Annotated in this window: 50 protein-coding genes and 2 tRNA genes (1 of these 52 only partly in view); 22 read left to right on the top strand and 30 right to left on the bottom strand. The window is 33.3% G+C overall.

What is annotated here, in order from left to right:
- Positions 1–164: 164 nt before the first annotated feature.
- Both QGM60_RS17730 and QGM60_RS17725 read left to right on the top strand, forming a co-directional pair.
- A tRNA-Val gene (locus tag QGM60_RS17730) sits at positions 165–239 on the top strand.
- A gap of 40 nt (positions 240–279) precedes the next feature.
- Positions 280–354 (top strand) — tRNA-Val (locus QGM60_RS17725).
- Between the two features lie 44 nt (positions 355–398).
- Here QGM60_RS17725 and murF read toward each other — a convergent pair.
- The gene (gene murF / locus QGM60_RS17720; protein ID WP_281141589.1) at positions 399–1,682 is read right to left on the bottom strand and encodes a UDP-N-acetylmuramoyl-tripeptide--D-alanyl-D-alanine ligase; all 1,284 of its coding nucleotides are present in this window, start codon (positions 1,680–1,682) and stop codon (positions 399–401) included.
- Positions 1,683–1,746: 64 nt separating this feature from the next.
- Entirely contained in the window at positions 1,747–3,417 is a 1,671-nt protein-coding gene (gene gldJ, locus QGM60_RS17715; RefSeq protein ID WP_281141588.1) for a gliding motility lipoprotein GldJ, read from the bottom strand.
- 307 nt (positions 3,418–3,724) lie between these two features.
- Here gldJ and porU point away from each other — a divergent pair, with 307 nt between their 5' ends.
- The 7 genes from porU (at position 3,725) to QGM60_RS17680 (ending at position 13,955) form a co-directional block, all read left to right on the top strand.
- Positions 3,725–7,588: a type IX secretion system sortase PorU gene (gene porU, locus QGM60_RS17710; protein ID WP_281141587.1), complete on the top strand. Its 3,864-nt coding sequence runs from the start codon at positions 3,725–3,727 to the stop codon at positions 7,586–7,588.
- 63 nt (positions 7,589–7,651) lie between these two features.
- Positions 7,652–8,932 (top strand): type IX secretion system outer membrane channel protein PorV, encoded by a 1,281-nt coding sequence (gene porV, locus QGM60_RS17705; protein WP_281141586.1) that lies wholly within the window; start codon positions 7,652–7,654, stop codon positions 8,930–8,932.
- Positions 8,933–9,014: 82 nt separating this feature from the next.
- Entirely contained in the window at positions 9,015–9,497 is a 483-nt protein-coding gene (cdd, locus tag QGM60_RS17700) for a cytidine deaminase (RefSeq protein WP_281141585.1), read from the top strand.
- A 92-nt stretch (positions 9,498–9,589) separates the two neighbouring features.
- Positions 9,590–10,588 (top strand): pyruvate dehydrogenase (acetyl-transferring) E1 component subunit alpha, encoded by a 999-nt coding sequence (gene pdhA / locus QGM60_RS17695; RefSeq protein WP_281141584.1) that lies wholly within the window; start codon positions 9,590–9,592, stop codon positions 10,586–10,588.
- Between the two features lie 3 nt (positions 10,589–10,591).
- Complete coding sequence (locus QGM60_RS17690) at positions 10,592–12,241, top strand: pyruvate dehydrogenase complex dihydrolipoamide acetyltransferase (protein WP_281141583.1); 1,650 nt, start codon at positions 10,592–10,594, stop codon at positions 12,239–12,241.
- Positions 12,242–12,346: 105 nt separating this feature from the next.
- Positions 12,347–13,279 carry a M20/M25/M40 family metallo-hydrolase gene (locus tag QGM60_RS17685; RefSeq protein WP_281141582.1) on the top strand — a complete coding sequence of 311 codons (933 nt, stop codon included), beginning with the start codon at positions 12,347–12,349 and terminating at the stop codon, positions 13,277–13,279.
- Positions 13,272–13,955 (top strand): SDR family oxidoreductase, encoded by a 684-nt coding sequence (locus QGM60_RS17680; protein ID WP_281141581.1) that lies wholly within the window; start codon positions 13,272–13,274, stop codon positions 13,953–13,955. The genes QGM60_RS17685 and QGM60_RS17680 overlap by 8 nt, the downstream gene beginning before the upstream one ends.
- Here QGM60_RS17680 and QGM60_RS17675 read toward each other — a convergent pair.
- Both QGM60_RS17675 and QGM60_RS17670 read right to left on the bottom strand, forming a co-directional pair.
- A complete protein-coding gene (locus QGM60_RS17675; RefSeq protein ID WP_281141580.1) occupies positions 13,952–14,251 on the bottom strand; it encodes a chaperone modulator CbpM in 300 nt (99 codons plus the stop codon). The two genes, QGM60_RS17680 and QGM60_RS17675, sit on opposite strands and share 4 nt — an antisense overlap.
- 2 nt (positions 14,252–14,253) lie before the next feature.
- Entirely contained in the window at positions 14,254–15,156 is a 903-nt protein-coding gene (locus QGM60_RS17670) for a DnaJ C-terminal domain-containing protein (protein WP_281141579.1), read from the bottom strand.
- Positions 15,157–15,436: 280 nt separating this feature from the next.
- On the opposite strand from QGM60_RS17670, the gene QGM60_RS17665 reads away from it, so the two are divergent.
- A complete protein-coding gene (locus QGM60_RS17665) occupies positions 15,437–19,471 on the top strand; it encodes an FG-GAP-like repeat-containing protein (protein ID WP_281141578.1) in 4,035 nt (1,344 codons plus the stop codon).
- A 12-nt stretch (positions 19,472–19,483) separates the two neighbouring features.
- Here QGM60_RS17665 and QGM60_RS17660 read toward each other — a convergent pair whose 3' ends face one another.
- Together QGM60_RS17660 and QGM60_RS17655 are read right to left on the bottom strand one after the other, a co-directional pair.
- Positions 19,484–20,008 carry a hypothetical protein gene (locus tag QGM60_RS17660; protein ID WP_281141577.1) on the bottom strand — a complete coding sequence of 175 codons (525 nt, stop codon included), beginning with the start codon at positions 20,006–20,008 and terminating at the stop codon, positions 19,484–19,486.
- Positions 20,009–20,010: 2 nt separating this feature from the next.
- Positions 20,011–20,910 (bottom strand): hypothetical protein, encoded by a 900-nt coding sequence (locus QGM60_RS17655; protein ID WP_281141576.1) that lies wholly within the window; start codon positions 20,908–20,910, stop codon positions 20,011–20,013.
- Positions 20,911–21,043: 133 nt separating this feature from the next.
- On the opposite strand from QGM60_RS17655, the gene QGM60_RS17650 reads away from it, so the two are divergent.
- From QGM60_RS17650 to QGM60_RS17635, 4 genes are all read left to right on the top strand, one after another.
- Positions 21,044–22,630, top strand: coding sequence for a VWA domain-containing protein (locus QGM60_RS17650; protein WP_281141575.1), 1,587 nt, complete (start codon positions 21,044–21,046; stop codon positions 22,628–22,630).
- Between the two features lie 114 nt (positions 22,631–22,744).
- Entirely contained in the window at positions 22,745–23,341 is a 597-nt protein-coding gene (locus QGM60_RS17645) for a SprT-like domain-containing protein (RefSeq protein WP_281141574.1), read from the top strand.
- Positions 23,342–23,349: 8 nt separating this feature from the next.
- Complete coding sequence (locus QGM60_RS17640) at positions 23,350–24,432, top strand: mannose-1-phosphate guanylyltransferase (protein WP_281141573.1); 1,083 nt, start codon at positions 23,350–23,352, stop codon at positions 24,430–24,432.
- A gap of 7 nt (positions 24,433–24,439) precedes the next feature.
- Positions 24,440–25,924: a DUF389 domain-containing protein gene (locus QGM60_RS17635; protein WP_281141572.1), complete on the top strand. Its 1,485-nt coding sequence runs from the start codon at positions 24,440–24,442 to the stop codon at positions 25,922–25,924.
- On the opposite strand, the gene QGM60_RS17630 is transcribed toward QGM60_RS17635, so the two are convergent.
- Both QGM60_RS17630 and QGM60_RS17625 read right to left on the bottom strand, forming a co-directional pair.
- Positions 25,925–26,692 carry an ATP-binding cassette domain-containing protein gene (locus QGM60_RS17630; RefSeq protein ID WP_281141571.1) on the bottom strand — a complete coding sequence of 256 codons (768 nt, stop codon included), beginning with the start codon at positions 26,690–26,692 and terminating at the stop codon, positions 25,925–25,927.
- Positions 26,692–27,429 (bottom strand): ABC transporter permease, encoded by a 738-nt coding sequence (locus QGM60_RS17625; RefSeq protein WP_281141570.1) that lies wholly within the window; start codon positions 27,427–27,429, stop codon positions 26,692–26,694. The genes QGM60_RS17630 and QGM60_RS17625 overlap by 1 nt, the downstream gene beginning before the upstream one ends.
- A 113-nt stretch (positions 27,430–27,542) precedes the next feature.
- On the opposite strand from QGM60_RS17625, the gene pafA reads away from it, so the two are divergent.
- The gene (pafA, locus tag QGM60_RS17620; RefSeq protein ID WP_281141569.1) at positions 27,543–29,219 is read left to right on the top strand and encodes an alkaline phosphatase PafA; all 1,677 of its coding nucleotides are present in this window, start codon (positions 27,543–27,545) and stop codon (positions 29,217–29,219) included.
- A 49-nt stretch (positions 29,220–29,268) separates the two neighbouring features.
- On the opposite strand, the gene QGM60_RS17615 is transcribed toward pafA, so the two are convergent.
- The 12 genes from QGM60_RS17615 to gcvP all read right to left on the bottom strand — a co-directional run bounded on the left by QGM60_RS17615 (position 29,269) and on the right by gcvP (position 41,653).
- Positions 29,269–29,478 (bottom strand): hypothetical protein, encoded by a 210-nt coding sequence (locus tag QGM60_RS17615; RefSeq protein ID WP_281141568.1) that lies wholly within the window; start codon positions 29,476–29,478, stop codon positions 29,269–29,271.
- 121 nt (positions 29,479–29,599) lie between these two features.
- Complete coding sequence (locus QGM60_RS17610; RefSeq protein WP_281141567.1) at positions 29,600–29,845, bottom strand: hypothetical protein; 246 nt, start codon at positions 29,843–29,845, stop codon at positions 29,600–29,602.
- An 88-nt stretch (positions 29,846–29,933) separates the two neighbouring features.
- A complete protein-coding gene (locus QGM60_RS17605) occupies positions 29,934–30,101 on the bottom strand; it encodes a hypothetical protein (protein ID WP_281141566.1) in 168 nt (55 codons plus the stop codon).
- A gap of 28 nt (positions 30,102–30,129) precedes the next feature.
- On the bottom strand, positions 30,130–30,360 hold the full coding sequence (locus QGM60_RS17600; RefSeq protein ID WP_281141565.1) for a hypothetical protein: 231 nt from the start codon (positions 30,358–30,360) through the stop codon (positions 30,130–30,132).
- Positions 30,361–30,443: 83 nt separating this feature from the next.
- Positions 30,444–31,739, bottom strand: a complete 1,296-nt coding sequence (locus QGM60_RS17595; RefSeq protein WP_281141564.1) for an HlyD family efflux transporter periplasmic adaptor subunit — start codon at positions 31,737–31,739, stop codon at positions 30,444–30,446.
- A gap of 40 nt (positions 31,740–31,779) precedes the next feature.
- The gene (locus QGM60_RS17590) at positions 31,780–31,971 is read right to left on the bottom strand and encodes a hypothetical protein (RefSeq protein WP_281141563.1); all 192 of its coding nucleotides are present in this window, start codon (positions 31,969–31,971) and stop codon (positions 31,780–31,782) included.
- 82 nt (positions 31,972–32,053) lie between these two features.
- On the bottom strand, positions 32,054–34,240 hold the full coding sequence (locus QGM60_RS17585; protein WP_281141600.1) for a peptidase domain-containing ABC transporter: 2,187 nt from the start codon (positions 34,238–34,240) through the stop codon (positions 32,054–32,056).
- A gap of 110 nt (positions 34,241–34,350) precedes the next feature.
- Entirely contained in the window at positions 34,351–35,955 is a 1,605-nt protein-coding gene (locus QGM60_RS17580) for a vitamin K epoxide reductase family protein (protein WP_281141562.1), read from the bottom strand.
- Positions 35,956–36,206: 251 nt separating this feature from the next.
- Positions 36,207–37,055 carry a glycosyltransferase family 2 protein gene (locus QGM60_RS17575; RefSeq protein ID WP_281141561.1) on the bottom strand — a complete coding sequence of 283 codons (849 nt, stop codon included), beginning with the start codon at positions 37,053–37,055 and terminating at the stop codon, positions 36,207–36,209.
- 33 nt (positions 37,056–37,088) lie between these two features.
- Positions 37,089–37,616 (bottom strand): methyltransferase, encoded by a 528-nt coding sequence (locus tag QGM60_RS17570; protein WP_281141560.1) that lies wholly within the window; start codon positions 37,614–37,616, stop codon positions 37,089–37,091.
- A 24-nt stretch (positions 37,617–37,640) separates the two neighbouring features.
- Positions 37,641–38,699, bottom strand: a complete 1,059-nt coding sequence (locus QGM60_RS17565) for a ketoacyl-ACP synthase III (protein ID WP_281141559.1) — start codon at positions 38,697–38,699, stop codon at positions 37,641–37,643.
- Positions 38,700–38,803: 104 nt separating this feature from the next.
- The gene (gene gcvP, locus QGM60_RS17560) at positions 38,804–41,653 is read right to left on the bottom strand and encodes an aminomethyl-transferring glycine dehydrogenase (RefSeq protein WP_281141599.1); all 2,850 of its coding nucleotides are present in this window, start codon (positions 41,651–41,653) and stop codon (positions 38,804–38,806) included.
- Between the two features lie 124 nt (positions 41,654–41,777).
- On the opposite strand from gcvP, the gene QGM60_RS17555 reads away from it, so the two are divergent.
- A complete protein-coding gene (locus QGM60_RS17555) occupies positions 41,778–42,611 on the top strand; it encodes a hypothetical protein (protein WP_281141558.1) in 834 nt (277 codons plus the stop codon).
- Here QGM60_RS17555 and QGM60_RS17550 read toward each other — a convergent pair.
- The 9 genes from QGM60_RS17550 to QGM60_RS17510 all read right to left on the bottom strand — a co-directional run bounded on the left by QGM60_RS17550 (position 42,594) and on the right by QGM60_RS17510 (position 50,619).
- On the bottom strand, positions 42,594–42,851 hold the full coding sequence (locus tag QGM60_RS17550) for a hypothetical protein (protein ID WP_281141557.1): 258 nt from the start codon (positions 42,849–42,851) through the stop codon (positions 42,594–42,596). The genes QGM60_RS17555 and QGM60_RS17550 overlap by 18 nt on opposite strands.
- Before the next feature lie 9 nt (positions 42,852–42,860).
- Positions 42,861–43,412, bottom strand: coding sequence for a sigma-70 family RNA polymerase sigma factor (locus tag QGM60_RS17545; protein ID WP_281141556.1), 552 nt, complete (start codon positions 43,410–43,412; stop codon positions 42,861–42,863).
- A gap of 93 nt (positions 43,413–43,505) precedes the next feature.
- Positions 43,506–44,381, bottom strand: coding sequence for a methyltransferase domain-containing protein (locus QGM60_RS17540; protein ID WP_281141555.1), 876 nt, complete (start codon positions 44,379–44,381; stop codon positions 43,506–43,508).
- A gap of 4 nt (positions 44,382–44,385) precedes the next feature.
- A complete protein-coding gene (locus tag QGM60_RS17535) occupies positions 44,386–45,279 on the bottom strand; it encodes a fatty acid desaturase (RefSeq protein WP_281141554.1) in 894 nt (297 codons plus the stop codon).
- A 58-nt stretch (positions 45,280–45,337) separates the two neighbouring features.
- Positions 45,338–45,841, bottom strand: a complete 504-nt coding sequence (locus QGM60_RS17530; RefSeq protein WP_281141553.1) for an ArsR family transcriptional regulator — start codon at positions 45,839–45,841, stop codon at positions 45,338–45,340.
- Positions 45,842–45,888: 47 nt separating this feature from the next.
- Positions 45,889–46,656 carry a hypothetical protein gene (locus QGM60_RS17525; RefSeq protein ID WP_281141552.1) on the bottom strand — a complete coding sequence of 256 codons (768 nt, stop codon included), beginning with the start codon at positions 46,654–46,656 and terminating at the stop codon, positions 45,889–45,891.
- 27 nt (positions 46,657–46,683) lie between these two features.
- A complete protein-coding gene (locus QGM60_RS17520) occupies positions 46,684–48,714 on the bottom strand; it encodes a M3 family metallopeptidase (RefSeq protein WP_281141551.1) in 2,031 nt (676 codons plus the stop codon).
- Between the two features lie 169 nt (positions 48,715–48,883).
- Entirely contained in the window at positions 48,884–49,363 is a 480-nt protein-coding gene (purE, locus tag QGM60_RS17515) for a 5-(carboxyamino)imidazole ribonucleotide mutase (RefSeq protein WP_281141550.1), read from the bottom strand.
- A gap of 101 nt (positions 49,364–49,464) precedes the next feature.
- A complete protein-coding gene (locus tag QGM60_RS17510; RefSeq protein WP_281141549.1) occupies positions 49,465–50,619 on the bottom strand; it encodes a 5-(carboxyamino)imidazole ribonucleotide synthase in 1,155 nt (384 codons plus the stop codon).
- 169 nt (positions 50,620–50,788) lie between these two features.
- Between QGM60_RS17510 and QGM60_RS17505 the strand changes: the two genes are divergently transcribed.
- The 6 genes from QGM60_RS17505 (at position 50,789) to QGM60_RS17480 (ending at position 55,503) form a co-directional block, all read left to right on the top strand.
- Complete coding sequence (locus QGM60_RS17505) at positions 50,789–51,898, top strand: adenylate kinase (RefSeq protein WP_281141548.1); 1,110 nt, start codon at positions 50,789–50,791, stop codon at positions 51,896–51,898.
- Positions 51,899–51,945: 47 nt separating this feature from the next.
- Positions 51,946–52,308 carry a four helix bundle protein gene (locus QGM60_RS17500; RefSeq protein WP_281141547.1) on the top strand — a complete coding sequence of 121 codons (363 nt, stop codon included), beginning with the start codon at positions 51,946–51,948 and terminating at the stop codon, positions 52,306–52,308.
- A 23-nt stretch (positions 52,309–52,331) separates the two neighbouring features.
- Positions 52,332–53,330 (top strand): GTPase ObgE, encoded by a 999-nt coding sequence (obgE, locus tag QGM60_RS17495; RefSeq protein ID WP_281141546.1) that lies wholly within the window; start codon positions 52,332–52,334, stop codon positions 53,328–53,330.
- An 11-nt stretch (positions 53,331–53,341) separates the two neighbouring features.
- Positions 53,342–54,055 carry an ion transporter gene (locus QGM60_RS17490; protein ID WP_281141545.1) on the top strand — a complete coding sequence of 238 codons (714 nt, stop codon included), beginning with the start codon at positions 53,342–53,344 and terminating at the stop codon, positions 54,053–54,055.
- Between the two features lie 70 nt (positions 54,056–54,125).
- Positions 54,126–54,647 (top strand): DUF4136 domain-containing protein, encoded by a 522-nt coding sequence (locus QGM60_RS17485; RefSeq protein WP_281141544.1) that lies wholly within the window; start codon positions 54,126–54,128, stop codon positions 54,645–54,647.
- A 127-nt stretch (positions 54,648–54,774) separates the two neighbouring features.
- On the top strand, positions 54,775–55,503 hold the full coding sequence (locus QGM60_RS17480) for an SDR family oxidoreductase (RefSeq protein ID WP_281141543.1): 729 nt from the start codon (positions 54,775–54,777) through the stop codon (positions 55,501–55,503).
- Between the two features lie 187 nt (positions 55,504–55,690).
- Here QGM60_RS17480 and QGM60_RS17475 read toward each other — a convergent pair whose 3' ends face one another.
- Positions 55,691–57,671, bottom strand: partial view of an MG2 domain-containing protein gene (locus tag QGM60_RS17475; protein ID WP_281141542.1) — the 3' portion only. 4,154 nt of this gene lie beyond the right edge of the window; 1,981 of the gene's 6,135 nt are visible here — the last part of the coding sequence; its start codon lies off the right edge, out of view; its stop codon occupies positions 55,691–55,693.

The raw sequence follows: 57,671 nt of genomic DNA, 5'->3' as shown, positions 1-57,671 counted from the left end.
TTTCTATTACTAATATATTAAAATTGTGTAAATCAGGTTGTTTTGTGGTACATAATATTATGGTAGGTTGGTGGTAAATAAAGCGTGAAAAATATTTTTAATTTTTTTCAAAAAAATATTTTGAGATATTAAAAACTAGTCTATCTTTGCAGTCCTAATATTTAGGGCGCGTAGCTCAGTTGGTTCAGAGCACTTGGTTTACACCCAAGGGGTCAGGGGTTCGAATCCCTTCGCGCCCACAAAAGTTCACAGAAATGTGAACTTTTTTTGTTTCATAAAGGGTCATTAACTCAGTTGGTTTAGAGTGTTACCTTGACAGGGTAGAAGTCACTGGTTCGAATCCAGTATGACCCACTTAAAAAAGAAAAGCCAAACATTTTTGTTTGGATTTTTTATTTCTATATGTATTCTAAAATACGTTCTAAAGCCATGCCTCTGGAGCCTTTAATCAGCAGATAGGAGTTTGATAAATCTAGAGCAGGTAATATGGGTTTTAGTTCTTCAAAAGTTGAAAACTTATTTATGGAATCTTTAGTGTTGGTTTCAAAGAAGTTTTTACCAACCAAATGCACATTGTTTGAGAAATTTTCTTCAATAAAGTTTACAATAGCTTGATGTTCTTTCTTTGCCGAATCGCCAAGTTCAAACATGTCTCCTAGAAATAAGTATTTATTGCCATTAGGCAGTTGTTTGAAGTTTTTTAATGCAGCGAGCATACTTGTTGGGTTGGCATTATAAGCATCTAATATTATTTTAGTGTTATCACCCTTTTCGATAATTTCAGAACGGTTATTGTTAGGTCTGTAGCTTTCAATAGCTTGTTTTATATTTTGAGAACTGACCTTAAAATATTGTCCTATGGCTACAGCTACTGCAATATTACCATAATTGTAATCGCCTATGAGTTGACTATTAATTTGTGTATCATTAAAGCTTAATACAACATAAGGATTAGCTTCCTTAAACTTAATGGTATGATTGTTAGTAGATCTAGTACCAAAGGTTATAATCTTTGGATAATCGTTTATTTGTTGTGTTTGTTTGTCGTCATCAGTATTGATAAAAGCTATTTTATTGTTAGCCTTCAAAAATTTGTAAAGTTCAGATTTACCTTCTATAATACCTTCTTCACTCCCAAAACCTTCTAAATGAGCTTTACCGAAGTTTGTAATTAGTCCATAGTCTGGTTGTGCTATGTTGCAAAGAAATTCAATTTCTTTTTTGTGATTAGCACCCATTTCTACAATACCAAAATCTAAACTTTCATTGAAGCTTAGTAAAGTTAAAGGAACTCCAATGTGGTTGTTTAAATTCCCAACGGTAGCTTTGACCTTGTATTCTGAAGCTAGTACAGCATTTATCAGTTCCTTTGTAGTGGTTTTGCCATTACTACCTGTCAATGAAATAATCTTTATACCAATTTCATTTCTGTGGAATTTTGCCAATTCTTGTAACGAGATTAATGAATTGTTAACTAGAATGCAATTTTCATTTATCACAGCATTTTCGTTGTCAACAACACAATATTTTGCACCGCCTTCAAAAGCTTTATCTACAAACTTATTGCCATCAAAATTATCGCCTTTGAGAGCAAAATACATACAGTCTTTAACAAGCTTTCTCGTATCTGTAGATACTGAGGAACAGGCTTTGAATTGTTTATATAGTTCTTCTATTTTCATATATCTAAAATAAAAAAGTCCTGATAATTTTATCAGGACTTTCTTAAAATTTATTTAACGAATATTAGTTACGCTTCTTTCCTCCAGCTTGAGATTTAGAACCAACTCTAGATACTGCACATCTAAAGCCAATATAATCTGTTGCCATATCTTGAGGGAAGTAACGACGTTGCGCTGGATCCATCCAGTAAGCTCTATCTCTCCAAGAACCTCCTTTATAAACTCTTACATCATCATTAATTAAAGAAGTTCTATTGTTAGATTTATCGTACTCTCTTACAAGTTTACCTTCTGTAGAATCTACCTCAACACTATGTTTAGGTGAGTTATACATTTTTCCTGTATTATTTGATTCATCATCAAAGTTTGATCTATAGTAACGAGAAGAACGCTTGTCACCATCTCTAAAGTTTCTGTTGTCACTTGTGCTAAAGTTATCTCTTAAGTAAGTTTCTTCTTCATCAATTGGAACTTTTGCGATTTCACCTGGTAAATCTCTAGCGATGATTTTACCATTACTTAATGTATCGTATACGATTTCATCAACAGTTACAATCTTTACAGAACCATCTTCGTTGATAGCATTTTTAGTATAAACGTTACCTCTATAGTAGTTAAAGTCATTAAACTCATCATCTACAATAGGTCTGTAAACATCAGCTACCCATTCTGCAACGTTACCAGCCATATCATATAAACCAAAATCATTTGGCTCATAAGATTTAACTTCAGCTGTAATATCAGCACCATCGTCAGACCATCCTGCGATTCCACCGTAATCACCTTTACCTTGTTTAAAGTTTGCTAACTGATCTCCACGGTTAACACGTTTTCCAGATCTTGTGTATTGACCATCCCAAGGATATTTCTTACGACCTCTGTAAACGTTGTATTCTCTAAGTTCACTAAGACCAAGTGCAGCATATTCCCATTCAGCTTCAGTAGGAAGTCTATATTTTACAGGAATTAAGCCTGTTTCTCTACTTGCGTATACGTTAATCGGGTTACCGTCTGCATCAGTTTGTTGTCTACGTTTACCACCTTCTAATACTTCAGTGTTTCCACCATAAGTTTCAGATGGCGCATTGATGTAGGTGTCAGTACTAAAAGTACTTTCTGCACTCACATCAGTAAGGTGAGCATCTCTTTTGATGTACCCAGCTTCTTGTAATGATAATTCAGCTACACGGTCTGTTCTCCAGTTCGCATATTCTACAGCTTGTATCCAACTTACACCAACTACAGGGTAATTAGCATAACCAGGATGACGAAGGTAGTTTTCTGTCATCATTTCATTATAGCCTAAACGATTTCTCCAAACTAGAGTATCAGGCAGGGCACCTTGATAAATTAAAGAGTAGTTTGGGTCGTCTGGTGGATATACATTCTTTAAATAATATAAATAAAGAGTATAGTTTAAATTCGTTACCTCATTCTCATCCATGTAAAAAGACTGTACATGTTGTTGGTTAGGTGTGTTATTCCAATCGTGCATTGGATCATCTTGTACTTTACCCATTGTAAAAGTTCCACCTTCAATGAACGCTGTTCCTGGAGGAGTTTCTTGTTCTTTAAACTGGGTGTTGTACTGAAAACCACCTTTTTTGTCGTTAATTTTCCAGCCAGTAGCACTATCTACATTGCCAGAATTAGAAGAACGCTTACAACTCACAATCGAGGCGCAAAGCGTTATTGCTAGTAAAAATTTTAGGTTTGAGACATTTTTCATATCCATACGTTTAAGTAAGCTCGTTAAATTTTAGATGCGCAATATAACAATTAAAGGTAAACTAACAACTTTTTTTTGGGTCAAAATTCAAAAAAATGTGCATTTCATCCTTTTTTTTGAACACGATAACGGATTTTTGGTCGATTTATCGTTGTTTTTTGCTCTTTAAGAACGACTGTCTAAATAAATTATTGTTGTACTTTTGAAATTAAAATTGCAATCTTATAATAAGGTGTTTGTATAGACGTTATTTTACAGAGCATATTAAATGTCTCAAAATGTGCTAATTTCTATGCTCACTAATCTAAATTGAATGAAGAAAAATTTTCTTGTATTTATTTTATTGTTCACTCTAAATTGCTTTGCACAGCAAAAACAGTTTAGTATTAATTGGACAAACGATAAAGTGTTACAAACAGATTTTGGTAAACTTATAGTTCCTGCTTTTGATACCGAACATTTTAATTACAATGACGAAAGAGGATTAACTTATTATGCGCAATGGGAAAATAATGGAGGTTTTATAGATGAGAACTCAGTAACAGTATCTAATGTAGCGTTTCAAACTATGGCCCAAAGCGAATTAAAAGATTTAGATCCAAAACTTATTCCTAGTTCAATTACCTATAATATATATAATGTAAACGCTCGTGGTAATCGATCTTATTACTTTCAAATAAGCCCTATTATAAAAGAGAATGGTGTTTATAAGAAAATAACGTCATTTTCTATACAATATAATACAAGGGCAAGTAGAAACGCTGTTACTTCAAATAGTGTAAATGCAATTACTAATTCTGTACTTAGTTCTGGTCAGTGGTATCGTTTTTATATAGAAAGATCAGGAGTGTTTAGACTATCAAAAAGTTTTTTAAATAGCCTAGGCATAAATACAAATGCAGTAGATCCAAGAACCATTAAGATTTACGGAAATGGAGGTAGAATGTTACCTTTATCTAATGCTGAAAATTACCCGTTTGATGTTGTTGAAAATGCCGTAAGATTTGTAGGTGAAGAAGATGGAAGTTTTGATAATGGAGATTATATCTTGTTTTATGGTGAAGGGCCAACGACCTACAGCCAAGAAAGTGATACAAATTTAAATTTGTATACAGACCGCACTTATTATTATGTCAATGTGGGGTCAGGTTATGGAAAAAGAATTGAAGCTATGCCAACAATTACAGCAGAAGCCGATATTCAAATAAATACATTTCAAGATTATCAGTTTTATGAAGTAGATGAATATAACCTAGCAAAACTTGGACGTAGGTGGTATGGTGATAATTTTAGTATTGAAAATGAAAGAGAATACAATTTTCAGTTCCCTAATTTAGTATCCACAGAGCCCGTTCATCTTTCAGTAGGTGTTGGTGCGGTTTCTGAGCAAGCTTCAAGTTTTAGTATTACCGTTAATGGTAGTGCGGTTTCAACTCAAGGTTTAAACCCTATAGTGGATGGATCAGTTATGGCATCTGGTTCTACTTACTCAGGTGACATAAATATAACATCAGATGATATTTCGGTAGTCCTTAATTATAATAATAATGGTAACCCCTCTGCGGATGGTTATTTGGATTACATAAATATTGAAGCTATAAGAAATCTTATATATGAAGGAAGCCAGCTTGTATTTAAGAATGATGAAGTGGTTACAACACCCGGAATCGCAGAGTATACTTTGTCTAATACTTCAAATGTGAGAGAAATTTGGGATATAACAGATCGTTTTAATGTCACAGGTTTATCTAATTCTAATAACGAAAGTACTATAGTTTTCAAAGCGCAATCTGGTGAAGAACGTACTTATATAGCATTTTCAAATTCAAATACTTTTGAACCTCAAAGAGATGCTCGCTCTTCTGTAGCAAATCAAAATTTAAAAGGAACAATATTTAATAATAATCAAGGTCAGTTTGAGGACATAGACTATATAATATTTGCGCCAAATCAATTTTTGTCACAAGCAGAGAGGTTAGCTCAAATAAATAGAAATCAATACAACTTAAATGTAAAGGTTGTGGACTTACAAACGGTTTACAACGAATTTAGTACCGGAAGTCAAGATATCGCAGCCCTTAGAAACTTTATTAAGTATGTGTATGACAATGCAAGTAATCCTAGTGAACGACTAAAATATGTTTGTCTATTTGGTGAAGGCTCTTACGATTATAAAGATAGAATTAGAAACAACACTAATTTAGTCCCATCATGGTATTCCTTACCCAGTTTTAGTTTGACCAATTCCTTTGTCTCTGATGACTTTTATGCCATGTTAGACGATAATGAAGGAGCTATGACAACTGCAGATAGGATGGATGTTGCTGTTGGAAGAATTTTAGCAGAAGACATTCAACGAGCAACGGAAATGGTAGATAAAATAGATGCTTATTATAAGGAGCAATCTTATGGTAGTTGGAGGAATAATATAGTAATGATTTCCGATGATATAGACGAAGCTTGGGAACGTGTATTGCAAGAAACAACAGAAGAAATAGCGACTAATATAGAAGAGGAAAGACCTTTTTTTAATGTTGTAAGAATTCATACGGATGCTTTTCAGCAAGAATCATCTTTAGCTGGTGATAGATACCCAAAGGTTAATGAAGCTATTAAAGACGCTATAGAAGTAGGTGCGTTAATGGTTAATTATTTTGGACATGGTGGAGAGGACGGATTAGCCAAAGAACGTATTTTTGATAAGTTTGATGCACAAGAAGTCAACAATATTTGTAAATACAACTTATTCGTTACGGTAACTTGTGAGTATACAAAATTTGATGATCCTGGTAGAGATACTGCTGGTGAATTTACTTTTTGGAATACAAACGGTGGTGCTATAAGCTTAATAACAACTACAAGACAAATCTTTGTTAATGTTGGGGTTTCTTTTAATGAAGTGTTAGATGATTATCTTTTTGCTTTTGACTCTAATGAATATACTTCTATAGCAGAAGCTTTACGATTAACAAAAGCCAGCAACAGCATAGCAGGAAATACTCAAAAACGTTTAGTGTTTTTCATTGGAGATCCAGCAATGAAACTGGCAGTGCCACAACCAAATGTTAGGTTAACTAAAGTTAACGATGTTGATATTAGTCAGGCAACAGATATCTTAAAGGCACTTAGTTACACTAAACTGTCAGGAGAGGTAACCGATGTTAATGGAAATTTACTATCTAATTATAATGGTACGCTAACAGCTACAGTGTTTGACAAAGAAATAGAGCGTCAAACCTTAGGTAATGATGGAGTAACAGATAATAATGGATTGATTTTAATGGATTTTGAAACTTTAGGCGAAATCATTTTTAAAGGCCAAGCTACAATTACAAATGGTCAATTTGATTTTGATTTTATAGTGCCGAGAGACATTGGTATTCCTGTTGGAAACGGAAAAGTCAGTTTTTATGCGCAAACTACAAGTCCTCTGGTAGATCAAACAGGGGCAAATTTTGATATTCAAATAGGTGGTATTAATGAAAATGCACCTGAAGATAATATTGGGCCTTTGATCAATCTATATATGAATGACGAAAATTTTGTGTCAGGTGGTATTACAAATGAATCTCCAAGCTTATTGGTAAAGCTACAAGATGATAACGGAATCAATACAGCCAGTGGTATTGGGCATGATATTACAGCTATAATAGATGGAGATGAAACTAACCCTATTGTTCTAAATAATTACTATCAAGCCAATATCGATGATTATACAAATGGTACGGTTAACTATCCTTTCAGAGATTTAGAGCCAGGATTACACACCTTAACTTTGAAGGCTTGGGATGTATACAATAATTCATCTACTGCAGAAATCCAATTTACGGTTTATGATAAAGATGAAGAATTGGTGATAACAAATGTTTTAAACTACCCTAATCCATTCGTAAACTATACTGAGTTTTGGTTCAACCATAACAGCCCTGATCCATTAGATGTATCAGTTCAAATTTTTACTGTATCAGGAAAGTTAGTTAGAACGTTAAATGGGCAAACAGGTTCTGAAGAGTGTTGTAATGGTGGTTCTTCCTCGCTTTCTAGAAATATTGTTTGGGATGGAAGGGATGATTTTGGTGATAAAATTGGAAAAGGTGTTTATGTTTATAAACTAAAAGTGAAATCTAACCGTTTAAATAAACAAGTTGAAAAAATCCAAAAACTTGTAATACTATAATAAAGATTTATATTTGCTAACGATTTAGTGCTACTTTTTTAGTGCTAAAAATCAAAAAATAAAATGAAAAAATACGGACTACCCATAATCGCTTTTTTAGCATTAAATTTAATCTACGCTCAGAATACAGTTCAGATAATTCCTAACTCAGATGATACTAGAGTAATCACTACTGGTGTACCATTTATGCTTATTGCACCAGATGCAAGATCAGCTTCAATGGGTGATATGGGTGTAGCTACTTCGGTTGACGGATATTCGCAACAATATAATCCAGCAAAATATGCTTTTTCCGAGGCTAAATCAGGGGTGAGTTTAAGTTACACCCCTTATTTAAGTAAATTGGTTAACGATATTTCAATTAGTTATGCAACATATTTTAATAGGCTAAACGAATATAGTGCTGTTTCAGCAAGTTTTAAATATTTCAGTTTAGGACAAATAGACTTAACAGATCAAACCAACCCTGGTCCAGGAGAGGAAATAGTATATACACCTGTAAAACCTAACGAATTTACATTTGATGTCGCTTATACCTTAAGGTTAGCGGATCAATTTGCTATGGCAGTAGGTGTTAGATATATGAGATCTAATCTTAGAATTGGTCAATTGCCTAATTCAAATGCGCAACCTGCAAGTTCTTTTGGTGCGGATATAGCTGGGTACTATCAAAGTGAAGAGGAAGCTTATAATGATTTTAATGGTAGATGGAGATTAGGGTTTGCTATACAAAACTTAGGCCCAAAGTTTAAGTATGATGATGGTGGAGCTGAAAATTTTCAACCAACTAATTTGAGATTAGGAGCAGGGTTTGATTTTATATTTGATGAATATAATAAATTAGGAGTTACTGCCGAAGTAACTAAGCTTTTAGTCCCAACTCCACCAATTTTAGGAGAAAGAATAGTTTTTACAGATGTTAATGAAGATGGAGTTTTTGATGAAGACGATGGCGATTTTCAGACAGATGAACAATTAGCAGCTTCTGAAAATAACGTAATAGTTGAAGGTCAGGATAATAATGTGAGTTTTCTTAATGGGGTTTTTCAATCTTTTGGAGATGCACCAGGAGGTTTTAGTGAAGAATTAAAAGAGTTTACTTACGCATTAGGTGCAGAATATACATATCAAGAAAGTTTTGCTTTTAGATTAGGCTATTTTAATGAAGCTGAAGATAAAGGTGCTAGAAAGTTTTTTGCTTTAGGAGCAGGTTTTAAGTACACTACTATAAATGTAGATTTATCATACCTGTTTTCTGCATCAAAAGTACAGAGTCCTCTAGAGAATACGCTGAGGTTTTCATTGACTTTTAATTTTGGAGATGGTGAGTATGACGAATATTAGAAAGCAATTATAAATTAAGATATAAAAGACTATTGTTTTGTAATAAAGCAATAGTTTTTTTGTCTAAAAGCGATACTGAAATATGAAGGAAATCAACATTTCTACGCAATTACAGGTTTATGATGATTGTAGTGAGCTTACTGAAGATGTACAAAGTCTAATGAAAGCTGCTGTAAAAGCAAGGGAAAATGCTTATGCGCCTTATTCAAAATTTAATGTTGGTGCAGCTTTATTGTTAGATAATGGTGAAGTGGTAATAGGGAGTAATCAAGAAAACGCTTCTTATCCATCCGGACTTTGTGCAGAGCGTACAGCGGTTTATTATGCAGGTGCAAAGTATCCCAATTCCAAAATAATAAAAATGGCAATTACGGCATCGTCCCAAAATCAAATAACTGATTCTCCAATCCCTCCATGTGGTGCTTGCAGACAAAGTATTTCTGAGTACGAAATAAAACAAAAACAACCGATTGAAATCTTCTTCATGGGAGTCAAAGGAAAGGTTGTAAAATCTAACTCACTTGCCAATTTATTGCCTTTAGGGTTCGATAGAAGTTTCCTATAACGATTTCGTAACAAATTTTACGATATACAGTTTTTTCGTTACTGTCTAATATGTTATTTTTGTTATTCGATTTTTAAAGAACTCATCAAAAAATGCAAAAAATAACAAAAGAGGTATACCTTAAGTGGTACGAGGATATGTTATTCTGGCGTAAGTTTGAAGACAAACTTGCCGCAGTTTATATTCAACAAAAGGTTAGAGGATTCCTTCACCTATACAACGGTCAAGAGGCTGTATTAGCAGGAGCATTGCATGCTATGGACCTTTCAAAAGATAAGATGATTACAGCGTACCGTAATCACGTTCAGCCAATCGGAATGGGTGTAGATCCAAAGCGAGTTATGGCAGAATTGTATGGAAAAGCAACAGGTACTTCTCAAGGTCTTGGTGGTTCTATGCACATTTTCTCTAAAGAACACCGTTTTTATGGAGGTCATGGTATCGTTGGTGGTCAGATTCCTTTAGGTGCAGGTATTGCATTTGGAGATAAATATCACGGAAGTGATGCCGTAACAATTTGTTGTTTTGGTGATGGTGCAGCAAGACAAGGTTCGCTTCACGAATCTTTTAACTTAGCTATGTTATGGAACTTACCTGTAGTATTCGTTTGTGAAAACAATGGTTATGCTATGGGTACTTCGGTAGAGCGTACAGCAAATCATACAGACATCTGGAAATTAGGTTTAGGTTACGAGATGCCTTCAGGTCCTGTAGATGGGATGAACCCTATTAAAGTAGCAGAAGCTTTTGATGAAGCTATTCAACGTGCAAGAACAGGTGGTGGTCCGACATTCTTAGAGGTTAAAACTTACCGATATAGAGGGCATTCAATGTCTGATGCACAGCACTACAGAACAAAGGATGAGGTTGAAGAATACAAGAAGATAGATCCTATAACTCAGGTGAAAGATATTATTCTTGATAAAAAATATGCTACAGAAGCAGAGATAAAAGATATAGACAAACGCGTTAAAAAATTGGTTTCTGAATGTGAGAAATTTGCTGAAGAATCACCATTCCCAGAAAAGAATGTGATGTACGATTCAGTTTATGAGCAAGAAGATTACCCATTTATACAACACAAATTATAAGCTATGGCAGAAGTAATAAATATGCCTCGTTTGAGTGACACCATGGAGGAAGGTACTGTTGCAACTTGGTTAAAGAAGGTTGGCGACAAAGTAGAAGAAGGTGATATTTTAGCAGAAATTGAAACTGATAAAGCAACAATGGAGTTTGAGTCTTTCCATGAAGGAACATTATTACATATTGGTGTTCAGGAAGGAGAAACTACTAAAGTAGACGAGCTTTTAGCTATTATTGGTGATGAAGGTGAAGATATTTCAGGCTTGTTAGGTGGAGGTTCTTCAAAAGAAGAAACTAAGTCAGAAGAAAAGGCTGAAGATAAAGAAGAAGAAATAACTGAAGATGATTCTACAGAGAGTAGCTCAGAAGAATTGCCTGATGGTGTAACTGTTGTGACTATGCCACGCCTAAGTGACACCATGGAAGAAGGAACCGTTGCAACTTGGTTAAAGAAAGTTGGTGATGAGGTAGAAGAAGGTGATATTCTTGCTGAGATTGAAACTGATAAAGCTACTATGGAGTTTGAGTCTTTTCAATCCGGAACGTTATTGCATATTGGTTTAGAAGAAGGTCAGTCAGCAAAAGTTGATGCTTTACTAGCTATTATTGGTCCTGAAGGAACGGATGTTTCTGGTGTGGCTAAGAATTTCACTGCAGGAGGTGGTTCAACGGCTAAAAAAGAAGAAAAGAAAGAAACAAAATCTGAGTCTAAAAAAGAAACACCTAAGGCAGAAACTAAAAAGACAGAAGAAAAGAAAGAGGAAGTAAAATCTTCAAGTTCAGATTCTGGAAGAATATTTGTATCTCCTTTAGCTAAAAAAATGGCAGAGGAAAAAGGTATTAAACTTTCTGATGTTAACGGTTCAGGTGAAAATGGACGTATAGTAAAAAGAGATATAGAGAATTATAAATCGAGTCCAAAAGCTGAGACGTCTGCTGCTGCTGCAACTGTTACTAACTTTGCTATTGCAGGGGAAGAAAGTACAGAAGAGGTTAAAAATTCCTCGATGAGAAAAGCTATTGCTAAATCTCTTGGTAACTCTAAGTTTAGTGCACCTCATTTCTACTTAAACATTGAAGTAGATATGGATAACGCTATGGCTTCTCGTAAGACTATAAATGAATTACCAGATACAAAAGTATCTTTCAACGATATGGTGGTGAAGGCCTGTGCTATGGCATTGGTTAAGCATCCTCAAGTTAATACAACTTGGGCAGACGATGTAACTAAGTATCACAAACACATCCATGTTGGTGTAGCAGTGGCTGTAGATGAAGGTTTAGTTGTACCTGTAATAAAACATACCAATGCATTAAGCTTAACTCAAATAGGTGGTGCAGTACGTGATTTAGCTGGTAAAGCAAGAAACAAAAAGATTAAGCCAGATGAAATGACAGGTAGTACATTTACAGTGTCTAACCTTGGAATGTTTGGTATTGAAAGTTTTACTTCAATCATTAACCAACCTAACTCAGCTATTTTATCTGTTGGTGCAATAGTTCAAAAGCCTGTGGTTAAAGATGGTCAGATAGTTGTTGGTAACACAATGATGCTAACGTTAGCTTGTGACCACAGAACAGTAGATGGTGCTGTAGGTGCTCAATTTTTACAAACATTGAAAAGCTATATTGAGAATCCTGTAACAATGCTTGCTTAATGCATATTGTTGCTAATCAAAATAGATTTCAATAATCATAAACTAATCCTGATTTGATAATTTACAAATCAGGATTTTTTATATTTAAACTTTAACCAAAGTCATATGAAAAAATTTTTATTCATTGTTGTTATAGTACTATGCTATTCGTGCTCTTCTAATAAAATCACTGAAGCTTCCATAAAAAAAAGTATGGAATATTTAGCCTCTGATGAGCTACAAGGACGTGCTACAGGAAGTGAAGGCATAGAAAAAGCCGCTGTATATATTGAAGATTACTTCAAGAGCAATAATATTAAGCCTTATTTTGAAACTTATAGAGATTCCTTTCAATTAGGTGAGATAACAGGGTGTAATATTGTGGGTGTTATAGAGGGTAATGATCCTAAATTAAAAGACGAATACGTTATTCTTGGTGGTCACTATGACCATATAGGAAAAGGGAAAACTGTAGAAGGAGACAGTATTGCAAATGGTGCAAATGATGATGCTTCGGGTACTATTGCAGCGATGGAATTTGCGCGTTATTTCGCAAAGTCAAAATCCAACAAGCGTAGTATTTTAATCACGCTTTATTCGGCAGAAGAAATGGGACTTAAAGGTTCTGCTCATTTGGCAAAACGGTTAAAAGATGAAGGGTTAAATGCCTATACCATGATTAATTTTGAAATGATTGGTGTACCACGAGCTAAAGGAGAGTCTATGGCTTACATGAGCGGTTATGATATGTCTAATTTTGCGCAGATACTTAATGCGTATGCTGGTGAAGAGGTTGTTGGTTTCTTTCCAAAAGCAAAAGAGTTCAAACTATTTTATAGATCTGATAACTTTCCGTTTTATCAAGAATTAAACATACCGGCTCATGCGATTTCAACCTTTGATTTTACGAATTTTGATTATTACCATCATGTTGATGACGAAGCGGATAAAATGGATTATGTTCATATGAAAAGTTTCATGGATAAAATGATTCCAGCTTTGGAAGGTATGGTTAACGCAGAAACAAAAGAAGTCGTTTTAAAGGAAAAGGATGAGTAAAAATATAATTGTAACAGGGACCAGTAGAGGAATAGGTTTTGAATTGGTACATTTGTTAGCCAATCAAGGTCATAATGTTTTAGCACTATCAAGAAATGCTAAACCAGTTTCTAACCTTCAATTTGATAACATTTCGTCTTTTGCTTTTGATTTATGTGAAAAAGGTGACTATGAAAAGGTAACTGAATTCATAAAGCAAGAATGGACGCAAGTTGATGTGTTGATTAACAATGCAGGCGCTTTACTCAACAAACCGTTTGCAGAAACCACTTTTGAAGATTTTGAATATGTCTATAAAACCAATGTTTTTGGCGTCTCAGAAATGACTAGGCTTGTTTTGCCTTTTATGAAAGCTGATGGACATGTGGTAACGATTAGTTCTATGGGAGGTATTCAAGGGAGTATGAAATTTCCGGGTTTAGCAGCATACAGTTCTAGTAAAGGAGCGGTAATTACCCTTACCGAATTACTGGCAGAAGAGTATAAAGCGTCTGGTCCTCAATTTAACGTTCTAGCTCTTGGAGCTGTGCAAACAGAAATGCTTGAAGAAGCATTTCCTGGATATGAAGCACCAACAACAGCTAAGGACATAGCAAAATATATTTCTGATTTTGCACTTACAGGAAATAAATATTATAACGGTAAGGTTTTGCAGGTGTCTAATTCTACACCTTAAAAATGATCTTCATAACGTCTTAATCTATTTTTTGTAGAAATGAGTTCAGACTGAAGTTGATCTATTTTATTCAGTAAGTTGAATACGGTATCAATACCCTCAAAGTTGAGATTTAAATCACGATGGAGGCGTATCATTTTTTCAACATCAGCAATATAATCTTGATGAATACAATATGTTTTTTCAACAGAAAGTATTTCTATAAGTCCGTTGTCATTTAGCCCATTAAAAAAAGACATCTCTATTTGATGATGAGCACATAAATCTGGTAGTGAAATATAATTTTTATCTTTCATAACTATTTCAATTTTGCTAATTCTTCAAAGAGTTCTTTTTCTCTTTCGGTTAACTTTTTAGGAAGTTCTACTTTGTAGGTTATATAAAGATCTCCAAATTCTCCATCCTTTTTATATATAGGAAAGCCTTTACCTTTGAGCTTAACTTTTGTGCCGTTTTGAGTTAGTGGTTTTACATTGAGTTTAGCTTTGCCATCAAATGTGTCAATAGTGACTTCACCACCTAAAATCGCGTCATAAAGACTAAGGTTTACAGTTTTGTAAAGATTAGAACCATCACGTTTAAAATCTGTCGTATTTACAATATTAAACTCGATATAAAGGTCACCATTTGGACCTCCATTAATGCCTTCACCACCTTTTCCATTTATTTTTATGATTTGTCCATTACTAACTCCAGCTGGTATGGTTAATCTAATGTTTTTTCCATTTACAGTAAGGACTCTTTTTTGGGATGTATAAACATCTCTAAGGTCAAGTTGTAATTGTGCATTAAAGTCTTGGCCTCTGAATTTTACATTACCACCTCTGCTTCTTCCAGAAAAACCACCACCAAACATAGATTCAAAAAAGTCGGAATGATCACCATCTCCAAAGCCTTCAAAAGTTGAATAATCGGTATATTGTCTTTGTTGTTGGGATTGACGTTGCTGTTTTTGCGCTTCTTCATAAGCTTCACCATGTTGCCAATGCTCTCCGTATTTGTCATATTTTTTTCGGTTCTCGTCATTGCTAAGAACCTCATTAGCCTCATTGACTTGTTTAAATTTTAATTCGGCTTCCTTGTCGTTCGGATTTAAATCTGGATGATATCTTCTAGCTAATTTTCTGTAAGCTTTTTTAATTTCATCCTTGGATGCATTTTTATCAATACCAAGTATTTTGTAATAATCAATAAAAGCCATGATAGTAAATTTTCTGTGTTTTCAGACCTGTAGAAATCTCTTACTAAGTTACGCAATATTTAGTCTATTTTCAAGTGTGTTTTTATATTTGTATGAAAACTTTGTGTTTGCTTTAAGTTTTGTTTTTTCTTTTTAATATTAAGTTTTTTTCAATAAAAGAGGCTATTTAATTTTTATTTCACTTTAAATAAGTTAAAAAAACGAAAATAAATTGATTTTAATTTTAGTTAATAAAACGTTAAAACGAATTTTATATATTTAAAGTAAAATAGCATTTTTTATGATTGAAAAATTACTCAAAACTAAATATGTATTGCTTCTTTTTTCTTTGTATGTAATAAGTAATAATTACGTTTCTGCTCAGACTTTTGAACGTGTTGAAAATATTGTTGGTTTAGGAATTTTAGAGGAGAACAATGGTGTAGCTGTTGCAGATTATGATGGTGATAATGACTTAGATATTTTTGTTGTAGCAAAAGCAAAAGATAATACCGGAAGTCCGAAAACATTAAGCAGATTATTTAGAAATAATAACGATGGATCTTTTACTGATGTAACTGAGTTTGCAGGTTTTCAGGATCTATTGACCCAAGAAGAAGGAGGGAATCCTTATTTAGGTTTAGATGGGCATAAAAACGGAGCCTTTTGGGGAGATTACAACAATGATGGTTTTCCTGATTTATTACTCACATATTCCCTGAAAGTACAATTGTGGAGAAATTTAGGCAATGGAACATTTGCAAATATTACTTCAATTTCAGGTCTAGATACTGTTAACAGCTGTTTAAATACTGGTGCTACTTGGTTTGATTATGATAATGATGGTTTACTGGATATTTATATAAATGATTGGGCCGGATGTGGCAGTAACAGACTTTTTAAGAATAATGGTAATAATACATTTACCGATGTTACTGTTACTACAGGAATTCAACAAGCCTCTAATTACGGTAGCTATACGGCATTACCTTTTGATTTTAATGAAGATGGATATATCGACTTGTATGTTACTAATAATGCACAAGACTCAAACAGTCTATATATTAATAACAATGGAACTTCATTTTCTGATCAGGCACAATTGTATGGTTTAGATACCGCAGGAGAGGATAAAGGCATTTCAATTTCGGATTATAATAATGATGGTTTTTTTGACTTTTTTGTCTCTGATGAGAATAACAATTTTTTCTTAGAAAATAATGGTGACAATACCTTTGCGGATTCTGCGAACGACTTGGGTATAGGTAACTCGCAGTCATCCTGGGGAACGCTTTTTTCTGATTTTGATTTAGATGGAGATGAAGATTTATTAGTGTTGAATGGTAATTTCTACGGTTCGTCTTCACAAACAAATTATTATTATAAAAACCTAACTATTGAAGGTCAGGAGATTTTTGAAGATAATTCACTAACATCTATACTAGGTGAAACAGCAATTAGTGTTACCGCTGTAGATTTTGATTATGATAACGATGGAGATAAGGATGTAATAGTTACAAATAGTGACGGTTCTATATTCTTTTATGAAAACAAATTATTGAATTTTGATGATGCTGTCACTTCCAAAAATTGGTTCAAAATTAAGTTAGAAGGAACTACTTCTAATAGAGATGCTATCGGAACTATAATCACTTTGACCACTTCAAACGGTACTTTAAAGCGCTATTATCCAGGTGTTGGTTTTTTAAGTCAAAACTTAAACGGAGTTCACTTTGGGTTAGATAACGCTTCACAAATATTGAGTTTAGAAATTAAATGGCCTTCAGGATTGATTGAGACTTTTAATAATTTAGATGTTAATGCCACAATAAAAGCAACTGAGGGTTCAGGTTATGAAATTTTAAATATCATTCCAAGTCAAAAAATATATGGCTGTACAGATCCAATTTCTTGTAATTATAATCCAGACGCAACATTAGATGATGGCTCATGTAGTTATATAGATTCTCAGACCATAGTAGGAAATGTATCATCATCTTTTCTCAGTACAGAAACTTACAGTTATGCTATAGGTACAGAATCTACAGCATCTTGGCAAGTTACTGGAGGTGAAATTATGAGTGGTCAAGATACAGGACAAATAACAGTAAAATGGGCCATAGAGGAAATGGGACATATTTCAGTTACTGAATCTAATGACACTTGTTCTAGTTTACCAGTTTCTATTGATGTAAGTTTAGGTGCAGATAATCTTCCGACAAATGTTTCTGTGGCAAGATTATGGAATGAAGCTTTGCTAGAGTCTATAAGAGGTGACTTTGCAAGACCTACTGTCCATGCTAGAAACTTATTTCATTCAAGTGTAGCAATGTATGATATTTGGGCAATTTATGATGATGTTGCCAGTCCATATTTAATGGGGAATTCAGTTCATGGTTTTTCAAGCGCATTGGCCGATTTTATACCTTCAGAATCTGTAGTTGCCTCACAAGAAAAAGCAATAAGTTATGCCATGTATCGTCTACTGTCTTATCGCTTTCAAAATGCACCACAAGCAGCATCATTGCAAGTTTTGTACGACTTGCTTATGGATGAATTGGGTTATGATATAAATGACACCTCCTTATTATACGATTCTGGCAATGCAGCAGCTTTAGGAAACTATGTAGCTCAAACTATAATCGATTATGGACTTCAGGATGGTTCTAGAGAATCAACTGGCTATGATAATGATTATTATGCACCTATAAATACTCCTCTTGCTTTAGATGTAAATGATAATACACCTATGACAGATCCAAATAGATGGCAGCCTTTGGCTTTTGAGGTTTTTATTGATCAGTCAGGGAATGTTATTGATGGAAATATACCTGGCTTTCTAAGTCCTGAATGGGGAAATGTCCTTCCTTTTGCTTTAACAGATGAAGATAAAGTAACCTATGAAAGAGATGGTGATTTTTACAATGTATATCATGATCCTTCTTCACCACCTCGGATAAGTCTAATCGATAATAATGATTCTAGTGATGCATATAAATGGGGGTTTTCTATGGTTTCTATTTGGCAATCGCATTTAGATCCTACAGATGGAGTAATGTGGGATATATCACCAAATTCTTTTGGTAATGTGGATATTAGTAATTTTCCAACAACCTATTTAGACTTTCCTAGTTTTTACAACTTTTTTGATGGAGGTGCTATGAGTAATGGTCATACAGTAAATCCCATAACCGGAAACCCGTATGAAGTGAATATGGTGCCAAGGGGTGATTACGGAAGGGTATTAGCTGAATTTTGGGCGGATGGACCACATTCTGAAACTCCACCAGGACATTGGTTTACAATATTAAACTATGTCAATGATCATCCGCAATTTGAAAGACGTTTTCAAGGTGAAGGAGATGAATTAGACCCGCTTGAATGGGATGTAAAAGCCTATTTTATCCTTGGTGGTGGTATGCATGATTCGGCTATTTCAGCATGGAGCGTAAAAGGTTGGTACGATTATATTAGACCTATTTCTGCAATTAGGTCTATGGCTTTACGTGGACAAAGTACCGATAATACCTTGAGTAATTATCATGTGGGAGGTATTGAACTCATTGAAAATTATATTGAAGTCGTAGAAGCTGGAGATCCTTTAGCTGGGTTTGCAAACCAACACGTAGGCAAAATAAAATTATACACATGGAAAGGGCACGATTATATCGGAAATACCGAAACAGATATGGCTGGTGTAGGTTGGATTTTAGCTGAAAATTGGTTTCCTTACCAAAGGCCTACATTTGTTACACCCCCTTTTGCAGGCTATGTTTCAGGGCATTCAACATATTCAAGAGCTGCATCAGAATTGATGACAATGATGACAGGAAGCGAATATTTTCCTGGAGGTTTAGGTGAGTTTGTGGCTAGAAAAAATGAATTTTTAGTTTTTGAGGAAGGACCATCCGTAGATGTAGTTTTACAATGGGCAACTTATAAAGACGCTTCAGATCAAACGAGTTTAAGCCGTATTTGGGGTGGAATTCATCCACCAGCAGATGATATTCCAGGAAGATTTATTGGTCATGAAGTTGCAACAGAGGTGTTTGATTTTGCTGTGCCTTATTTTGAAGGTTCGTTAAGTATAGAAGATTTTGAAGTTTCAAATCATAAAATTTATCCTAATCCAACTCAAGATAAGGAAGTGTATGTAACCAATACTAATATCTCAGATGTGATTAGTGTATTTGATTTAAGAGGGAGACAAATAAATGTTTCTACCAGTTTTGATAGTGTCAATAATACTACCAGAATTAAATTTAGCTCTTCTCAATCTGGAATTTATCTTTTGAGGGTAAATAGTTATTCAGAAATGATAGTGGTTAAGAACTAGATTTGAGGTTTTCTATTCTTTGGAAAATTGAATCTTATTAGAAATTAAAGTTTCATCATCTACTTTAATCTGTTTTTTAGTTATAATCGCATAGATGGTGTCTGTTGTTTTTGAGTTGTCAGATACCTTATTATAAGAAAGCTTTAGTTTTTGAGTACTATCATTAACAAAAACAGCCTTGCCTATAGGTTTTATATTTTTTATGATGAAAAAATCATCGGTTTTATATTTGTTGATGGAGTCGTTAGTGAAGTTTTTTAATTGTTCAGCGACTTCATTGTTAAACTCGGGATGCTCGCTTTGTAAGGCTAATAAGTCGTAGAAGTCTTGTAATTTTTGGTTGATAAGCTGATTATTAAACTCATATTCTGCATCAATAACATATTCTTCTAAAGCCTCGACTTCTTCTGAAGCTTCTACTTCTTCCGTTGCAAATACATCATAGCTTTCACTTTTTGCTTTTTTTGTTTCCATGGCACATGCAACAAAAAGCATACTTACTATAAATAATGTGATATGTTTTAGCTTTAAATTCATATCTAATTAATTATAAATTTTAGCTTAACAATCTTTCCTTCTATTTCCTTTTTCTCTAAAATTTTCATCCCTTTTAAGCTTCGGGTTGGTATTGTTAATTTCTGAATAAATTCTTGTTTAGAGTAAATTTCTACAAAATCACTATTCTCAAAAAACTGATATATTTCGGCATTATCACTAAAAATAGTATTCAGTTTTTCTCTATGCTTTTTCCATTCTTTAATGTTTTTGTTGGTATAGTAATTAAGCATTAAAGCATAATCATCAGTTTTTAGTTTTATAATTTTGTTCTTACCAGAATTGTGTTTTCTTACAATAGTGTCCGTTTTATAATAAGGTGATTCAACAATAAACTTTATTTCCTTTTCATCAGTTTCGTAATTAAAACAACCCAAAGAATCTGTGTGCTGATGTATTGGAGATTGTCCGTTTTTTAAAACTTTAATATTTAAAATAGTGCTTTTTATAGGTTCATTTTTTATTGAATCGTAAAAACAGAATTCATAATTGTAGCTAGTGTTAATGATAGAAAAAGCAAGCAATGCACATGGCACTATTAAAAGTATCCACAGATACTTTGAGAAAGCTTTTTTGTGAGTCTTAATTTGCGTTGAGGTTTTATGATGTGCTTTAAAATCATTCCAGTTTTGATAGCCAACATAATTGCTAAGTAGGTTGAGCATGTCGATTCTGGGTAATTTTTTGGCTTCATTCTTTATATAAGTATAAAACCATTTTTCGCTAACTCTTGCTTTTACTTTACTAAATAAATCTTCCTGAAAGGCAACAATATCATCTCCTTTCCAGTCTTCAATTATTTTAGAAGCACTATTGTTTTCCAAAAACTTTGAAGCTATAGCCAGTTTCAACTGGGAAAAAATATGTTGTTCTTCTAAATTCAAAATTAATTTAAGAGGTTAAAAACCAGTTGTATATAGGTTGTAAACTGTTTACAAAAGATATACAAGTGTTTTTCAAAAGATAGGTGTTAACGAATTATAGGTTTGCTCTTATAACGATTAAAAATATAAAATTATGAAGGCAAAATCATCTAAATCTCTAATTAAATTATCAGTAGTATTGTCAATACTATTGTTAAGCAACGCATGCGAAGTACATTCGGGTAAAGCAAAAAGTGACATGTACGAAATTGAAGCAGTAGAATTATATGAAGCTACTGATGAAGAAGTTGTTTTAGAACATAACACAGAAGAATACGATCGTATCTACGAAAACGACTTTAAAAATGCAATTCAGAATCCTTTATCCACATTTTCAATAGATGTAGATAATGCATCTTATAGTAATGTAAGACGTTTTTTATCTAACAATCAACTACCGCCAAAAGATGCTGTGAGAGTAGAAGAGATGATTAACTATTTTAATTACGATTATCCACAACCTAAAGATAAGCATCCCTTTTCCTTTTCTAATGAAGTTACAGATTGTCCGTGGAACACTAAGCATAAGTTGGTACATATTGGACTGCAAGGAAAATCATTAAACTACGATGATTTAAAACCAAGTAATTTGGTATTCCTAATTGATGCATCTGGCTCTATGAGCGACAACAATAAATTGCCATTGCTAAAGAAAGCTTTAAAGTTGCTAATTAATGAACTAAATGATAACGATAGAATCGCTATTGTTGCTTATGCTGGTTCGGCAGGTGTTGTTCTGCCATCTACCAAAGTTTCAAACAAAGAAGAAATTATTGAAGCTTTAGATAGGATTGAGTCTGGCGGTTCTACGGCTGGTGGTCAAGGCATTCAGTTAGCTTATAAAATTGCAAAGGAGAATCTATTTAAAGATGGAAATAATAGAGTCATCTTAGCAACAGATGGCGATTTTAATGTTGGAGTTTCCTCAAGTTCAGAATTGGTGAGATTGATAGAAGAAAAACGAAAAGAAGACATCTTTTTAACGATATGTGGTTTCGGAATGGGAAATTATAAGGATGGTAGAATGGAGCAAATTAGTAATGCAGGAAATGGAAATTACTTTTACATAGACAATATTAAAGAAGCCAAAAAAGTGTTTTCTACAGAGATGAGAGCCAATATGTTTACTATAGCTAAGGATGTAAAAATTCAAATTGAATTTAATCCCAATCAAGTAAAAGCATACCGATTAATTGGTTACGAAAACAGAGTAATGAATAATGAAGACTTTAACGATGATAAAAAGGATGCAGGTGAGTTAGGTGCAGGTCATACAGTGACAGCATTGTATGAAGTTGTACCAGTAAATTCAGAAGATTCTGTAAAGAAGCATGATGATTTAAAATATCAAAAAACAGAAATAGTAAATGCTTCAGAAAATGATGAAATGCTGACCATTAAATTCAGATATAAAAAGCCTAAAGAGGATAAGAGTTTATTAATAACAAAAACTATTATAGATAATGGCTTGAAGCTGGAATCAACATCAGATAATTTTAGATTTTCTTCAGCTGTTGCAGGTTTAGGGCTTTTGTTAAGAGATTCAAAATATAAAGGAGATATGACTTATGAACTCGCTAAAAAACTAGCAGTTGGCTCAAAAGGAAAGGATGCAAACGGTTACAGAAGTGAATTTGTAAGCATGATAGAGACCGCAGAATTACTTTCTGAAAAACTGTAAGAATAAAACCAGGAAAATATCATTCTATCAAAATTGAAAAAGCACTTCTCTAAAAAGGAGTGCTTTTTGTTTTATAGATTTCATAAAAGCATTAAATCAATTATTTTTGTGCTAATGCAAACAAAGCTTTTAGAATTCATTCCTATCGAAGCTCAGTCAATGGTTAATAATCTATTGGCTGTTGATAATCTTACTGTTAAGATAAAAAGTGAACGAAAAACCAGACATGGTGATTACAGGGAATTACCAAATGGTGAACATCAAATTACGGTAAACTCAAACTTAAATCCGTACCGTTTTTTAATTACACTGATTCACGAGATAGCCCATTTTGAAGCTTATAAAAAGTACGGAAGGTTCATAAAACCCCATGGTAAGGAATGGAAGCATACTTTTCAGTATTTAATGTTGCCATTTTTACACCCTGAAATTTTTCCCTTGGAAATATTACCGCTTTTAGCTAGGCATTTTAAAAATCCAAAAGCTTCTAGTGATACAGATACGCATCTCGCCTTGGCTCTTAAGCAATTTGACGAACCAAGCGATAAAACTTACGTATTTGAAATACCTTTAGGGCAAAGTTTTAAGCTCTATAACGGGCGAGTTTTTAAAAAAGGAAACAAAAGAAGAAAACGTATAGAATGTGTTGAGGTTAAAACAGGAAAGTTATATTTGTTCAGCCCTAATGCAGAAGTAGAATTAATAGATTAACTACTAATATGAAAAATAAAAATTATTACGCCATACTAATGGCAGGTGGAGTAGGTTCGAGATTTTGGCCTGTGAGTACGCAGGATTTTCCTAAGCAATTTCATGATATGTTGGGAACAGGCGAAACTTTAATTCAAAAAACGTTCAACCGTTTAGCAAACCTTATTCCCGAAGAAAATATTTTTATTTTAACCAATGAGCGTTACAATGATTTGGTTTTTGAACAATTACCGAGTGTTACAAAGCGTCAGGTGGTACTTGAACCTGCAATGCGTAATACAGCACCATGTATTTTATATGCGGCGTTAAAAATTCAGAAAGAAAATGAAGATGCGGTAATGATTGTGGCACCAAGTGATCATTGGATTGAAGATGAGCAATCGTTTTCAGACAATGTCCAAGTGGCTTTTGATTTTTGTGAATCCAACGATGCGCTGATGACTTTAGGCATAAAACCTACGTTTCCAAACACAGGTTATGGTTACATTGAGTATGATAAGGAGGCGCAAGACAATATTAAGCCAGTTAATCAATTTAGAGAAAAGCCAGATTACGAAACGGCAAAATTGTTTATAGATCAAGGCAATTTCTTATGGAATGCAGGAATTTTTATGTGGAGTGCAAAATCTGTCATTTCAGCTTTTAAAAATAACCAACCGGAATTATTTCAATTGTTCGAAAATGGTATTAGTTCTTATAATACAGAAGCTGAAGATGTATTTATATTAGAAAATTATCCTAAGGCAGAGAATATATCGGTTGACTACGCTATTATGGAAAAGAGTAAAAATGTCTATGTTATACCAGCAACGTTTGATTGGAATGATCTTGGAACGTGGGGAAGTCTTTACGATAAACTTGATAAGGATAGTAGCGAAAATGCAGTGGTGAATTCAAAAACTTTACTTGAAGATGCTTCAGGTAATATGATCAGATCTAAAAAAGGTAAGGTAGTCGTTGTTGATGGATTAAATGATTACATTATTGTAGATAAAGACGAAGTTTTACTTATCTTTCCTAAACAAAAAGAACAAGATATTAAAAAAGTGCTCCAAAATGTTAAAGACACTTTTGGAGAGTCTTATGGTTAATTAATTCATGGAAGAAAACAAATTCAATTTCTCTGAGGATGAAAATTCGCAGATGACCAATGAGATGAACAAAGAAAATACCGTTGAAGAAAAAAAAGAAGCGGTAAAGAAGGATGCTCAGGGTTTATTTACAAGTGTAAAAACTTTTCTAAGTGAATTACTAGACTTTAGAGAAGATACAGATAGAGATGCTACTATCGCAGCCATAAAAGCGGATATTCCTTTTAAGGGAGCCACAGCTTGGATTTTGGTATGTTCTATTTTTGTGGCATCAATTGGTCTTAATGCAAATTCAACAGCAGTAGTTATTGGAGCCATGTTAATTTCACCACTAATGGGACCAATTTTAGGTGTGGGTTTATCTATCGCTATTAATGATATTGATACATTAAAACGGTCACTGATAAACTTGGCTATAATGATTGGTCTAAGTTTATTAACCGCATTTTTATTCTTTAGATTTTTCCCTTTAAGTGAGGATACCTCTGAGCTTTTAGGAAGGGTGAAGCCTGATATACGTGATGTGTTAATTGCATTTTTTGGTGGGTTAGCATTGATTATAGCACGTACTAAAAAAGGAACAATTGCTTCGGTAATTTTTGGTGTGGCTATTGCTACAGCATTAATGCCTCCACTTTGTACGGCTGGTTATGGGTTAGCCAAGGCAAATTGGGAGTACTTTGGTCAGGCTATGTATTTATTTACAATTAACACTATTTTTATTGCTCTAGCGACATTTTTAGTGTTGAAGATTTTACGTTTCCCAATGCTTAAGTATGCAAACTCTAAAAAGCGTAAGCGTATTGCAAGGTTAGCTTCTTTAATTGCTATTATAGTAATGATCCCAGCATCTTTCACATTTTTCGATGTGTATAGAGAAAGTACTTTTAATAGAGATGCAAGCCGATTTATTGATGAAGAACTAGGGGCACTGCCACATGCTGAGTATATAAAAAATAATGCTTATCCAGAGTATAGTCATGATAGTATATCTACAATTACCTTAAATACGTTTGGTTTAGATGAAATTCCAGAATCAACAGAACGTGTGTTGCAAAGTAGAATGACTAATTATAGTTCTTTGAAAAATGCGAAATTGATTGTAAATCAAAATAGACTTAAAAATTTGGATAACCTTCGCTATATGGAAGAATTACGTTCTAGGGATTCATTGGATTTAATGAGTCAACAGCAAAAGATTACTTATCTAGAAAGTAAACTAAAAGGTTTATCTAGATTGGAAAAAGATCAGATTCCTTTTGGTGAGCTTATTAAGGAGCTAAAGATAAATTACGAAAAATTAGAAAGTATTTCTTATGCCAATGAGGTCACTTCAAATATGAAATCTATCGATACAATGAAAGTATTTAGTGTCAAATGGATAGATTCAGTATCTACAGTAGAATCAAAAGCAAGTGATACAAAAAAACTTAGATTATTTTTGAAAGAAAGGTTGGATTTAGATACGCTTAATGTAATCGTCAGAAATTAATTATTCATTCTCTTCAAGATACATTCTGCGTACTTTTTTGAATAACTCCGAAGAATAAACAAAATCAGTTACAGCTTTGTTTTCGGTTTTGAAGATATTGTCTTTAGAACCTTCCCATTCTTTGAGACCATCTTTAAGAAAGACAATCTTTTCACCAATTTCCATTACAGAATTCATGTCGTGTGAGTTGATTACTGTTGTAATTTGATATTCGTCTGTAATTTCTTGAATAAGGTTGTCAATTACTATAGATGTTCTAGGATCTAAACCCGAATTGGGTTCATCACAAAACAAATATTTAGGCTTATTTACAATAGCTCTGGCTATAGCAACACGCTTTTGCATTCCACCAGAAGCTTCACTTGGCATTTTTTTATGAGCATCAGGTAAGTTAACACGTTTTAAAACAAAGTCAGCTCTATCTTCCATTTCACTTTTACTTTGTTTAGTAAACATTCTTAGTGGAAACATTACATTCTCAGCTATGGTCATAGAGTCAAACAACGCACTACCTTGAAAAACCATACCTATTTCAGATCTTAAATCTCTTCTTTCGTCATGGTCTAGGTTTTTGAAAATTCGTCCTTCATAAGAAATAGTGCCTTCTTCATAATCAAAAAGGCCAAGTAGACATTTTAAAAATACTGTTTTCCCGGAACCACTTTGTCCAATGATGAGGTTGGTTTTTCCTTTTTCAAAAGTTGTAGTAATTCCTTTTAAAATATGGGCTTCACCAAAAGATTTATGTAAATTTTTTACTTCAATCATTAGCCTAACATTATACTGGTTAATAAATAGTTCACAAGGATGATTACTACACTAGTCCAAACAAATGCTGTTGTACTGGCTTTACCAACTTCTAAAGCACCACCTTTCATAAAGTAACCATAATAGGAAGGTATGGTAGCTAGTATAAAGGCAAAAACCATAGTTTTTATAAAAGCATAAGCCATATGAAAAGGAATAAAATCATTTTGAATTCCGTAAATGTAATCTTCAAAAGTTCCGTAACCACCATAAACACAAGCAGCCAAACCACCAAGAACACCTAAGAACATTGCGATTGAAATTACAAAAGGGTATAGTGTCAAGGCAATAAACTTAGGAAATACCAAATAGTTTATAGCATTAATTCCCATAACCTCAAGCGCATCAATCTGTTCTGTGACTCGCATGGTTCCGATACTAGAGGTAATAAAAGAGCCAACTTTACCAGCCATAATAATAGAGATAAAAGTAGGAGCAAATTCAAGAATTATTGATTGACGCGTAGCAAAACCAACCAGATATTTTGGTATTAACGGATTGCTAATGTTAAGTGAGGTTTGTATAGCTACAACACCACCAACAAAAAAGGCTATAAAAGCCACAATACCAAGTGATCCGATAATAAGATCATCAATATCTTTAAGGATTAAATTTTTCATCACAGACCATTTGGTTGGTTTGCGAAAAATGTCTTTAATCATTATAAAATAAGCGCCAATATTATGAAGGTACTTCATGTAAGAATTTCTTATTGCTAAAGTATAAAAAAAGATGTGTTTATTAATATTAATTTAAATTTAAGATGGTCTGAAATCCGTATTTTTGGACTTTAAAAGACACCTAACTTCAAATGAAAAAAATACTTTCTATAGTAGCAATTTCAATAGCTTGCTATTCGTGCTCTGCACAAAATACTCAAAACACTTCGGTTCAGGAAATTAATGATGTTACAAACGAGCGACCAAAATTGGTTGTAGGTATTGTAGTAGATCAAATGCGATATGATTATCTAACTCGTTTCGAAAATCAGTTTGGTGAAGGTGGTTTCAAACGTATGATTAATGAAGGTTTTAATTGTAAAAACAATCATTTTAATTATGTGCCAACTTATACAGGACCAGGTCATACTTCGGTTTATACAGGTACGACACCAAAGTATCATGGTATTATTTCTAATAATTGGTATGATAAAGAAATTAAAGAATCGGTTTATTGCGCTCAAGACGATTCTGTTGCGTCTGTAGGAACAGAGCATTCTGCAGGAAAAATGTCTCCACATAGAATGTTAACAACAAGTGTCGCAGACGAGAACAGATTATTTACGCAAATGCGAGGAAAAACTATAGGTATAGCTATAAAGGATAGAGGAGCTATTTTACCTGCAGGTCATACAGCTAATGCAGCTTATTGGTTTCATGGAAAAGATGAAGGAGTTTGGATAACAAGTACATTTTACAGAAATGATTTACCGCAATGGGTGAAAGATTTTAATGATTCTGATACAGTTGAATCTTATTTAAAAGTTTGGGATACCTACAGACCAATTGAGACATATATTGAAAGTGGAAGTGATCTTAATGATTTTGAACGTGGATTTAATGGTAAAGAAACAGCAACATTTCCTTACGATTTGGCAGCTTTAAAAGATGAAAATGGTGGTTTTGATGTTTTAAAAGCAACAGCTTACGGCAACAGTTTAACTACAGACTTTGCAATAGCAGCTATTAAAGGAGAGGCTCTGGGGAAAGATAACGATACCGATGTGTTAACAGTTAGTTTTTCTAGCACAGATTATGTAGGGCACAACTTTGGTGTTAACTCCAAAGAAGTAGAAGATACTTATATAAGACTAGATAAGGACTTAGAGCGTTTATTCAATTATTTAGATAAAAATGTTGGTAAAGGAGAATATACGGTATTTTTAACTGCGGATCATGGTGCTGTTGATGTTCCTGCATATTTAGAGTCGGTAAAAATTCCGGCAGGTTATTTAGATTATAATTCTAGAAAAGAAAAATTCAATAAGTTTTTGACTGATACTTATGGAACTACAGACATTGTTGAAAATATAAGTAATAATCAAGTCTTTTTGAATAAAGCAAAACTTAAAGAGTTGAATTTAGATCTACATGAAGTAGAACAAGCTCTGGTAGATGAGCAAATCAGTTATTCAAACATCGCAAAGGTGTATACTGCAACAGCAATGAATAGTACAGATTTTACTACTGGAATAGAAGCGTTATTGCAAAATGGTTACAACCAAAAGCGTTCAGGTGATGTGATAATTGTCGATGATATAGCACATATAGCTTATAGTAAAAAAGGGTCTACGCATGGTAGTGGACTTAACTACGACACACATGTACCATTATTGTTTTTTGGAAAAGGAATTAAGCATGGCGAAACGGTAGATAAAACGGTTATACCAGATATAGCACCAACAATTTCAGCTTTATTAGGTATAAGTTTTCCTAACGGAGCTACAGGACAGCCTTTGGGAATTGTATTAAGACATACTAAAAAATGAAAAAAGAATGGGGTGCTAAAACAAGTAAGCACCCCATCATAAATGTAAATTAGTAATAGCAATAACCATCTGATCCACAAGTTCCGTGTACTGCTGGTGGAGCCATATATCTACAATCCATATCGTCAGAACAGCATCCATATGGGCTGTTATAGCAATCCCGAGGGTCATTTTTGTCTTTAATAACATCATCACCACCAAAAACTTGTTTTTGTTCGTTTCTGTTTAAGGGTTTTCCTAAATTCAATAAATTTTTCATAATTAAAATATTTAAAAGTTTATAAGCCTTGATCATTTAAGGACATTCAAGGTTTATGTCCATTCTTTGCGAGAGAATGTTTTTTCTTAATTCATAATCTTTTTTATGCTTACTAAAGAATTTAATCACATACACACATGCCGGTAATCAAATTATCTGGGTGTCCAGGTATAAAAGTAAAAGGAGTACATGTGGCTCCGCTAGGACAAACATCATCACCGCCGTCTAATGCACATGACATAGTATTTGATATGCTTGGATCACATGGTGGTGCTGGATCCCATTCAAAATCTCTTTCAAGCCCCCCAAAAACTTGTTTTTGTTCAGATTTGTTCAGGGTCTTACCTAACTTTAATAATTTTTTCATAATTAAAATATTTAAAAGTTTATAAGCCTTGATCGTTTAAGGACATTCAAGGTTTATGTCCATTCTTTGCGAGAGAATATAATTTTGTTTAATAACAAGGTACAATATGTGGCAACCTACAATCACCAACATAAATTTTTGTTCCGTCAGAGCATGTGTAATAGCCGTCAACACAACCATTACCATTGGCTCCTCCGTTTATATTTCGTTGCTCTAATTTGTTTAGAGTTTTTCCTAGATTTAATAGATTTTTCATAATAAGATTTTATTTCTTTTATTTAATATCATCCGAAACAACACTGGTTATTTTGCAATGTGCCATTAGAGCATGTAATACCATATGTTGGGAAGTAAGTACTGCATTGTCCTCCATCTTGAGGGTCATCAGGATTGATAATAACGTTAGATGGTGGATAACATCGATTAAGGTTTTCACAACCTACAAATGCACCTCCATTTACAGATTGTTGTTCTGTTTTACTTAAAACTTTGCCTAAGATTTTTAAATTTTTCATAATTAAAAATGTTTAAAAATTAAATTAATCTTGGTCATTTAAAGACGTCCAAGTTTACGTCTATTCTTCGCGAGAGAATATTTTTAGGTATCGAACACATTTTTCAATTGATAAAAAAAGCGTTCTATTAATCTTAAATCTTCTGTTATAATTTCAGCTGAGCCTCGCATCTCAAATTTGAAGGGTATTTCTCTATTGTAGGATGTTATCAATTTACTTGGTAGTGCAACGACAACATTATAAAAACCATCTTCATTAGTTAATAAAGAGATAGACTCAACAGTCCCTTTTAATAAGCCAAATTCATTATCAGGGTAATTTTCTAATTTAATATTTACAGTTTGCCCTTCTTTTATTTTGCCTGAGTTTTGTGCTGGAGTTTTTAGTTTTGCTATATATGATGAGTTTTGTGCTGGGATTATCGTAAAAAGTAAATCTCCTTGGTTTACAGATTGATTTTTTGTCCATAGTTTGGAAAAAGCTACTTTTCCATTAATATTTGAAATTAAGGCATACTTCATTTCCCAGTCTCGTATAGCTCGCTTAAGTTGATTGAAAGACTGTATCACATTTTTAAGCATACTAATCTCATCCTTTCTCTTTTGTATAGACGTGCTTACTTCACTGGTGTTGGTATTTGTTATTGCTTCTTTAATTTGTGATATTGAAGCGTCTATATTAGCAAAATTGCGTTTGGCTTGTAAATAGCTTAATTCTTTAGATTCTAAAGTTTGTTTAGATATAACTCCTTTTTCAAAAAGGTGTTCTTGTCTTTCAAAGTCCTTTTTTTGGAACTCGAGTTCGACTTTGTTGATCTCTTTTTGAGATAACAAGGTGTTTAGCCTAGACTTAAGCTGTATTTTAGAATATTTATTACCTTGTTGTTCATTTTCGTAAGGGTTATATTCTTTGTTTAGCTGATACTGTATGTAATTATTTTCAAATAGTGCATATTCCGTATCTATTTCTCCGAGGAATAAAACTGGAAGTTCTTCAAGTGGAAAATTAAAATTTTTGGTGTTAATTTTGGTTGAATCAATAATAGACTTTAATAGTTTTATATGCTCAAAATTTGCTGTGTTTTCTAGGATTGCGATTATTTCATTTTCCTTAATTGAAGCATTGTTTTTTATGAGTATACTATCCAATCTACCAGAAACTTGAGCGTACTTTTTTTGAGGAGGTAATTTTGAAGTAATTTCAGCCTCAGTACTGATTATATCAGGATATTTTATAAACCAAGAAAGTGTAAAAAACATGATTATAAAGATTAGTATAAGCATGTTTCCATAGCGGATCATCCAATTAGGAACAGCTTCTAATAGTTCTTGAACATGTTCGCTTCTTAAGTCTATATTATTATTTTGTCTTTGTGGCATAGTATGTTTAAGAGGCAGTTTTAAACTGCCTCTTTTTTAATTAAAAGCAATATCCATAACAACAAATCTCATGCATCTCACAGCTTAGTCCTGTGTCACCTCCACATTCAAACTGCTCGTCAGGATCATATTTTTTTAATTTTGGTGGTGGACATCCATTGTTATTACCTCCGTTAATCATTCTTTGTTCAGCTTTGTTTAAAGCTTTTCCTAGATTCAATAAATTTTTCATAATAAAAATTTTTAAAAATTAAATTAATCTTGGTCATTTAAAGACGTCCAAGTTTACGTCTACTCCTCGCGAAAGAATATTTTTATTTACCTAATTCTAATTGGTTTTTAACTAGGTTATAATAGTTTCCTTTATTATTAATTAACTCATCATGAGTTCCTATTTCTACAACTTTACCTTGGTCTAAAACCACAATCTGATGTGCGTTTTTTACGGTACTTAATCTATGTGCAATTACAATAGCAGTTTTATCTTCGAAAAAGTGATTTAGTTTTTCCATAATGGTCTTTTCATTGTTGGCATCTAAAGCAGAAGTTGCTTCATCAAAAAACAAAAATTTAGGATTTTTATAAACAGATCTAGCAATGAGTAGTCGTTGTTTTTGACCTGTACTCAGTCCTTTTCCTTCACTACCGATTTTGGTGTTAAAGTTTAAGGGCAGCTCTTCTATGTAATCGGAAATATTTGCTACATCTATAGCATGTTTGAGACGGTCAATATCGATATAGTCTTCACCAACAGCAATATTGTTTGCAATAGTATCGTTGAATATATATCCTTCTTGCATTACCACACCACAGTTTGCCCTCCATGTTTTTTGTGAAACATTGTTTAGATTAAATTTTCCTAAATAAATTTCCCCTTTATCAATATTGTAAAAACGTAGTAGTAATTTCATCAATGTGGTTTTACCGCTACCGCTAATACCTACAATGGCTGTTGTTTTATTTGCAGGTATAGTTAGAGAAAGGTCTTTGATTACTGGTTCTAATTCACCAGTATATCTAAAGGTTACATTTTTTAAAGTTATATCTGTGTTTTCTGGGATTTTGGTGATTTTGTGATCTTCTGGTTTTTCCTCGTCATCCATATTATGAATCTCACCTAATCGTTCTATGGAAATTTTAGCATCTTGCACTTCCCTCATAAAGTTTATAAGTTGTACAATAGGCGCGTTAAGCTGACCTACCATATAACTTATAGCCATCATCATACCTAGTGTTATGTTACCGTCTATTACTAATGTTGCTGAAAGTATGGTAATAAAAATGTTTTTAAGCTCGTTTATTAAATTTGAACCTACACTTTGAGTCTGTTCTAAAGCTAAGTTTTTAGATGCTATTTTAAATAGTTTTGCTTGAACGTACTCCCAGTTCCAACGCATGCGTTTTTCGGCATTATGCAGTTTTATTTCCTGCATACCATTTATCAGTTCTATAACCTTACTTTGTTCTTCACTGACTTGAGAAAACCGTTTATAATCAAGTTCTTTTCTTTTTTTAAAGAAAAATAATACCCAACCTATATACAAAACACTTCCGATAAAAAAGACTCCAAAAATTTGAAGACTATAAAAAGCTAAAATGAAGCTGAAAACAATTAGATTGAAGAATGAAAAAATGATTGTTAGGGATGACGTTGTAAGTATACGTTCTATACGTTTATGGTCATTAATACGCTGTAGTAAGTCACCTGTCATTTTTACATCAAAGTAAGAAATAGGTAATTTCATTAACTTAATGAAAAAGTCAGAAATTAAAGAGATATTAATCCTAGTACTCAAATGCAGTAGTATCCAACTTCTGATAATCTCTAAAGAGGCTTTGCCAACAAAAAGAGCTAATTGAGCTAATAGAATTAAATAAACAAAATTTAAATCTTGGTTTTGAATACCAATATCAACTATACTTTGAGTTAAGAAGGGTAGAATTAGTTGTAGCAAGCTACCGGCAATTAAACCTATTATAAGTTGAATAATGAATTTCTTGTACTTGAATAAATATTTAAATATAAAACTGAAACCAAATTTTTCATCGTCATCAAACTCTGTTTGATAAAATTTAGGGGTCGGTTGTATCATTAAGGCAATGCCTTCTTCTGTATTTTTTTCAGCATTATTACCTATCCAATGTTTTAAAAAATCTTTTTCATTGTAGTTAATTAATCCATGTGCAGGGTCGGAAATATAATAGGTGTCCTTTTTAATTTTGTATAATACCACATAGTGGTTGTTATTCCAATGTATTATACATGGCAAAGGAGCCTTTTGTATTTTTGTTAGTGAGGTTTGTAATCCTAATGTATGAAAACCTATGGATTCAGCAGCATCGCTTAAACCTAACAAGCTACTTCCTTCTCTAGTGGTTTCGCTTAAAGTCCTTAATTCTTGAGTGTTAATGGTTTTTCCGTAGTGTTTGGCAACAATCTTGATACAAGTTGGTCCACAATCTTTTGCTTCAGTTTGTCTATATGAAGGGAATTTTTTAATCAATTGAGTATATTTGCGTGAATATTTTTAGGTGTATACAGTTTACGTCTATTCTTCGCGAGAGAGAAATATTCAAAATAAAGCCCTCTAAGAGGGCTTTTCTATTTTCACTACGCCTTTTGTAATATTAAATTGTCAGTTGAATTTTCTTCTAATTCTTCAATAAAATAAATTAGGTCATCTCTACTGTATTCCTTAGGATACATTTTTTCATTAATTAGTAATGCTGGAGTGAAATTTAAATTACTTTCATTGCACCATTCTCTACTTTGTAAAAGAATATCATAGAAATAGTCAAGGTTTTCACAATTCCCCCATTTTTTTAGCCAATCTTCAGTATTGACATCACCATAAATATCATGCATTGCGCTTAAACTCTCATTCCTTCCTTTAGAAAAATAAAGTTCTAGCAAGCGACCAGTAACATTCACAGCTTGTGCACCCTTGTCATTAGTATTTATGTTGAAGCGAATCTTTATTTCAACATCGTCTTTGTGCAAATCAAGAATTTTAGAGATGAGTTTATGTACAGATTTACAATGGCCACAATAAGGGTTTGTGACAATAACAATTTTTAAGTTTGATTCCTTATTTCCAAAGCTCATTTCTTGAAAATCAGGAATAAAAGTATTTACTGTTTCTGAATTTTGTATTGCCAAAGAGAATAAGCCAAAATTCTTTTTGAATTTTAAATAGTCAATCTTTAACTTATTAAAATCAATATTTGATTTTTTTGCATTTGATGTAAAGTTCCAAATAAAAATTGCAATCGAGTAAGATGCTATGATTGCTAATATAGATTGGATAGGTATGTCAAAATATAATAGGTTGTTTGTTATCAAAAGACCAGCTTGTAACCAAAGTATTGTTACTATTGTTAAACATAGTGCACACCATTTTTTTATAATAAATTTCTGATAGTAAATAGAATATACAGTAACAGGTAATGCGAGTAAACTTATTAGGTAATTTACGCTTAAAGAAAATCCAGATGCTTTAAGCATAAAAATAGAAATGCTGCTAGCTAAAAAGTAAACCATACTAATATCACTTAGTTTGATTGTTTTGAAAAGTGTAGCACCCTTGGAATTCAATACAGAGTCGCAGTCTTTTTTTTCATTTGAAATATTGCAAAGTGTACTGTTTATGATTGTAGTTTCACCTTGTTCTTGTTTGAAAATGGCGTAACTGACAATAACTCCAAAAATGGCTAAAAGTATATATAAGAAAGATGTGAGATTTGATATACCATAAAAATATTGATATAATATGATAAATAAGAAAGCGGAAGCTAGTAAGTAGTGTTTATTATTGTTAATTATTGCTTCAGGTTTATTTGTGATATCATTTTCTATTATAGAAACAACACCTGTAAAGTTTTCTAAAAACTGTTTTTTATTTAAGCTTTCTTGTTTCTTTTCTGAGTAAGTTACTTTAAAGCTTTCTTCTTCTTTATGAACGAGTGCTAGTTGAGGTGCGTTATTATAATTTACTTGAGCTATAAAATATTCAGGTAGTTCTTTTAATACATCTTTATTGACAGGTAGCCTTATGGCTGCATTTTCAATATTAAAGTGATTTAGAACACCAGTTAAAGCGTGTAAACTTGGGTAAGAAGGGTGAGAAAGGAACTGTATTTCAAGTTCGTCAAAATCGATTCTAACGTTAGATTTTTTAAGAAAAGATTTTAATACATAGAGCAAATTATATCCCATAAACTATCATTTTTAGATGAATTTGCAAAAAACAACTACTAGTATATACCAGAAAGGAAAGTTGTTTTCAGCAATAAAATGTAGTCAACAAGAATATTGCTGTATAAATTTAGAAAAAAAAATCTTACAAAAAAGTTTATTAACTTTTTAATAATATTTCTAAATAGATTTTTTTTAAAATATATTTTTTGGTGGGTTCATGGCGTAAGGGTTTAAGCTTTATCTAATTAATAGATTAGCTAAATTATTTTTTAATAAAATTTATTTCTAATCCCCTCCCAACGCAAATCTCTAATAAATTTACCTTCATCTTTAGAAACCAAAAATTCTGTGTTTGAGGATTTGGCTTTAAAATAGCCAGCCATATAATCTTTGAATAATCTGAAACTTCTTTTTTTCGAAGCTAATTTCAGAGCAGAAATTAAGGTAATCCAAAAGCCATAACGCATTCTATACATCGCTTCTCCTTGTAAATATTTTGAAGCCTTATTGTAGGACTGTCCAGTAGGTTTTAGATGTTTAATGTGTAGTGACTCGTCGGTTTTAATATGCCAACCATGGTATTTTGCTAATAGCTCATCCACAGTATCCCAACCCATTGAAGGTTTTAATTGGCCGATTTGTTTAAAGCAATCTTTTCTATATGCTTTTAAAGCTCCTCGTATATGGTCTTTGTTGGTCAGATTTTCAAGCACCCATTCATTATTTTTTTCTATATAACAAAAGCCTGAAGCCATACCAAGTTTAGAATCGTTTCTAAAATGTTCAGCAAGTTTTTCGAGGTAATTTTCTGGAAAAATAAGGTCGGCATCAAACTTACAGATAATGTCATACGAGTTATCTAAAGTTTCAAAGCCTTTGTAAAACGCATTTATAATTTTAGAGCCTGGTAAATGCTGATCAGAAGATTTTGAAATGACCTGAGAAATCCAAGTATGTCTTTTTGAAAAATCATCTACAATAGCATCGGTTTCGTCAGTAGAATTATCATTGACTACAACCAATTTTTTAGGTAAAAGCGTTTGTTTGGCTAGTGACTTTAGTGTTTTGCTAATAAAAGCCTCTTCGTTATGAGCAGGTATGACGATGTAGAAATTCAATATCTAAATTCTAAATTTCAAATCTAAAGAATTCTATCCGGAAATTCTTTCAGCGTAGACAATATAATAGCGATTTGTAAACCGTCTCAAAAAAGGTCTGATTCCAAACTTTTTTACAGGATTTGTCCATTGTTGTCGGTCTATAATTTTCCAGCCTGTTTTTTCTAAAAGCCAATCGAGCTGCCAGTCTTCAAACTCATGGTAGTGTCTATCCCATTTATCAGTTTTACTTCTGTAGGCGGACGAAAACCATAATCTTAAAGGTACGCTAATTACAAGTTTTTCAGATTTAATAGATTTTAAAACTTCGTAAGGTGAGAGTAGGTGTTCAAAAATTTCAAAAGCAGTAACAACTTCTGCGTAAGAATTTTCAATCGTAGAACGATTTTCATCCAGATCTTCACCTTTCGTATTTTCAACTGTATAACCTTCAGAAATCATAATTTCCGAAAAAGGATTTTTGACTCCTAAATCTAATATAGATTCAGAAGGATCAATATGCTTTTTTAAAAACTGAAGTGTGAGTTTAAATCGCTTATTGGGAAATGTTTTTTCGTACATCGTATCCGAAAAATGATTTACAAATTAATATTTGTAAACAATAGCATTAATGTGCATACCTGCACCAACACTAGCTAAAATAATAACATCACCTTTATTGATTTCGTGCCCTTCAAGTTTATGGCTTGTAATAAGGTCATAAAGCGTAGGTACTGTTGCTACAGAGCTATTGCCTAGTTTATGAATACTCATTGGCATAATACCTTCAGGAGCTTTTGTTTTGTATAATCTATAAAAACGATTTACAATAGCTTCATCCATTTTCTCATTGGCTTGATGGATAAGGATTTTTTTGACTTCAGAAATATCAATACCACTTTTATCCAAACAATCTTTCATTGCCTGAGCAACATTGGTTAAGGCAAACTCGTAGATTTTACGACCATGCATTTTTATGTAACGAGTGTCTGGACATAAATCTTTGTTATTTGAATTTCCAAAGAACAAATAATAAGCTTCGTCATAGGTGAAAGAAGCAGATTCGTGTGCAATAATACCACCCTCTTCTTCAGTAGCTTCAATAATACTTGCGCCAGCTCCATCAGAATAAATCATGGAATCTCTATCATGCTTATCTACCACACGGGATAAGGTTTCAGATCCAATAACGAGACATCTTTTTGCTAAACCAGCTTTAATAAATGCTTGAGCTTGTATAACTCCTTCAATCCATCCTGGACAACCAAAAAGAATATCGTAAGCAACACACTTCGGATTCTTAATTCGTAAGCTGTGTTTTATACGAGAGGCTAAACAAGGTAAAATATCACTTTGAATAGTGTTAGCTTTTACGTCTCCAAAATTATGAGCACAAATAATGTAGTCTATCTCTTCAGGATTAACATTAGCATCATCTATTGCTTTTTGAGCAGCTAAAAAACCGATGTCTGAAGCTACTAATTGGTCATCAGCATAACGACGCTCAACAATACCAGTAATAGCTTTAAACTTATCTACAATAATTTCATTAGGATGCTCTATTGAAGAACCGTCAGTATTTAAAAATTCATGCTGATGAAAGTCTTCATTCTTTTCAATACTTTCTGGAATGTAGCTACCAATACCTGTGATCTTAATGTTCATATATAGTTTCCGAATTTATTATTCTGTCTGAGGCGACAATGTAACTATATTTAATTTTAATATAAAGCTAAAGTGCCATTATTTTACGATGTTCAACGAGCTAATTATGCCTCCATATATTCTTCAATTGGCGCACAACTACACATTAAGTTTCTATCTCCGTAAGCTTCGTCTACACGTCTTACACTTGGCCAAAACTTATTATCTTTTACATACTCCAAAGGATAAGCGGCCACTTCTCTAGTGTAAGGTAAACTCCAGTCGTCAGCAGTTAACATATTTAAAGTATGTGGAGCATTTTTAAGAATGTTTTCTGTGTCTTCTTTGGTAGAATTATCAATTTCTTGACGAATAGAAATCATCGCATCACAAAAACGATCAATTTCAGCTTTACTTTCACTTTCTGTAGGTTCAATCATCATTGTTCCAGCTACTGGGAATGACACTGTAGGAGAGTGGAAACCGTAATCCATAAGACGCTTGGCGATATCAACAACTTCAATACCATTGTCTTTAAAAGCTCTACAATCGATAATCATTTCATGTGCAGCTCTACCATTTTCACCTGAATAAAGTGTAGGGTAGAAATTATTTAGTCTTTCTTTGATATAGTTAGCGTTAAGTATAGCAACCTCTGTAGCTTTCTTTAAACCTCTGTAGCCTAACATTTTTATGTAGCCATAAGAAATCATACATACTAAAGAGGAACCAAAAGGTGCTGCTGAAATAGCAGAAATAGCTTGGTGACCTCCTGTTTTTATAATTGGGTTACCTGGTAAAAATGGCACTAATTGTTCTGCAACACAGATTGGCCCAACTCCAGGTCCACCACCACCATGAGGAATGGCAAACGTTTTATGAAGATTTAAGTGACAAACATCCGCACCAATATTTCCTGGGTTTGTTAATCCTACTTGAGCATTCATATTGGCACCATCCATATAAACTTGACCACCATTATCATGAATGATTTGGGTTATTTCTTTAATGGCAGATTCGTAAACTCCATGAGTTGAAGGATACGTCACCATTAAAGCAGCAAGATTATCTTTGTGTAATTCTGCTTTTTCTCTTAAATCATCGACATCAATGTTTCCATTTTCAGAAGCTTTGGTAACAACCACTTTCATTCCTGCCATCACTGCACTCGCTGGATTTGTACCATGAGCGGAAGATGGAATTAAGCAGATGTTTCTGTGGTCATCACCTCTAGATTCGTGATAAGCTTTGATAACCATTAGTCCAGCAAATTCTCCTTGAGCACCAGAGTTTGGTTGTAATGATGTTGCTGAAAAACCTGTAATTTCAGTAAGTTGATTTTCTAGGGCATTCAACATTAAAGTGTAACCTTTAGCTTGTTCTGTTGGAACAAAAGGGTGCATATTTCCCCAGCTACTCCAGCTTAATGGTAACATTTCAGCAGCAGCATTTAACTTCATTGTACAAGATCCTAGAGAAATCATAGAATGATTTAAAGCTAAATCTTTACGCTCTAAACGTTTGATGTAACGCATCAATTCAGTTTCTGAATGATAGGTGTTAAATACATCGTATGTTAAAAATTCTGATTGACGTTTTAGATTGTTCGGAATGGTTTCAGAGTCTGAAATGGAAGTGATTTTATCAGTTGTTTTTCCTGTTACAGTTTCAAAAACTGAAATGATATTATTAAGATCAGAAACGGTTGTGGTTTCGTTGATAGCAATAGTTACTCGGTGTGTATCTGGATAATGGAAGTTGATTTCATTTTGCTCAGCTTCAAATTTTACTTTTACAGCATCTGCTTTAATACTGATGGTATCAAAGTAGTGTGAGTTGGTTTGCTCTAAACCTAATTTTTCTAGAGCACTTGCTAAAGTAGAAGCCGAATTTTTAACTTTGCGAGCAATGAAAGAAAGCCCTTCGGAACCATGATATACCGCATACATACTAGCCATAACAGCTAATAAAACCTGAGCGGTACAAATATTTGAAGTCGCTTTATCTCTCTTAATGTGTTGTTCGCGAGTTTGAAGTGCCATACGAAGCGCTCTATTACCATCAGCATCTTTAGTAACACCTATAATACGACCTGGAACATCACGTTTATATGCTTCTTTAGTAGCGAAGTAGGCTGCATGAGGTCCGCCATAACCCATAGGAATTCCAAAACGTTGCGTCGTACCAACTACAACGTCTGCTCCAAATTTTCCTGGCGCTTCAAGCATCACCAAACTTAATATATCAGCAGCAACAGCTACTTTTATGTTTTTTGCATTTGCTTTTTCAATAAAGCTTTTAATATCTGTGATTTGACCATTTTTACCAGGATATTGTAATAATGCGCCAAAGAATTCATCAGACAGGTTGAATTCAGCTTCATTTCCTATAACTAATTCTATACCAATAGGATTTGCTCTTGTTTCTAATAAAGAAATAGTTTGTGGCAATACTAAATCTGAAACAAAGAACTTATTAACTTCTGCTTTTTTCTGTGCACGATCTCTTACTGCAAATAATAGGCTCATCGCTTCAGCAGCAGCAGTACTCTCATCTAAAAGTGAAGCATTTGCTATTTCCATGCCTGTTAAATCAATAACCATAGTTTGGAAATTTAAAAGCGCTTCTAGTCGACCTTGAGCAATCTCCGCCTGATATGGTGTATAAGCAGTATACCAGCTTGGGCTTTCTAAAATATTCCTTTGAATTACCGCAGGTAAATTACAAGGGTGATATCCTAAACCTATGTAAGATTTAAACACCTTGTTGAATTGTGATAATTCATAAATATGATTTAGGTATTCTTGTTCGCTCATTGCAGCATCAAGGTTTAAATCATTCTTTAGGCGAATATCTGCCGGAATAGTTTCAGAAATTAATTGCTCAATGCTAGCTGCACCAATGGTGTCTAACATTGCTTGTTGTTCTTGTGAACTTGGTCCAATATGTCTGAGTGCAAAAGAAGTCGTATCCATTAAAAAAAAGATATAGGTTGTTATATTTTGCAAAAATACGGTTTTAGGTATTTTATTTCGTTAATGAAAACTAAAGTTTTTAACCGAAACCAAGGGTTATTAACACAATGCGTATTTTTGTTTTATGGCTGTGCTAAAACGTATCCTTAATTTTTATATCAATAGTAGTGTTCATGTGGCATTAAGTGTTTATGCTATGACTTGGATAACCTTAATTGAATATGGTATAGCATACGATGAAAATACACTGTATTTTGTTTTCTACGCATCTATTACTGGGTATAACTTTGTGAAATATTTTGGTTTGGCAAAATTTCATCACAGGAGTTTAGCAGGTTGGTTAAAAGCTATTCAAGTTTTTTCATTTTTAGCTTTTTTAGCAATGTGCTATTATGCCATTCAGCTAGAGGTGAAAACAATAGTAGTTTTATCAATTTTGGGTTTGATAACTTTTCTTTATGCCATACCTATTTTGCCAAAAAAATACTTTGTAGATGATAAAAAGAACCTAAGGCAAATTAGTGGACTTAAAGTGTATATCATTGCCTTAGTTTGGAGTTTTACAACGGTTATTCTTCCACTTATTAATAATAATATTGATTTAAATTTTGATACAGCAATAGTTTGCTTGCAACGCTTTTTGTTTGTTATAGCACTTATGTTGCCTTTTGAAATACGCGATTTAAATTACGATAGTTTAAAATTGGGTACGATACCTCAAACTATTGGAGTAAAAAAGACAAAATGGTACGGAGTTGTACTTTTACTTGTGTTTGTATTGTTGGAATTTTTTAAGGATGGCGTTTCCAATTCTATACTAATTTCAGTGATCGCAATATCAATTATAACTCTTGTGTTTATTCTATTTTCAAATAAAATGCAGTCTAAATATTATAGTGCGTTTTGGGTAGAAAGTCTGCCAATAGTTTGGTTGGCAATTTTATTGATGCTTGGTTAACTCTTGGTTGAATTTGTCTTGAAGTTTTTGGCGTTCTTCAGCTTTCAAGCATTTTACATTAGATTCATCAATAGTTTTGGTTAACGTACTGTTTCGTTTTGAGTAGGACTTGGTCATATTGCAATACGTTAGGCGAATTGAAAGTTTGAAGCGTTCCCAAAAAGTAGCTTCTCCATATTGCGCCTTGTCACAGATGTGCTGTGCTTCTTCACAACTAATAAATAAAAAATGTTTCTTCATTTGTTAATCTTAAAACCAATTTTCTTCCATACAATCCGCCAATGCTGTACGTGCTCTATGAATGATTACCCAAAGGTTAGACGCAGTAATATTCAATTCATTACAAATAGTTTCAGTGTCGTAACCCAAAATAGTTTTCATCTTAAAAACCTCGGCCTGCTTTTCTGGTAATTTTTCTAAGCAGGCATATATAGCGTCTCCAAGCTCAGTGTTTTCAAGTCTTTCGTCAGCTGTTTTATAGGATGTGTCTTCTACGCGTTCCTCAAGCCAATCACCTTCAGCATTATCGTCATTGTAATTCATTCTAACTTCAGCTTTCCCTTTGTTAGAATTTATTTTACGGTAGTAATCTATGATTTTTCTTTTTAATATGGAAACGAGCCAAGTACGTTCGCTTGCTTCACCTTTAAAATTTTTCATGGATTTTAAACCTGCCAAAAAAGTTTCGGACACCAAATCTTGAGCAACCTCTCTGTCATTGACACGCGTAATGGTGTAATTAAAAAGATAATCTGAATACAGTTTTATCCAGTTGTTAGGGTTTATTTGGTGGTTAGGCATTTTTTAATTTCAATTGCTTCACAAAAATAGCTTAAAAAAATGAAATCATACTAGTGGTTAAATAGTTGTAGGTTGATTATTTACGTAAAGAATTTACTTAGTGGCGCTGATGATGTAATAACCGAAACTTTTCATGTGAAGTCCTGTGAGTAAAGCATAAAATGAGCCTTTAAGATTATGAAAACTTTCTCTCTTTAAGGTTTTAAAACTGAAAAGTTTTTTTAAAATGAATCCAGTAATAGCAAAAGGTACATGCAAAACAGAGGGAGCAACTCTGTAGGAGATGTCTTCAATTGCTATGTTTTTAAAACCAGCGGTTTTTAATTGCTGCTCAATTTCGGTGAAGGTTTCTAATTTTTCTAAACTCCAATGGTCACATAATCTATTGTAAGAATGTTTTGCTCCTCTACATAGTTCAGATGTATTTTTTTTAAGAAAAGCATCTGCAATCACCAATCTACCACCAGGTTTTAGTATTCTGTAGGCTTCAATTATAGAGTCTTTGTTATGACCAGAATGACAAAAACTTTCTATAGCAACTGCAGAATCAAAGCTATTAGCTCTAAAAGAGGTTGAATTGTAGTTTTCTTTGAGGATAATTCCATTTTTGCCTCTCAAAAGTGCATTACCTTGTTTAACTTGAAAATCAGAAAGTGTAACACCGTAGGCAATAAGGTTTTTATGTTCACTTAAAGCGTATCGCATGGTGCCACCCATACCACAACCTAAATCTACCAATCTGTTTTTTGCGGTGCCAATTTTAAGTCGCTCAACAACTTGGGTGTTCATTTGATTAAGCATGCTATCTCTTTTAAAAGGATTAGTTTTAAAAGGAATGAAATAACCAAAGTGCATATTATAATCGTTACTCCAAAATTTATAATCTTCAGAAGCTTCGTTATAGAAATCTATCATTTCTACTCGGTTTTGTTCTGCGTAATTTGTGTATGGTACGGATTGTGTTTTCATGGTGTTATAATTTAGGTAATTTCCAGTTTGTAAAATCATAGGCAATGGCTGTTGGCTTTAAATTCCCCTTTTGTGTTTTTACAGAGGTAATTATTTTAAATTTTCTTAATACCCATGTAATCATCCATCCAAAATCTATTTCATACCACTTTGAAGAAAATTTTGCTGAAGTAGGATAAGAATGATGATTGTTATGAAAACCTTCTCCAAATGAAATGAATCCTAATAAAACATCATTAAAGCCACTTTCATCAGCACCTTCAATTTTGTGTCTTGAGTATCCATATTTATGAGATGCGTAACCAATATACCAATGACCAAGAATGATAGTAGATGTACGAAGGCATGTTGCAATTAGCATACTATTGAAGCCAACAATAAAATAAAGCATTATCATAAAAGCGATATAGTGTAATTGCCATGTCTTATGAAGCCAGAGTATGGTCGAATCATTTAAATCTTCTTTTGGAATTTGATAGCGTGATAAATCTTTTGGAATAAAGGTGAGGTGAAGATTCCAATAATAATCTGTTATTAATGAATGTTTATATTGAAAATATCTTGGACAATCATTTCTGTTTTGCCAATAGTCTCTGAAATAGTGTTGTTTTAGCCAATTCAATGGGCTTCCCAATCCTGTTAATACAAAAAGATAAAGACTAATATTTCTAAAGATTGTATTTGTTTGATATGACTTGTGGATTATGCCTCTGTGTAAACCAACCGAGTGGCCTATGCCTACAGTTAAGAATAATAAAGTGGTATTTAAAATTATATCTCGCCATTCAATTGATGAAAAATCGATTAACAAAATCGGTAAGAAGATGGAGTATAACCAAATTGTTTTTTTCCATGAAAAGTAAATTTTTCCGTATGGTGTTTTTAAGATGTTATTCATAATTCTGTTATTTTAAAACTTTCAAAAAATATTGAAAGTTTGACTTAAAAAATATTGTCTATTTCATAAGTTTGAAAACAGACTTGGTTAACCAATTTTGTTTTTGGTCAACAAGTTTGTTCATCAGAATATCTAAATCGTCCGTAAGTTCTTTTAGAGCTTTAGTTTGTTTTATTAATTCTTTAGTCTCGGCTGATCCGTTATCTTTAATAGAAGATACTTCTTCTAAAACTTTTATAACAGGTTTTATTTCTCTTCGGCTACGCTCTTTAGCTACAATTCTTGCGAGTTCTTGTACATTTTTTTCGGTAGTAAAAAACTCTTTACGCTCACCAGAAACCAAAACTTTTGTTACAATTCCCCAATCCATAAGTTGTCTTAAATTCATGCTGGTGTTGCCACGCGAAATTTTAAGATCCTCCATAATATCTTCCATAGAAAGCGGTTTGGTGGATATAAAAAGCAAAGCTTGTATTTGAGCCATCGCTTTATTAATGCCCCAAAGCGTACCCAAACTTCCCCAAGTACTAATAAATTTTTCTTTTGCTTCTGTATATTCCATGAAGCAAATATATGAAATATTTTAAACTTTCAATAATTGTTGAAAGTTTATTTGATTTGCAAATGAATATGATCATCATGTCTTACTGCTTGGCAACCATGAAACCTTATTCTTGAATCTTGTAGATTTAAATTGCTTTTAAGATAAGGTTCAATGAAAATCTTTTGTGTTTCAGAATGAGATAAAAGATGTTGAATTAATTTTTTTGTTGAAGATTTATCAAAAGACAGTTTTCTGTCTGTGCCGAAAGTAAGATGTTTAGTGAAGTCATATTTCCAATACCCTTTGTTAATACAGTTTTTAGATGTTGGGTTATTTGAATTTACGAAAGCTCCATAGCCGGAGAATGATGGTTTTTTATTTGTAGGATGTCCTTCCTTGTTTAAATACATAAAGCTAAGATCTATTTTTCTACCATCATTGTGGCTTAAGTGTGGTAATAAAGGAAATTCATCAAAAAAAGGAAAATTGGCATCTAAGTAAGTTATTTTAATTCTACTAGTTTTAGCGCTTTTAAGTAGAATATTTTTTAATTCTGGGTTAACATAGTTTCTAAAAGCTAAAGCGTAAAACCAGTTTTTAGGAGCCAAACTATTGTTGAATACAGGTAATTTTTCCCTTCCAAAAATAGGAGCTACAGAAGGCACAAGCAAAATGTTGAATACTAAATAAATTATTGGAAAAACATAACGTTTTTTCCAATTTTTAGTTTTTGAGAAGATAATAGTAATTATCCAAACAAAACCGCCAACTTGCGTTAAAGCGGTTAAGAATGTAATGATTAAAATGTGTTCAACAAGTTTTAAAAACTTCATAGAACACTAACGTAAAAATTAAATGTTTTATTTCAACAAACCAGCACGTCTCAATAAAGCTTCAGGTTGAGGTTCTTGACCTCTAAACTTTTTGTACAAATCCATAGGGTTTTCAGTTCCTCCTTGAGATAGTACAAATGTTTTAAATTTATCAGCAACTGTTTTGTTAAATATACCTTCTTGTTTAAAGTATTCAAACGCATCTGCATCTAAAACTTCGGCCCATTTGTAACTGTAGTACCCAGACGAATAGCCTCCTTGAAAAATATGAGAAAATGCTGTACTCATACAGTTTTCTTCTACTTCAGGATAAAGTTTTGTTTCGCCAAAAGCTTCAACTTCATGTGCTTTTACGTCTGTAATTTTTGTTGGGTCTACACCATGCCAGCTCATATCTAAAAGTCCAAAACTCAACTGACGTAAAGTTTGCATACCTTCATGGAAGGTAGAAGAGGCTTTTATCTTTTCAACTAGTTCCATCGGAATAACTTCACCTGTTTCGTAATGCGTGGCAAAGAGTTTTAATGACTCTTCTTCGTAACACCAGTTTTCTAAAACCTGACTAGGTAATTCTACAAAATCCCAATACACACTTGTGCCAGAAAGGCTAGGATAAGTGGTATTGGCTAACATGCCATGAAGTGCATGCCCAAACTCGTGAAACAACGTGGTAACTTCATTAAACGTAAGTAAAGAAGGTTTGCTTTTTGTTGGTTTGGTAAAATTACAAACGATAGATACATGCGGTCTTTCATTAATACCGTTTTTAATCATTTGCGGTTTGTAAGAGGTCATCCAGGCACCATTGCGTTTTCCAGATCTTGGGAAAAAGTCAGCATAAAATATGGAAACCAATTCACCTTCGCTATCGGTAACTTTATAAGTTAAAACATCGTCATGGTATTTGTCTATATCATCGATTTCTTCAAATTGAAGTCCAAATAATTTATTGGCAACAGTAAAAGCACCATTAATAACATTTTCTAGTTTGAAATAAGGTTTTAGTTTTTCGTCATCTAAATCGAATAATTTTTGTTTCAATTTTTCAGAATAGTACGCCGAATCCCATTTTTGTAATTGATCTATGTTGTCTGTTTCTTTAGCAAAAGCTTCAAGTTTTTCAAACTCTTCTTGTGCAGCAGGTTTTGCTTTATCTAACAATTCGTTTAAAAATTCATTAACCTTCTCAGGTGTTTCTGCCATGCGCTCTTCTAAAACAAAATGCGCATGAGTTTTATAACCTAAAAGTTGAGCGCGCTCAAAACGAAGATTAGCAATCTTTAAAACAACATCTTGGTTGTCTAAGTTATCGTTATGAAATCCTTTACTACCAAAAGCTTTAGACAGTCTTTCTCGTAATTCACGGTTGTCTGCATAAGTCATGAAAGGAATATAACTTGGGTAATCTAAAGTGATTAACCAACCGTCTTTCTCTTTTGATTCTGCCAATTGTTTTGCGGCTTCTTTAGCTCCTTCAGGTAAGCCAGAAAGATCAGCTTCATCAGTAAGAAGCATTTCAAACTTGTTGGTTTCGGCTAAAACATGCTCGCCAAATTTTAATTTTAATTGACTTAATTCTTTATCAATAGCGCGCAATTTTTGCTTTTTATCTTCTGATAAATTGGCGCCATTTCTTGAAAAACTTTTATATTTTTTATCTAGAAGTGTTTCTTGTTCTGTAGTTAAATCTAGTTCTGATTTTGAATCATAAACTGCTTTTACACGTTTGAATAAATCCTCGTTTAATGTAATGTCGTTACTGAATTCAGATAAAAGCGGAGATACCTCTTGAGCTATTTTTTGAATATCATCATTAGTTTCTGCGGAATTCAAGTTGAAAAATATACTCGAAATTCTATCTAATTCTTCACCAGAATAATCCAAAGCTTCAATAGTGTTTTGAAAAGTAGGAGTTTCATCATTATTGGTGATATCATCAATTTCTGCTTTAGCATTTTCTATAGCTTTTTTAAAAGCTGGTAAAAAATCCTCTGTTTTTATTTTAGAGAATGGTGCAGTTTTATATGGAGTATTGAATGATGTATTAAGAATATTCATTTTATGTTAATTTTTTTACTAATGTTTTGGTAATCTGATTTTTAACTAAACTTTAATACAGATTGTGAGGGAGTTATGAGTATCTTTGCACTATCTTTTAGCATTGAAGTTTTGCTAATTGGAATTGATTAATAGCGAGAAGCCTCGACCACTGTGTTGAGGCTTTTTTTTATAAGTCCTTGGCAGACTCTATAACTTTAGCTTTTAATCCTTCTTTGTAAACCATTACTTTGTCTAAGACACATTGATCGGAGCTACCTAGAATCTGAGCAGCTAATATTCCGGCGTTTTTAGCACCATTTAAGGCAACTGTGGCAACAGGTACTCCGCCTGGCATTTGTAAAATAGATAGTACAGAATCCCAACCGTCAATAGAATTGCTGCTTTTTACAGGAACTCCAATTACTGGCAATGGAGATAATGATGCCACCATTCCAGGTAGGTGAGCTGCACCTCCTGCACCAGCGATAATAACTTTTATGCCTCTAGTATGCGCATTTTTACCATAATCGAATAATTTTTCTGGTGTACGATGTGCGGATACAATATCAACTTCAACCTCAATATCAAAACCTTTTAATATATCTATAGCGTCTTGCATTACTGGCAAATCGCTTTTACTTCCCATTATTACTCCTACTTTACTCATGATTATATATATTTTATGTCAGGTCGAGCGCAGTCGAGACCTCAATAAAGAAAATAAATTTTTTTAGAATGACCTCTCGACTGCGCTCGAGGTGACATTTTTTATTCACTAATTACTTCTATTGTTTTCTTTACTTTTTCCGCAACTTCTCGTGCTTTGGCAATATCTTTATCAACTATGGTAACGTGTCCCATTTTACGGAACGGACGCGTTTGCTTTTTACCATAAATGTGAGGTGTAACACCATCCATTGCCATAATCTTTTCAATATTTTTATAAACCACATTACCAGTGTGGTCCTCAGCACCAACCAAGTTTACCATAACTCCTGCAACTTTACTTTCGGTATTTCCTAAAGGTAACCCAAGTACACATCTAATATGCTGTTCAAATTGAGATGTGTAACTGCCTTCAATACTGTAATGTCCAGAGTTGTGAGGTCTAGGTGCAACTTCGTTTACTATGATGTCATCATTTTCCGTTTGAAACATTTCAACCGCCAACAAACCAACATGCTTAAAAGCAGCAGCAGTTTTCAAAGCTACAAGTTCAGCTTTTTTTGCAATCTCGTTAGGTATTCTTGCTGGGCAAATAACATATTCTACTTGGTTAGCTTCGGGATGAAATTCCATCTCAACAACTGGATATGTTTTTAAATCTCCTTTTTCATTTCTAGCAACAATAACAGCTAATTCATTTTTAAAAGGAATTAATTTTTCTGCAATACATTCTACATTTGGAAGATCGATTAAATCTGTGTAGCGTCTTACAACTTTTACACCCTGACCATCATAACCAAATCGCGCGCTTTTCCATACAAAAGGATAACTTAAAGCTCCATTTCCTACAGCATCTTCAATTTCTGATGTGTGCGCATATCTCGAAAAATCAGCAGTTGGTATGTTGTTATCGCGATAAAATAATTTTTGTGTAGCCTTATTTTGAATAGTCCGCAACGTTTTAGAAGAAGGGAAAACTTTAATACCTTTATCTTCCAAAGTTTCTAGGGCATCTACATTGACGTTTTCGATTTCTATAGTCAATACGTCAACATCCTTTCCAAAATTAACTACGGTTTCATAATCTAAAAGATCACCAACTGTAAATTCATTGCAGGCTAATCTTGAAGGTGCGTCCTCACTTGGGTCTAAAACCGAGGTGTAAACATCAAATTTTCGAGTGTCGTAAAGCATCATTTTGCCTAACTGTCCACCACCTAAAATACCAAGTTTAAAATCTGAAGAGAAATAGTTCATATTTGATTTTCGTACTTTCCAAAGCGCGGAAAGTTGAAATATTTATTAGATTCAACATAACTTAGCACAAAAATAAGGTAATTATGGCACAAAGTTCTAAAATCATAAATCAAAAAATCGTCATACTTTAATCAAATGATTATCTTTGTGTTTCTAAAATAATTCAGCAGTGATAAAGCTTCACGATTTATACTTTAAGCCCTTCATTTCAGAAAAAGAAATAGATAATGCAGTGCAAAAAATGGTTAATGCCATTGCTGCAGATTTAGGAGACGAAATTCCTGTGTTTGTAGGAATTTTGAATGGCTCTTTTATGTTAGTGAGCGATTTTGTAAAAAAATACCCAAAAACTTGTGAGGTCACTTTTATAAAACTAGCATCTTATGAAGGTGTTAAATCTACTGAAGATATTCAGCGTTTAATTGGTTTAACCCAAGATTTAACGGGTAGAACAGTAGTTATTTTAGAAGATATAATAGATTCTGGAAACACACTTGAAGAAGTGCATCGCATTTTTAAGAATGAAAATGTAAAACAATTGCTAATAGCAACCTTGTTTTATAAACCAGAAGCTTACGATAAAGATTTTAAACTTCATTATGTTGGTATGGAAATTCCAAATAAATTCATAGTAGGTTACGGTTTAGACTATGATGGATTAGGAAGAGACCTGCCAAACGTATACCAATTAAAAACAACACAACACATGACAAACTTAGTGCTATTTGGCCCTCCAGGTGCAGGCAAAGGAACACAAGCTAACTTCTTAAAAGAAAAATACGATTTAGTACACATTTCTACAGGAGATGTTTTTAGATACAACATTAAAAATGAAACCGCTTTAGGTATGTTGGCTAAATCCTACATGGATAAGGGTGAATTAGTACCAGATCAGGTAACCATTGACATGTTGAATAAAGAGGTAGAAAAGAATGCTGATGCTAACGGATTTATATTTGATGGTTTCCCAAGAACGGATGCTCAGGCCAAAGCACTTGATGAATTAATGGATAGTAAGGATTCTCAAATTAATGCTATGGTGGCTTTAGAAGTAGATGACGAAGTATTAGTAGCACGTTTATTAAAAAGAGGCGAAACAAGTGGAAGAGCTGATGATGCAGATGAGAACATTATTAGAAACCGAATCAAAGAATACTACGACAAAACAGCAATATTAAAAGATTATTATTCTACACAAAGCAAATACTATGGTGTTGATGGTGTAGGTAGTATTGAAGATATTACAGAACGCTTAAGTGCTGTGATTGATAAATTATAAACGTTTATTCGTTTAACTGTTTATTTGATTAATTGAAAAAAATCATAATGTATCAACACTCATTTGAGAAGTTAACTGTTTGGCAAGACTCAATTGATTTAGTTGAATTGATTTATAAAACAGTTAGCTCGTTTCCAGATGATGAAAAGTATGGGCTGGTCAGTCAAATGAAAAGGTCGACTGTCTCTATTTCTTCAAATTTAGCAGAAGGAACATCAAGAATAACTAAGAAAGATAAAGCACATTTTTCTACGATGGCATTTAGTTCTACTATGGAACTATTGTGTCAAGTTGAAATTTGCAAACGTTTAGCTTTTGTAGATGAAGACCAATATTCTAATCTTAGAAGTAATATTTTCAAAATTTCTAATAAGATTAATTCATTGAGGAAATCTCAATTAAACGGTTAAACAAATAAACCATTCAACTTTAGATGACAGAAGGAAATTTTGTAGACTACGTAAAAATGCACATCTCTTCCGGTAATGGAGGAAAAGGTTCTGCACATTTACATCGTGAAAAATATATAGCCAAAGGTGGTCCTGATGGTGGTGATGGTGGTCGTGGAGGTCACGTCATCATTAGAGGAAACGAAAACCTATGGACATTACTTCACTTAAAATTTAAACGACATGTAAGGGCTGGTCACGGTGAACACGGTAGTTCTGGTAGAAGTACTGGTGCCGATGGTGAAGATGCTATTATTGAAGTGCCTTTAGGAACCGTAATTCGAGATACGGAAACTAACAACATCTTATTTGAAATTACAGAAGCTGGTGAGGAAAAAATCGTAGCTGAAGGAGGTAAAGGTGGCCGTGGTAACTGGCATTTTAAAAGTTCTACAAATCAAACGCCACGTTATGCGCAGCCAGGTATTCCTTTGGAAGAAAAGGATATTACTTTAGAGTTAAAAGTATTGGCAGATGTTGGTTTAGTTGGCTTTCCAAATGCAGGTAAATCTACCTTACTTTCTGTTTTAACTTCAGCAAAGCCAAAGATTGCAGATTACGAGTTTACAACACTTAAGCCTAATTTAGGTATTGTACAATACCGCGATTTTCAGTCGTTTGTAATGGCAGATATTCCTGGGATTATAGAAGGTGCCGCTGAAGGAAAAGGGCTAGGATATTACTTTTTAAGACATATAGAGCGTAACTCAATCTTACTGTTTTTAATTCCAGCAGATGCTAAAGATATTGTTGAGCAATACGAAATTTTAGTGGATGAGTTGAGACGTTACAATCCTGAAATGCTAGACAAAGAACGTTTTGTTTGTATTTCAAAATCAGATATGTTAGATGAAGAACTTAAATCTGAAATGGCTTCAATTTTGGATAAAAATCTAGAAACAGAATATATGTTTATCTCTTCTGTAGCACAACAAGGATTAACAGAATTGAAAGATAGACTTTGGAAAATGCTTAATGATTAAGATTACAAACTGTGAAAGAGTATATCAAAAGTATTGTAAAATATAATGATAATAAACTCAGCAAGAGTTTTGCTTTTTTCATTCAGTTTTTAATTATTCTTTCGGTTATAACATTTTCTGTTGAGACATTACCTAACCTAAAGCCACAAACAAAAGTCATCTTAAATTCTATCGAGGTATTCTGTGTGATAATTTTCACTGTAGAATATGTAGCTAGAATTTATGTTTCAGATAAAAAGCTAAAATTTATTTTTAGCTTTTTTGGCTTGATAGATCTTCTGGCGATACTCCCATTTTATTTGTCTTTTGGCATTGACCTAAGATCGCTTAGGGTGTTGAGGATGTTTAGGCTGTTTCGTTTGTTAAAGCTGGCAAGGTATAACAGAGCTATGCGTCATTTTGCCAAAGCTATGGTAGTTGCTAAAGAGCAAATTATATTATTTATGGCAATTACCTTAATACTCATTTACTTTGCGGCAGTTGGTATTTATTACTTCGAAAATGAAGCTCAGCCAGAGCATTTTTCATCAATTTTTGATAGTCTATGGTGGTCTATTGTTACTTTAACTACAGTTGGATATGGTGATGTGTATCCTATTACGGTAGGTGGTCGTATCTTTACATTTTTTATTTTATTGATTGGTTTAGGTATTGTGGCTATACCAACAGGAATTATTTCATCTTCGCTTACAAAAGTCTTTGAGCCAGATTCTGATGAAGAATAGTTAAAGTTTACTTTCGGTCGTTCTGTAGTTGATACAAAACCTATTTTTTTAAGTATCTTTAAAGTAAAAAATGAAAGCTATAAAATATATCTTCATACTTGTTTTAGTATCCTCTTGTGGGACAGTTGTCAATTACGATTACGATACATCTACCGATTTTACAAAGTATAAGACTTATAACTATTTTAGTGATATGCAAACTGGTTTAAGCCAGTTAGACACAAAGCGTATTATGCGTTCTATTGATGCTAAACTTACAGAAATGGGATTGGTACTTTCGGAAAATCCAGATTTTTTCATTGACATTCAAAGTCAAGATGTGATGAATAGAAATAACTCAACCGTAGGTGTTGGTGCAGGCGGTGGAAGTAGAGGTGGTTTTGGTGGTGTTTCTGTTGGAATTCCGTTAGGAGGCAATCAAAATACAAGACAAATCGTTATCGATTTTGTGGATAAAAAGCAAAACGAAAAATTGTTCTGGCAAGCTGTTAGCGAGAGTAATTATAATGAGAATGCTTCACCAGAAAAACGTCAAGCTTATTTTGATGCTTTGGTTGAAAAGATTTTAGCTAAGTATCCACCTAAACAATAGTTGTGTCATTCCGAACTTGATTCGGAATCTATGGTAAGCTTAGAACTTTATCATTTTCCTAACATAATAAACTTCATCTTAGTAAATCGGTTTTGTAATTTTGATTGAAATCAAAAGAACAAAAATCATGAGCACATTAGAAGGTAAAGTAGCACTGATAACAGGTGGAACTAAAGGTATTGGTTTTGGTATTGCAGAGGCATTACTTAACCAAGGGTTTAAAGTTGCTATAACAGGAAGAGATCAAGAATCTACAAAAGCAGTAGCGAAAGAACTAGCATCTAAAACCAATTCAGAAAACGCAGTCATCGGACTTGAAGCAGATGTCAGACAATTAGAAAGTCAAGAAAAAGCAGTAAAAGCAACACTTGATGCTTTTGGTCAGTTAGATCTTGTTGTTGCAAATGCAGGATTAGGACACTTTGGAAGTATTGAGGAATTAACTGTAGACCAATGGAACGCTGTTATTGACACCAACTTAACAGGTGTGTTTAATTCTATAAAAGCTAGTGTTGATGCATTAAAGGATTCTAAAGGCTATTACATTACGATTTCTAGTTTAGCAGGAACCAATTTCTTCGCAGGAGGTTCTGCATATAACGCAAGTAAGTTTGGTGTTACAGGATTTACACAAGCTGTAATGTTAGATTTACGTAAATACGGTATCAAAGTCAGTACGATAATGCCAGGTTCGGTGTCTACACATTTTAATGGAAACGAACCAAGTGAAGCAGGAGCTTGGAAAATTCAAATTGAGGATATTGGTGAATTGGTTGTAGATTTATTAAAAATGAATCCAAGAACCTTACCAAGTAAGATCGAAGTAAGACCAACGACTCCACCGAGTAGTAAGTAAAAATTAAAAATCTGTCTGAAAATTTAAAAAATCTGTCATTCTTAATTTATTTCAGAATCTCAATAGATAGATTTCTTATTGTTTAAGAATCTGAATCAAGTTCAGATTGACCAAACACAAATTTCCAGACAGCTTTAGTTTTTTCCTTTGCGTCTTTTGTGCCTTAGCGAGAAGCGAGAAGAAAAAACTAATCAACTTTAACTCTCACACCCTCACTATGGCTACTAAATTCAGGTGCATACATTGACTGAATCGTGCTAATGCCATTACTCATATCTCCAGCATTATTTACGCGTAAATCATATTCAAACACATAAACCCCTTTAGGCAAATAATCCATAAAAAAGTTAGTCGCTGCATCTTTAGTGCTTTCGTAATACCCTAAGCCATCTTGCCATTTGTATTGCGATAACACATTAATAGGCTCAAAACCAGCAGCACGCATATCTTTTAGGTGTACAAATTCCATATCTCTGTCTGAACGTAATTCAATACGAACGCGAACCAAATCACCAACATTCAATTTAGTGTCTTTAGTAATTTCTGAAATTTCTTCACCTTTATCAGTGTTTGATTTTAAGAAGAGTTTTTTGCTTAATTTTAAAGGTGATTCAGCTGACGTGATTTTATCTAAATCTTCAAAATATTGCCAGTATAAAGCTCCCCAAGCAATACCATCTCCTTTTTTAGAAATAGTAACATTGGCTTGCTCTGCTGTAATTTCTTCACCTGTCCAAGAGGTTTTGTAGTAACCTGTACCAGCTTCAGCTTTTACGTTATCTAATGTTACAGGATTTATGGTTTCGTTACCAACTTTTACATCAACCATTTCAGTAACATCTAACCAAGAACTTCCTTGAAGCAATAAGGCATAAACAGCTTCTGTGGTTGCTTTGGTAGTTTCCCATTTATTGGTTTGTTTGTTTTTTAGTAACCAGATTTTTAGGTTGTCGATGTCTTCAAGATTTTTCGTTTCACTCTGAATAACAGTTCCAGCTTCTGAAAAAGCTTCAACTAAAAGTGATTGTGTTTCAATTGGTGCTTGGTGCCAGTACCAAGAGCTTGTGTTCGCTTTCCAGTACATACCTAATTCGTCTGAGGTGATGCTATTTTCTTTAAGTGATTTTAAAATCTTTCCTGCTGTGGTATCATCATTCATTCTATGAAGCGTTAAGGTCATTAAACCTTTGGCATATAGCGAACGTTTTAACCAATACTTCTGCATCTGTGATTTGTAGTAATCCATTATAGTTTCTACTTCTTTTGAAGCTTTTACTTCAGGAAAAAAACTACGTACATACATATAGTGCAGTTGCGTGTAAGACAAATGGTCTTTGCTTAAATCAGTATTTTTATTATACTTTTTAATATCTTTATATTCTTTTACGAATTCTGCATCTAGATATTGAATGGCGTTTTGAATCATAGTTGTTTCGCTGTTGCTTTGAATAACATTGAGTTGCTTTAAATGCCCAAACCCAGAAATGATATGTTGTGTTATAAAACGATTAGCATAGCCACCATTGAACCAAGGCCAAGCACCAGATGGTAATTGGTTTTGTTTCAGTTTTCGCAATGCTGAATTGAGTTCGTTATTCATTTTATTAAGGTCGAATAACAAACCGATACGCTTTTTCTGTTCAGTCTCAGATTGTGCATCTCGTAACCATGGTGTTTCTTGAATTAAAAGTGATTTTAATTCTTGATTTTTCTCAAGGTTAGAAAGTAATGCGTCTGAGGATTTCCATTGATTGAAGACTGCTTCAATTTTAGGGTTAGATTTTACAATATGCTGTGCTAAAGCATTAGCATAATATCTTGAAAACGTTTGCTCGTTACAATCGTATGGATATTCCATTAAATAAGGCAAAGCTTGTACAGCATACCACGCAGGATTGGACGTCATTTCTAAAGTTAACTTATGATTGGTTAACGTTGTTGAGGTGTTGTCTTTTAATTTGTCTAACGTAAACGTCTTCGTTTCGTTAGAGCGGATCCAAATTGGTAGCGTTTTGGTTACCAACATTCTGTTGGATAAGACTGGTAAAGCGTTTTGTTCACCATCGCTAAAATCACCAGCTTTTGCAATGATTTGGTATTGCACAGCTTGTAAACCTTTAGGAATATTTAGTTTCCAAGACACTTGCGTGTTCCCTTTTGCATCAACG

Origin of the sequence: Winogradskyella sp. SYSU M77433 (assembly GCF_029911945.1) — a bacterium.
Classification (GTDB): domain Bacteria; phylum Bacteroidota; class Bacteroidia; order Flavobacteriales; family Flavobacteriaceae; genus Winogradskyella.
The sequence above is the reverse complement of the archived record's forward strand: the minus strand, read 5'-3'. Positions and strand labels throughout refer to the sequence as shown.

Coding starts and splice junctions, on each gene's coding strand:
- murF (WP_281141589.1), bottom strand. CDS start 1,682: ATGAAAATAGAAGAACTATATAAACAATTCAAAGCCTGTTCCTCAGTA.
- gldJ (WP_281141588.1), bottom strand. CDS start 3,417: ATGGATATGAAAAATGTCTCAAACCTAAAATTTTTACTAGCAATAACG.
- porU (WP_281141587.1), top strand. CDS start 3,725: ATGAAGAAAAATTTTCTTGTATTTATTTTATTGTTCACTCTAAATTGC.
- porV (WP_281141586.1), top strand. CDS start 7,652: ATGAAAAAATACGGACTACCCATAATCGCTTTTTTAGCATTAAATTTA.
- cdd (WP_281141585.1), top strand. CDS start 9,015: ATGAAGGAAATCAACATTTCTACGCAATTACAGGTTTATGATGATTGT.
- pdhA (WP_281141584.1), top strand. CDS start 9,590: ATGCAAAAAATAACAAAAGAGGTATACCTTAAGTGGTACGAGGATATG.
- QGM60_RS17690 (WP_281141583.1), top strand. CDS start 10,592: ATGGCAGAAGTAATAAATATGCCTCGTTTGAGTGACACCATGGAGGAA.
- QGM60_RS17685 (WP_281141582.1), top strand. CDS start 12,347: ATGAAAAAATTTTTATTCATTGTTGTTATAGTACTATGCTATTCGTGC.
- QGM60_RS17680 (WP_281141581.1), top strand. CDS start 13,272: ATGAGTAAAAATATAATTGTAACAGGGACCAGTAGAGGAATAGGTTTT.
- QGM60_RS17675 (WP_281141580.1), bottom strand. CDS start 14,251: ATGAAAGATAAAAATTATATTTCACTACCAGATTTATGTGCTCATCAT.
- QGM60_RS17670 (WP_281141579.1), bottom strand. CDS start 15,156: ATGGCTTTTATTGATTATTACAAAATACTTGGTATTGATAAAAATGCA.
- QGM60_RS17665 (WP_281141578.1), top strand. CDS start 15,437: ATGATTGAAAAATTACTCAAAACTAAATATGTATTGCTTCTTTTTTCT.
- QGM60_RS17660 (WP_281141577.1), bottom strand. CDS start 20,008: ATGAATTTAAAGCTAAAACATATCACATTATTTATAGTAAGTATGCTT.
- QGM60_RS17650 (WP_281141575.1), top strand. CDS start 21,044: ATGAAGGCAAAATCATCTAAATCTCTAATTAAATTATCAGTAGTATTG.
- QGM60_RS17645 (WP_281141574.1), top strand. CDS start 22,745: ATGCAAACAAAGCTTTTAGAATTCATTCCTATCGAAGCTCAGTCAATG.
- QGM60_RS17640 (WP_281141573.1), top strand. CDS start 23,350: ATGAAAAATAAAAATTATTACGCCATACTAATGGCAGGTGGAGTAGGT.
- QGM60_RS17635 (WP_281141572.1), top strand. CDS start 24,440: ATGGAAGAAAACAAATTCAATTTCTCTGAGGATGAAAATTCGCAGATG.
- QGM60_RS17630 (WP_281141571.1), bottom strand. CDS start 26,692: ATGATTGAAGTAAAAAATTTACATAAATCTTTTGGTGAAGCCCATATT.
- QGM60_RS17625 (WP_281141570.1), bottom strand. CDS start 27,429: ATGAAGTACCTTCATAATATTGGCGCTTATTTTATAATGATTAAAGAC.
- pafA (WP_281141569.1), top strand. CDS start 27,543: ATGAAAAAAATACTTTCTATAGTAGCAATTTCAATAGCTTGCTATTCG.
- QGM60_RS17615 (WP_281141568.1), bottom strand. CDS start 29,478: ATGAAAAATTTATTGAATTTAGGAAAACCCTTAAACAGAAACGAACAA.
- QGM60_RS17610 (WP_281141567.1), bottom strand. CDS start 29,845: ATGAAAAAATTATTAAAGTTAGGTAAGACCCTGAACAAATCTGAACAA.
- QGM60_RS17605 (WP_281141566.1), bottom strand. CDS start 30,101: ATGAAAAATCTATTAAATCTAGGAAAAACTCTAAACAAATTAGAGCAA.
- QGM60_RS17600 (WP_281141565.1), bottom strand. CDS start 30,360: ATGAAAAATTTAAAAATCTTAGGCAAAGTTTTAAGTAAAACAGAACAA.
- QGM60_RS17595 (WP_281141564.1), bottom strand. CDS start 31,739: ATGCCACAAAGACAAAATAATAATATAGACTTAAGAAGCGAACATGTT.
- QGM60_RS17590 (WP_281141563.1), bottom strand. CDS start 31,971: ATGAAAAATTTATTGAATCTAGGAAAAGCTTTAAACAAAGCTGAACAA.
- QGM60_RS17580 (WP_281141562.1), bottom strand. CDS start 35,955: ATGGGATATAATTTGCTCTATGTATTAAAATCTTTTCTTAAAAAATCT.
- QGM60_RS17570 (WP_281141560.1), bottom strand. CDS start 37,616: ATGTACGAAAAAACATTTCCCAATAAGCGATTTAAACTCACACTTCAG.
- QGM60_RS17565 (WP_281141559.1), bottom strand. CDS start 38,699: ATGAACATTAAGATCACAGGTATTGGTAGCTACATTCCAGAAAGTATT.
- gcvP (WP_281141599.1), bottom strand. CDS start 41,653: ATGGATACGACTTCTTTTGCACTCAGACATATTGGACCAAGTTCACAA.
- QGM60_RS17555 (WP_281141558.1), top strand. CDS start 41,778: ATGGCTGTGCTAAAACGTATCCTTAATTTTTATATCAATAGTAGTGTT.
- QGM60_RS17550 (WP_281141557.1), bottom strand. CDS start 42,851: ATGAAGAAACATTTTTTATTTATTAGTTGTGAAGAAGCACAGCACATC.
- QGM60_RS17545 (WP_281141556.1), bottom strand. CDS start 43,412: ATGCCTAACCACCAAATAAACCCTAACAACTGGATAAAACTGTATTCA.
- QGM60_RS17540 (WP_281141555.1), bottom strand. CDS start 44,381: ATGAAAACACAATCCGTACCATACACAAATTACGCAGAACAAAACCGA.
- QGM60_RS17535 (WP_281141554.1), bottom strand. CDS start 45,279: ATGAATAACATCTTAAAAACACCATACGGAAAAATTTACTTTTCATGG.
- QGM60_RS17530 (WP_281141553.1), bottom strand. CDS start 45,841: ATGGAATATACAGAAGCAAAAGAAAAATTTATTAGTACTTGGGGAAGT.
- QGM60_RS17525 (WP_281141552.1), bottom strand. CDS start 46,656: ATGAAGTTTTTAAAACTTGTTGAACACATTTTAATCATTACATTCTTA.
- QGM60_RS17520 (WP_281141551.1), bottom strand. CDS start 48,714: ATGAATATTCTTAATACATCATTCAATACTCCATATAAAACTGCACCA.
- purE (WP_281141550.1), bottom strand. CDS start 49,363: ATGAGTAAAGTAGGAGTAATAATGGGAAGTAAAAGCGATTTGCCAGTA.
- QGM60_RS17510 (WP_281141549.1), bottom strand. CDS start 50,619: ATGAACTATTTCTCTTCAGATTTTAAACTTGGTATTTTAGGTGGTGGA.
- QGM60_RS17500 (WP_281141547.1), top strand. CDS start 51,946: ATGTATCAACACTCATTTGAGAAGTTAACTGTTTGGCAAGACTCAATT.
- obgE (WP_281141546.1), top strand. CDS start 52,332: ATGACAGAAGGAAATTTTGTAGACTACGTAAAAATGCACATCTCTTCC.
- QGM60_RS17485 (WP_281141544.1), top strand. CDS start 54,126: ATGAAAGCTATAAAATATATCTTCATACTTGTTTTAGTATCCTCTTGT.
- QGM60_RS17480 (WP_281141543.1), top strand. CDS start 54,775: ATGAGCACATTAGAAGGTAAAGTAGCACTGATAACAGGTGGAACTAAA.